Annotated in this window: 44 protein-coding genes; 13 read left to right on the top strand and 31 right to left on the bottom strand. The window is 44.9% G+C overall.

Features of this window, described 5'->3' with window-relative positions:
• Positions 1-389: 389 nt before the first annotated feature.
• From YWE_RS0122845 to YWE_RS30820, 3 genes are all read right to left on the bottom strand, one after another.
• Positions 390-3,464, bottom strand: a complete 3,075-nt coding sequence (locus YWE_RS0122845) for an efflux RND transporter permease subunit (RefSeq protein ID WP_029096536.1) — start codon at positions 3,462-3,464, stop codon at positions 390-392.
• Positions 3,464-4,549 (bottom strand): efflux RND transporter periplasmic adaptor subunit, encoded by a 1,086-nt coding sequence (locus tag YWE_RS0122850; RefSeq protein ID WP_029096537.1) that lies wholly within the window; start codon positions 4,547-4,549, stop codon positions 3,464-3,466. The genes YWE_RS0122845 and YWE_RS0122850 overlap by 1 nt, the downstream gene beginning before the upstream one ends.
• Positions 4,550-4,726: 177 nt before the next feature.
• Positions 4,727-4,891 (bottom strand): hypothetical protein, encoded by a 165-nt coding sequence (locus YWE_RS30820; RefSeq protein WP_154661459.1) that lies wholly within the window; start codon positions 4,889-4,891, stop codon positions 4,727-4,729.
• A gap of 578 nt (positions 4,892-5,469) precedes the next feature.
• On the opposite strand from YWE_RS30820, the gene YWE_RS0122860 reads away from it, so the two are divergent.
• Complete coding sequence (locus tag YWE_RS0122860; protein ID WP_051323534.1) at positions 5,470-6,438, top strand: acyltransferase family protein; 969 nt, start codon at positions 5,470-5,472, stop codon at positions 6,436-6,438.
• A 290-nt stretch (positions 6,439-6,728) separates the two neighbouring features.
• Here the strand turns inward: YWE_RS0122860 and YWE_RS29265 are convergent, their stop codons facing one another.
• The 5 genes from YWE_RS29265 to purB all read right to left on the bottom strand — a co-directional run bounded on the left by YWE_RS29265 (position 6,729) and on the right by purB (position 14,485).
• Positions 6,729-9,530, bottom strand: a complete 2,802-nt coding sequence (locus tag YWE_RS29265; RefSeq protein WP_029096539.1) for an autotransporter outer membrane beta-barrel domain-containing protein — start codon at positions 9,528-9,530, stop codon at positions 6,729-6,731.
• Between the two features lie 864 nt (positions 9,531-10,394).
• Positions 10,395-10,958, bottom strand: a complete 564-nt coding sequence (locus YWE_RS0122870; RefSeq protein WP_029096540.1) for a 3'-5' exonuclease — start codon at positions 10,956-10,958, stop codon at positions 10,395-10,397.
• A 191-nt stretch (positions 10,959-11,149) separates the two neighbouring features.
• A complete protein-coding gene (locus YWE_RS0122875) occupies positions 11,150-12,511 on the bottom strand; it encodes a HEAT repeat domain-containing protein (RefSeq protein WP_029096541.1) in 1,362 nt (453 codons plus the stop codon).
• 416 nt (positions 12,512-12,927) lie between these two features.
• A complete protein-coding gene (locus YWE_RS0122880) occupies positions 12,928-13,131 on the bottom strand; it encodes a hypothetical protein (protein ID WP_029096542.1) in 204 nt (67 codons plus the stop codon).
• Between the two features lie 13 nt (positions 13,132-13,144).
• The gene (gene purB / locus YWE_RS0122885; protein WP_071605922.1) at positions 13,145-14,485 is read right to left on the bottom strand and encodes an adenylosuccinate lyase; all 1,341 of its coding nucleotides are present in this window, start codon (positions 14,483-14,485) and stop codon (positions 13,145-13,147) included.
• Between the two features lie 264 nt (positions 14,486-14,749).
• Between purB and dcuC the strand changes: the two genes are divergently transcribed.
• The gene (gene dcuC / locus YWE_RS0122890; protein WP_084167179.1) at positions 14,750-16,234 is read left to right on the top strand and encodes a C4-dicarboxylate transporter DcuC; all 1,485 of its coding nucleotides are present in this window, start codon (positions 14,750-14,752) and stop codon (positions 16,232-16,234) included.
• A 69-nt stretch (positions 16,235-16,303) separates the two neighbouring features.
• On the opposite strand, the gene YWE_RS0122895 is transcribed toward dcuC, so the two are convergent.
• Complete coding sequence (locus YWE_RS0122895) at positions 16,304-17,239, bottom strand: LysR family transcriptional regulator (protein WP_029096545.1); 936 nt, start codon at positions 17,237-17,239, stop codon at positions 16,304-16,306.
• Between the two features lie 284 nt (positions 17,240-17,523).
• Entirely contained in the window at positions 17,524-17,700 is a 177-nt protein-coding gene (locus YWE_RS29950; protein WP_084167180.1) for an autotransporter outer membrane beta-barrel domain-containing protein, read from the bottom strand.
• Between the two features lie 342 nt (positions 17,701-18,042).
• Between YWE_RS29950 and YWE_RS0122905 the strand changes: the two genes are divergently transcribed.
• The 10 genes from YWE_RS0122905 (at position 18,043) to YWE_RS28465 (ending at position 29,082) form a co-directional block, all read left to right on the top strand.
• Entirely contained in the window at positions 18,043-18,822 is a 780-nt protein-coding gene (locus tag YWE_RS0122905) for an SDR family oxidoreductase (protein ID WP_036016939.1), read from the top strand.
• A gap of 49 nt (positions 18,823-18,871) precedes the next feature.
• Positions 18,872-20,341, top strand: a complete 1,470-nt coding sequence (locus tag YWE_RS0122910) for an FAD-binding oxidoreductase (protein WP_029096547.1) — start codon at positions 18,872-18,874, stop codon at positions 20,339-20,341.
• A gap of 77 nt (positions 20,342-20,418) precedes the next feature.
• The gene (locus tag YWE_RS0122915; protein ID WP_029096548.1) at positions 20,419-21,708 is read left to right on the top strand and encodes an FAD-dependent oxidoreductase; all 1,290 of its coding nucleotides are present in this window, start codon (positions 20,419-20,421) and stop codon (positions 21,706-21,708) included.
• Positions 21,705-22,007 (top strand): ferredoxin family protein, encoded by a 303-nt coding sequence (locus YWE_RS0122920; protein ID WP_029096549.1) that lies wholly within the window; start codon positions 21,705-21,707, stop codon positions 22,005-22,007. The genes YWE_RS0122915 and YWE_RS0122920 overlap by 4 nt, the downstream gene beginning before the upstream one ends.
• Before the next feature lie 280 nt (positions 22,008-22,287).
• Complete coding sequence (locus YWE_RS0122925) at positions 22,288-23,736, top strand: FGGY-family carbohydrate kinase (protein ID WP_029096550.1); 1,449 nt, start codon at positions 22,288-22,290, stop codon at positions 23,734-23,736.
• Between the two features lie 86 nt (positions 23,737-23,822).
• Positions 23,823-25,154: an MFS transporter gene (locus YWE_RS0122930; protein ID WP_029096551.1), complete on the top strand. Its 1,332-nt coding sequence runs from the start codon at positions 23,823-23,825 to the stop codon at positions 25,152-25,154.
• 21 nt (positions 25,155-25,175) lie between these two features.
• Complete coding sequence (locus YWE_RS0122935) at positions 25,176-25,748, top strand: glycerol-3-phosphate responsive antiterminator (protein WP_029096552.1); 573 nt, start codon at positions 25,176-25,178, stop codon at positions 25,746-25,748.
• A 159-nt stretch (positions 25,749-25,907) separates the two neighbouring features.
• On the top strand, positions 25,908-27,236 hold the full coding sequence (locus YWE_RS0122945) for an MFS transporter (protein ID WP_029096553.1): 1,329 nt from the start codon (positions 25,908-25,910) through the stop codon (positions 27,234-27,236).
• A 38-nt stretch (positions 27,237-27,274) separates the two neighbouring features.
• The gene (locus YWE_RS0122950; RefSeq protein WP_029096554.1) at positions 27,275-28,117 is read left to right on the top strand and encodes an electron transfer flavoprotein subunit beta/FixA family protein; all 843 of its coding nucleotides are present in this window, start codon (positions 27,275-27,277) and stop codon (positions 28,115-28,117) included.
• Positions 28,114-29,082, top strand: coding sequence for an electron transfer flavoprotein subunit alpha/FixB family protein (locus YWE_RS28465; protein WP_051323535.1), 969 nt, complete (start codon positions 28,114-28,116; stop codon positions 29,080-29,082). Before YWE_RS0122950 ends, YWE_RS28465 begins: the two co-directional genes overlap by 4 nt.
• A 174-nt stretch (positions 29,083-29,256) precedes the next feature.
• Here YWE_RS28465 and YWE_RS0122960 read toward each other — a convergent pair whose 3' ends face one another.
• The 16 genes from YWE_RS0122960 to YWE_RS0123035 form a co-directional block, all read right to left on the bottom strand.
• The gene (locus YWE_RS0122960; protein ID WP_029096555.1) at positions 29,257-30,513 is read right to left on the bottom strand and encodes an MFS transporter; all 1,257 of its coding nucleotides are present in this window, start codon (positions 30,511-30,513) and stop codon (positions 29,257-29,259) included.
• Between the two features lie 55 nt (positions 30,514-30,568).
• Positions 30,569-33,646 (bottom strand): beta-galactosidase, encoded by a 3,078-nt coding sequence (locus tag YWE_RS0122965; RefSeq protein WP_029096556.1) that lies wholly within the window; start codon positions 33,644-33,646, stop codon positions 30,569-30,571.
• Between the two features lie 168 nt (positions 33,647-33,814).
• Positions 33,815-34,897, bottom strand: coding sequence for a LacI family DNA-binding transcriptional regulator (locus YWE_RS0122970; protein WP_029096557.1), 1,083 nt, complete (start codon positions 34,895-34,897; stop codon positions 33,815-33,817).
• Between the two features lie 297 nt (positions 34,898-35,194).
• On the bottom strand, positions 35,195-36,427 hold the full coding sequence (locus YWE_RS0122975) for an MFS transporter (protein WP_029096558.1): 1,233 nt from the start codon (positions 36,425-36,427) through the stop codon (positions 35,195-35,197).
• 14 nt (positions 36,428-36,441) lie between these two features.
• Positions 36,442-37,566, bottom strand: a complete 1,125-nt coding sequence (locus YWE_RS0122980) for a mandelate racemase/muconate lactonizing enzyme family protein (RefSeq protein WP_029096559.1) — start codon at positions 37,564-37,566, stop codon at positions 36,442-36,444.
• Between the two features lie 16 nt (positions 37,567-37,582).
• Entirely contained in the window at positions 37,583-38,593 is a 1,011-nt protein-coding gene (locus YWE_RS0122985; protein ID WP_029096560.1) for a LacI family DNA-binding transcriptional regulator, read from the bottom strand.
• A gap of 275 nt (positions 38,594-38,868) precedes the next feature.
• Positions 38,869-39,450, bottom strand: a complete 582-nt coding sequence (locus YWE_RS30205; RefSeq protein ID WP_227659932.1) for a desulfoferrodoxin family protein — start codon at positions 39,448-39,450, stop codon at positions 38,869-38,871.
• 85 nt (positions 39,451-39,535) lie between these two features.
• Positions 39,536-41,209: a medium-chain fatty-acid--CoA ligase gene (gene fadK / locus YWE_RS0122995; RefSeq protein ID WP_248595876.1), complete on the bottom strand. Its 1,674-nt coding sequence runs from the start codon at positions 41,207-41,209 to the stop codon at positions 39,536-39,538.
• A gap of 74 nt (positions 41,210-41,283) precedes the next feature.
• A complete protein-coding gene (locus tag YWE_RS0123000; RefSeq protein WP_029096563.1) occupies positions 41,284-41,568 on the bottom strand; it encodes a ferredoxin family protein in 285 nt (94 codons plus the stop codon).
• Positions 41,565-42,854: an FAD-dependent oxidoreductase gene (locus tag YWE_RS0123005; protein ID WP_029096564.1), complete on the bottom strand. Its 1,290-nt coding sequence runs from the start codon at positions 42,852-42,854 to the stop codon at positions 41,565-41,567. The genes YWE_RS0123000 and YWE_RS0123005 overlap by 4 nt, the downstream gene beginning before the upstream one ends.
• Positions 42,855-42,994: 140 nt before the next feature.
• On the bottom strand, positions 42,995-43,939 hold the full coding sequence (locus tag YWE_RS0123010) for an FAD-binding protein (RefSeq protein ID WP_029096565.1): 945 nt from the start codon (positions 43,937-43,939) through the stop codon (positions 42,995-42,997).
• Positions 43,940-43,964: 25 nt separating this feature from the next.
• Positions 43,965-44,732 carry an electron transfer flavoprotein gene (locus YWE_RS0123015; RefSeq protein WP_029096566.1) on the bottom strand — a complete coding sequence of 256 codons (768 nt, stop codon included), beginning with the start codon at positions 44,730-44,732 and terminating at the stop codon, positions 43,965-43,967.
• Positions 44,733-44,791: 59 nt separating this feature from the next.
• Positions 44,792-45,940, bottom strand: a complete 1,149-nt coding sequence (locus tag YWE_RS0123020; RefSeq protein WP_029096567.1) for an acyl-CoA dehydrogenase — start codon at positions 45,938-45,940, stop codon at positions 44,792-44,794.
• A gap of 64 nt (positions 45,941-46,004) precedes the next feature.
• Positions 46,005-47,276 (bottom strand): MFS transporter, encoded by a 1,272-nt coding sequence (locus YWE_RS0123025; RefSeq protein ID WP_029096568.1) that lies wholly within the window; start codon positions 47,274-47,276, stop codon positions 46,005-46,007.
• Between the two features lie 101 nt (positions 47,277-47,377).
• Positions 47,378-48,565 (bottom strand): CaiB/BaiF CoA transferase family protein, encoded by a 1,188-nt coding sequence (locus YWE_RS0123030; protein WP_029096569.1) that lies wholly within the window; start codon positions 48,563-48,565, stop codon positions 47,378-47,380.
• 198 nt (positions 48,566-48,763) lie between these two features.
• Entirely contained in the window at positions 48,764-49,942 is a 1,179-nt protein-coding gene (locus YWE_RS0123035) for an acyl-CoA dehydrogenase family protein (protein ID WP_029096570.1), read from the bottom strand.
• 253 nt (positions 49,943-50,195) lie between these two features.
• Between YWE_RS0123035 and YWE_RS0123040 the strand changes: the two genes are divergently transcribed.
• Positions 50,196-51,176, top strand: a complete 981-nt coding sequence (locus YWE_RS0123040; protein ID WP_029096571.1) for a LysR family transcriptional regulator — start codon at positions 50,196-50,198, stop codon at positions 51,174-51,176.
• Between the two features lie 147 nt (positions 51,177-51,323).
• On the opposite strand, the gene YWE_RS31715 is transcribed toward YWE_RS0123040, so the two are convergent.
• The 5 genes from YWE_RS31715 to YWE_RS0123065 form a co-directional block, all read right to left on the bottom strand.
• The gene (locus YWE_RS31715) at positions 51,324-51,455 is read right to left on the bottom strand and encodes a hypothetical protein (RefSeq protein ID WP_282705591.1); all 132 of its coding nucleotides are present in this window, start codon (positions 51,453-51,455) and stop codon (positions 51,324-51,326) included.
• Between the two features lie 377 nt (positions 51,456-51,832).
• The gene (locus YWE_RS32175) at positions 51,833-52,114 is read right to left on the bottom strand and encodes an IS1/IS1595 family N-terminal zinc-binding domain-containing protein (protein WP_099044127.1); all 282 of its coding nucleotides are present in this window, start codon (positions 52,112-52,114) and stop codon (positions 51,833-51,835) included.
• Positions 52,115-54,072: 1,958 nt separating this feature from the next.
• Positions 54,073-55,470: a c-type cytochrome gene (locus tag YWE_RS0123055; protein ID WP_029096573.1), complete on the bottom strand. Its 1,398-nt coding sequence runs from the start codon at positions 55,468-55,470 to the stop codon at positions 54,073-54,075.
• Positions 55,471-55,472: 2 nt separating this feature from the next.
• Positions 55,473-57,062 (bottom strand): GMC family oxidoreductase, encoded by a 1,590-nt coding sequence (locus YWE_RS0123060; protein WP_029096574.1) that lies wholly within the window; start codon positions 57,060-57,062, stop codon positions 55,473-55,475.
• Between the two features lie 26 nt (positions 57,063-57,088).
• Positions 57,089-57,607 (bottom strand): sugar dehydrogenase complex small subunit, encoded by a 519-nt coding sequence (locus tag YWE_RS0123065; RefSeq protein ID WP_029096575.1) that lies wholly within the window; start codon positions 57,605-57,607, stop codon positions 57,089-57,091.
• Positions 57,608-57,671: the final 64 nt, after the last annotated feature.

The raw sequence follows: 57,671 nt of genomic DNA on the forward strand, positions 1-57,671 counted from the left end.
CCCCGAAGGTCGTCATCCCCGTGAAAACGGGGATCCAGCACTTGAAGTTGACCGTAATCCCTTGGTTATTAGGCCGTACTCTTGAGTTATTGAGCTAAAACCTGAATGATTCGCTGCGCTCACCCTGTGGGCCATTCACGAGGCGAATGTTTGCTTCGCCTACGGCTCGCGTTCCCGTTTTCGCGAGGATGACGGAGGTGGTAGCGATGACGCGAATCGAGACTTCTTCGTCATCCCGTTGAAAAACGGGATCCAGCCCTTAAGCTAAGCGCTAGCTTGTGAGCTAAAACCTAGATCCCCGCTTTCGCGGGGATGACGAAGGGGTGAAATAATAAAAATGGCGGGGATGGCGAGATATAACGCCAATCGCACTCAGCCGATGCTATTTATTACGCTTCCACAGCCGGCTTTTTCTTGTCTGAGTTCATGCAACTGTAAATCACCGGCAGAACCAGTAATGTCAGCACCGTTGCAAAACCTAAACCAAACATAATTACCACGGCCATACTTTGGAAGAACGCATCGCTTAACAGCGGAGCTAACCCCAGCACGGTGGTAAATGCGGTAAGCAATATTGGCCGTAAACGTGAAGTAGAGGCATCAATAATGGCCTCCAGTATCGGTTTTTTCTGCCGCTGCTGGCCTATCTCATCCACCAGTACGATACCGTTACGGATCAACATACCACTAAGGCTTAACAAACCAATCAGGGCCATAAAGCCAAACGGAATGCCGGTGAGCAAGAAGCCAACGGTAACCCCAATTAGCGCCAGAGGAATGGTCAGCCAAATGGCCAGCGCATTTTTAAACGAGCTGAACATCAGCACGGTGATGATAAACATCACCACAAAAGCAACTGGCAGGCTGGTAAACAATCCGGCCTGAGCCTCTTTGGTACTTTCATAGTCACCGCCCCACTCCAGTTCATAGCCGCGAGGTAGCTCGATAGCATCGATACCCGGCTTAATACGTTGCAGTAACTCAGCCGAGGTTTCGCCGCTGGCAGACGATGGATCGGCCTGTACCGTTAAGGTACGTTTACGGTCGAGTCGCATAATCAGCGGATCTTCCCATTCCGTAGTAAAACCATTCACTACGTTATCAATCGGAATAAACGCCTGACGTGCCTGACTCCATATCATGACATCGTTTAGACGCTCAGCATTCAGTCGCTCAGCGTCCGGCGTTCTTAGCACAATCGGCATCAGGCGGGTGCCGTCACGGTAAAGGCCGACGGTGGCTCCGCCAAAACTCATACGCAAAGCCCCATCAATTTCACGTTTATCAACCCCCAGCTCACGGCCTAAATGTTCAGAGAACTGCGGACGAATAACTTTATTCCGTTCTTGCCAGTCGTGCCTGACACCATCTGAGTTTGAATCTGAGCTGGCAATTTTTTCAGCCTGATCGGCCAGTGAACGTAAAACATCGGGATCAGGACCAATAAAGCGCGCTTCAATCGAGCTGTTATTTGACGGCCCGAACATAATACGCTTAGCCTGTACGCTAACCTGCGGATATTGATCGCGCACATAGCCTTCTATTTGGTCAATCATCTGAGGTATTTGGTTTAGTTGCTCAGCCCGCACCATCACCTGAGCATAATTGGAGTACTGGCGCTGAGCGTTATAGGTCAGCATAAAGCGCATCGCCCCCTGACCGATAGTCACCATAGTGTCGCTAACGCCAGCCTGCTCCCGGATATGGCCTTCAATTTTTGCCGCAATCTCTTCGGTATAGCCAATATCTGTGCCATAGGGCAGCCAAAGATCGACAAAGAAAATGGGCGTATTAGACGGCGGGAAGAAACTTTGGCGTACCTGACCAAAGCCAATAACCGAAGCCACCAACAGCGCCACTAAAACCGACAGGGTAATGGTGCGCTGATGCAGTAGCTTTCTAAGTACGTTGCGATAAACCCGGAACAGCCAGCCGTCATAAGGCGTTTTTACCTCACCATCGGCCTCCGGTTGTGCCATTTTCTGTTTTTCAAATGCCCACTTGGTAAATACCGGCGTCAGAGTCAGCGCAGTAAACCAGCTTAGCATCAGAGAAATCAGCAGTACCTGGAACAGCGACTTACAGTATTCCCCGGTAGCATCGTTAGACAAACCGATTGGGGCAAAGGCCAGAATGGCAATAATAGTAGCGCCCAGCAGCGGGAACATGGTGCGCTTAACGACGTTAGTAATAGCTTTAAGCGTACTCTCTCCCTGCTGTCGCCCGACCAAAACCCCTTCAACAATGACGATGGCGTTATCCACCAGCATACTCAGGGCAATAACCAGCGCGCCAAGAGACACCCGCTGTAGTTCGATGTTGAATAGCTTCATTAACAGCAAGGTGCCAAGCACGTTCAGTGCAAGCGATGCCGCAATGACCAGCCCACTGCGAACCCCCATGAAAATCAGCAAGGTACCGACTACAATCAGCAGCGCCAGCAGGAAATTCATGATGAATCCGTTAACGGCACCTTCTACCTCATGAGCCTGATCGTAGAAAACGCTAATTTCCATGCCGGCAGGGCGTTCAGCCTCCAGTTGAGCCAAACGGGCCTGTACCGCATCACCGACAACAATTACGTTAACATTAGGTGCAAAAGAGACGCCGATAGAGACCGCTGGCTGGCCGTTAGCTCGGTAAATACTATTCGGTGAATGGCTGACGCCCTGAGTAATAGTAGCAATATCACGTAAATAGACGCTTTTGGCGCTGCCGGGCTGGCTGACTAGCAAATTACCTAATTCTTGCACATTGTAAAACTCACCGGTCGGATGTAATCGGATCGATTCACTGCCCACCATTAACTGACCGGCGTTAGACACCACGTTTTGCCGAAGCAGCAAGTCGTTCAGCTGCTGCGGAATAATATTGGCCGCGGTCATTTGGGCCCGGGATATCTCTATCTGAACCTCTTCAGGTAAAACACCGACAATGCCTACTTTTCCGACCCCCGGCACCAATACCAGTTCACGGCGAAGCTGCTCAGCAAAGTTACGTAATTCTTGGTTACTATAACCGTTGCCATGGAGTGAGAAGAAAAAGCCATAAACGTCACCAAAGTCGTCATTGACAATCGGCGGGCTGGAACCCGGTGGTAAACGTACGGCTGAATCGCCAATACGGCGACGCAGTTCATCCCAGATTTGCGGCAATTCTGCTGAACCATATTCCGCCCGAATATTGATCGTAATCTGAGAAAGCCCAACGCTGGAGATCGAGGTGATGTTATCGATATAAGGAAGCTGCTGAATGGCATTTTCCAGCGGTAAAGTAATCTCCTCTTCTACCTGCTGAGCAGAGGCTCCGTCATACCGAGTTACAACTACCGCGGTTTTAATGGTAAAGGCCGGGTCTTCCAGCCGGCCAATATTTAAAAAGGCAATTACCCCGCCAATACCCAACAGCAGAATGGCCAACCAGATACGGGTACCGTTACTGATAAAGTTCTCTGTCAGTTTCATTACAGACCTCGCTCACGAACCCAGGCGCGTACTTCCTGATCCGGACGCAATTCTCGGGTGCCCGCAGCAACAATCCGTTCACCGTCATTCAGTCCCGAAAGAATTTGAATACCGTTAGCGGTCAGTTGACCCGTTTCGACCTTGCGTAATTCAACAAACAGTTTGCCGTCTCGCTGTTTTACCACCCAGACATACGGTTGATTGCGTTGAGTATTATCCGGATTAAATACGGCCTCTACCGGTATCACAATATTTGCCGTTTGGGCTGCGCCGGATAAATTACCCAGATTGATTCTTACGCTGCCGCTCATACCAGAGAGCAACGGTAAATCTGACGGCCGTGGCATGGTCAGGGTCATCTGATAGGTTAATGACCCTGAGGTCGTGTTGGTGGTGTGTTCTTTATAACGGGCAGCAAAGTCGCGGCCGGGTAAGTTATTTAGTTGGACTGTCGGCTGATACTTGGCATTGTTTTCATCGATAATAATAAATAGGTTTTCAGGAATGCTGAAAACAACGTCCAGTGAATCCAGCGAGTTGAGTATCGCAATTGGCTGACCGGCGGTAACAACCTGATGGTTGCGAGCATTGACGTTGGCAATAATGCCGTCAAAAGGCGCCAGCACCTGCATAAAGCTCAGCTCTTCCTGTGCAATGTTTAACGCGGCTCGCGCTGAATCTCGGGCGGCACGCTGTACATCTAATTCCGCGCGCGGAATAACATTACGTGCACTCAGCGTTGATAAGCGATTGAACTGAGTCTGGGCCAAATCAAAGGTGGCCTGACGATCTTTCACCCGCAGCCGGGCGTCGTTGTTATTGAGTTCAGCGATCAACTGACCTTGAGTTACCCGTTCCCCTTCTCGAACCAGAAGTTGTTGTAGCTGTCCGGGGCGTTTAAATGCCAGCTCAGTTTTATCTCCGGCGACAATTCTGGCCGGAAATACGCGCTCCCCCTGCTGGGCATTATTGATAACGTCAAAGATACTCACCGGTCGTACGCCGTCGCTTTTTTCAGGTGCCTCTCTGTCACAGGCAGAAAGAAAAATAGTAACAAGGAGAACAGCAACAAGTTTTATATTCACGATGCAATCTCTTAGAATCAGATTTTAAGGGCGCAGTGGACCAATTCGTTTGCCTGCATACGTTATGGCATCAGAACCACTGCTCATCTGGGCCACTCCGGCCCCAATTCACACTATGGTGAAAATCAAACAACTCATTACTTCTATTCAGATAAGGTTAAAGGCAACAGGTTAAACTTAATCAAAATTCACAGAAAATATAAAATGACTTTCAAAAGTACATCCGCAACCTTCAGAGCAATAATCCATGGGCTTAACCTCAGTCGCTGCGCTGCCGTTTAGCGCAAGACTTGCACCAGTAATGGAACCGACAGCCAGAGCACACAGGCACAGTTTATTCATATTCAAACCTTATTAGGCCGCAATTAAACATTAGCGCCACAAAGATAGTTATACTTAAATCATAGCCTTATCTATCAGATTTTCCTGTTATAAAAGCGTCAATTGACATTTTTATTAAAACGGATAGTTCCCCGCCCTTAAAACACACATTAATTTGGCATAAATAACCAGAATATTAAGATTTGTTAACCAAGGTCTCTTAAAAGCAGGTAAAATAAAAATATTGTTTTGCCTTTTCAGTCGGATACTTAAGCCAGTAAAATAAACGGGTAGTTTATGTTGGCTATATGAGCGTGTTACTATTCTGAACCAAGTATTTTCAACACTGATAGAAACAAGCATAACTAGCTGAATATAAAATGGTTTAATCAGGTTTCCATTACCTTACTCTGGCGACTGTAGGCTATTTTTTGATCTTAGATTAGACATTTACGGGCTCTACAGGCACTAATCGCCATATAGACTAACGATAACGCATTGTGCAGTTAACAATATTGTACTAGGATTATTTTTAGGAAAAACAGCGTAATACAATAGATAGCACGATAGATATTCCCTTTGTAATTGGTGTTAACATAATGATTAGAAACGTAAGCAAACACGCATTAAAAAGTTTGAGCTGCTTTGCAGCCGTGACCTTTTTTTCTACTAGCCAAATGTCTGCTTATGAAGACTTCCTTCATGTTAATTCAATGAGCATCCTTTACTTTTTTTCAGTAATATCAAAACCATTATTCTTTATTATTATTGGTTATATGGATGAAGTTGAAAAACTAACCAGAAAAGAGACCTTAATAAAGGTCAAAACCATTATCATAATAATTATTTTCTGGAATATTATTTTATCCCTAATTAAAACGCGTTTTGTCCAGCAAGGCTATCTTTTACAACAGGGTATTATTTTAGATATGGGTCTTATTTATTTGTTCTACCCTATCATTGTTAAAGGTATTCGAAATTTAAAAGCCACTGCATTGGTTCTGGTCGGTTTAGTGGGAGTTATCGCGCTTTTCGATATTTTTAGCCCGCTGGATACTCGTGACGATCCGCTGTTTATTTCCAGCTTTGCATTTATCTGGGTGTGGGGCGGCTACTATATTTTAGGCCACGCGTTGGGCACCGAACAGGGTCGCCGCTTTACAAGAAATGCCAGCGTACATTTACTGTCGAAGATATTGCTGATTCCTCTTGGCATATCGATGTTTTTCTACGAGCGTTATATATCCACTCATATCCATGAGAGCGTCGCCGTTTGGTTCGTTCTGGAACATCTTTACCTTCTGGCGATGAGCATGGTGCTGTTTATATTATTTGATAATATGTCGATGAAAAGTAAGCTGATCAATAACATCGTTGAATTTATCAGCCCGGCAATGGTCGGGGTTTATATCGTTCACTACAGCGTCTTCTACTTTATTACTACGCTGTATGACTTCCATAATTTTACCCTAAGATTTATTCCATTAGCGCTGGTATTTATCGCATCGGTTATGGTTTCACGCTTATTGCTGTTGAATAAGTACACCGCCAAAATTATTTCGTTTTAAGCTGTTCGGGCAAGAGATGGTTTTGATGAATAGAAGGTTACGCTGCTACTTTTCTGCCTTCCGGATGCCGTAGGATGAACGCAGTGAATCATCACGTAAGCTAACCATGTCGTATCCTCGTGAAAGCGTAAATGCGAGCCGTAGGTTAGGCATTTCGTTTTTCAAAGAAAGACAAGGTCGATAACCTGGTAATCACTAGGTTAGGCTGATAAATAAACCCACGGCCGCCCTTGCGGGAGGCTGTGGGTTGGATTGACTCTCACCTTAATTAAAAGGTCATCGTCCTCTAGTTAAAAGCTATAACGAACGCCAAGGTGCCCGCTGTATGGGGTTTCTACATGGTTACCTTTAGCGTAGTTAAGCTCTGCATAGGCTGACCACTGATTATCCAACTGCGTCGTCAGGCCTACGCCGTATTTACCAACGGTACCGGACATATCGTTAGAAAAACGTTCGGTATCATTAATAATAACGTCGTTATTCTTCTTGAACTCATGGCTTACGGCCAGTCGTAGATAAGGCTTAATCAGGGTACCGCCTTCCGTCAGGAAGGATTTGCCAAAGGTTGTACCGATTTCACCTTTTGCTGACTCGGCTGAATCTGCTTTTACCTTCATATCGTTACTAAAACGATAGCCGGTCTTTTCACCGTGGAATAACGAGGCCAGGACATAAGGCTCAACGAAGTAGCTGTCGATCTTAATGTGCTTACCTGCTTCCAATGAGAAACCAATACCATTGGTATTGTCCTTGGCGGTGGTTTTGCCATTGTTAAATTGGGCACTGTTTTCCGTTCTGAAGTGGTTAGCTTTTAATACGCCATCCAGATAGTAGCCGTTGTCATGCATCCATGTGCCGTAAAGGCCTAATGCATAGCTATCTACTTTACCGTCGCTTGAGCGGGCATCCAACGACGAATGGGTATAAGAGAACATACTACCTAACAACAGGCGGCTATTTTCCAACGCAATAGCACGATCGCCACCCAACATAACGCCGTTCATATCTTGTTTATAGCCGACGTTGTCAGTTGAAATACGGTAACGGCTGGTGATGTATTTACCCCATGCACCGCTTTGAGCGGTATTGTTATCACGTAAGTCACCCAGACGGGTTCTCAGTGTAGATAGCTCTCCGTCCCAAATTGTTGGTGTCACGTTAGCCATCGCAATCGCGTTCTTACCCCCTTCAGAAATTTCAGGCTTAGGATCTGGAGTCGGGTTCGGGGTCGGATCTGGGTCCGGAACAACAGTATTCTTTTGCGGAGACAGATACCAATTATCACCGTCTACACCGTCACCCTGCACCAGATAATATTTATAGGCACCCAGATCGACGCTGCCGTTAACTAACGTAAAGTTATCGCTGACGCTGCCATTAGCATAAATCAGATGATAAGGATTAGCGCCGACCACACCGCTTCTCAGTTCTTGGCCGGAATCCATCACCCTGATGTTAAAGGCACCGTCAATGCTGTTACTCACATTCAGGAAGTCGCCGTACCCGCCGGTAACATTGGTATTCATCACAAAGGTACCGGAACCGGTCAGGTCATGAATTTCCAAGCGGCTATATTTACCGCTATCGCTGCCATCTTTGCGGCCATAAACAACCATGCCGTTGTTGGCTAAACTTTCAATCGTTACCTCTGACACATCGGTATTGGCATTATGCTGCAGATATAACAATGAATCACTGCCCGCCAGGTTAACCTGAGTCGCGTAGGCACCCTTACCGCCCAGCGAACCGGTCCAGCTGTGTAAATCACCGCCTTCCATGGTCAATGAGCCGTTATTGACATCCAGCGTACCGGTAGAATAGGCGCCATAGGCAATTGTTGACTCACCGCCATGATTAATGGTGGTGTTTGAGATGTGGCCTAACTCATTAACAAACTGACTTCCGCCGTCAATCAGCGTCTTATTGGCATCGGCATAATATTCTACGCGCTGCACGCCACCCTGATAGATTGTTGACTCTGTCGCAACCTGATCTTGACCGATCCAGCCGTCTTGTTCAACCCACTGGCCACCGGTCCAACCGCCCTTTTTACCGCTAACAATTTGTAATCCGTAAACCTGAGTGCCGATAGCCTCACCGGTTTGGATTCGCTGTTCTGCACCGGCATAAATAGTGGCATTTTTCGCCGTCTGGCCAGTAATTCTAACTTTGTCATCAGACGTCCAGCCACGGTTTTCCCAAGTTCCGTCAACGCCGCTGACGATCTGAGTGCCATACACTTTGGCATCTTCAGAGATACCTGAAGTCACCAACTGGAGAGCCCCGGCATAGATAGTGGTATTACGATCGGAAATACCGTCTTCTCCGCTACCGGAATATACCTGTTGTACCGCACCATCATATAGCACGGTATCAAGCGCCAGGCCGCTGGTCATTTGGAAGCTGCCGCTGCCAACGTGAGTATTGGTAGCCGTACCGCCATAAAGCCAGTGCTCACCACCGTTAACGATGATAGTGTCTTTAATCTCAGAGGTACTTCTTACCGACTGTTCAAGATAACCACCGTCAATCAGGTTAGCCTGAGCATAGCCCCGGGCACCTACCACCATCTTGCCGCCGGAATTAACGATGGTGTTATAGGCTTTAGCATCATTATTCAGGCTAATGCTACCAAAGTTTTCAACCACGGTATCATAGGCCACCGAGTCATCCATCAGGGCCAGAAACCCGCTATAAACCCTAGTCGCATCGGTTGGATTAACAATTCCACCCTTAACCGTGTTGCCAATAGCGACGCTTCCGGTTTTGACAGTCACCTGAAACGAATCAATAGTATTGTTCAGACTATAAGAGTTTTGCTCAACGTAGAGAATTTGCTCAGGGAAGTAGGTTCTGGTAAAGGTCTCACCGTTTATATATTGATTCCCAGTAATAATTGACTGGTACTTCGTTTCCCACTTACCTTTAGCGATTGGCCAGCCATCGGTTGCGGTATTTAAGATATCACTAACGCTTGGCGTGGCTATTTCGGCCGGAAATGAGGTTGGAGGACGCGGAACCTCTGAAGAGTATGCTGCAAAAGAGGCTGAAAAAAGCGCAGGCAATGCCAACACTAATCTATTAAACTTCATAAACAAGTCCTTTTTATACAAAATAAATCCCTATACCTACTTAAATGACAACAATACCTGTTGTGACTGACATCATTTCAATTCGGCAGAAAACCCCATCAAATACGTTGCGATATATAAAATAGCCATAGGGGATATATGCATGATAAATACATCCACCTATATTTCAAGATCTATTTAAAGATCAAAAATAAAATCAAAAAAGTGTTAAAAAAATAATAAAAACAAAAAATTAAATAATTTCAAATAGATATGAAAGTTAAATCAAATAAATGAATAATTTCATTGCGTTACTTATTCACGTGAAAATAAATGAAACACGCCAATAAGTTAGATGAAATCAGCACTTAAAAAAATCACAAGATAAAAATTATTTTTATTTAAAAAAACGCATGAGATACAGACAAAAGAAATAATCACCATATTTACTAATTTGGGGGTTGTTATATAAAATCCCAGATCAATGAGTTGCTCAAATAACCAACAAGTACTTAATTATATCCAAACCAGCCCTGAGTTCTCGGCTGCAAGAATGGCGCTTGTCGATGATAAAAAATAGAAAGATATGGCTGGCTGATGCTTATGATATACGAAGCAATAGTCAAGATTGGGAGTCTGTATAATTTTTAGCCGTTATCATTAGGCTTGATGCTGATATAAATCTGGCATGTTAGATAAAGCGCTAAGCTAATCTGCTATGCCAGATATACCGCTACGGCAGAAGCCCCCCTCTTTTGCCGTAGCGGGTAAACCAATCTTTGACGGTCGGGTTAGGTTGCACCTACCGGTGCAATAAAATGAACGGTGATAACCTGCAAATTGAAACACAAGGATATGAGTAGAAAAAATCACACTGCAACCAAACTAGCGTTCAGGCCGATGATAAAGCTCCTGTTGATAAATCAGCCGGAACAGCTCAGCTTGGTATTTAGCATCACACAAAGCATCGTGGTTTCCTTCCAGCGTCGGGTGCAGCTGTTTATCGATTGAACTGGACCTGGTGTCATGCCAGCTACATCCGGTCGCGCCCATAAAGAGTGCCTTAATATCCAGCGCAGCAAAACCGAACGGGTTTTCTCCCAAATACTTCAAAAAATAGTAATTCACGAATGACCAATCGAAGGGAGCATTAAGACCGACAAACACCGGAGTCGCGTTTTCAGGAAGGTTGTTTGCAATCCAAGTGGCAAACTGAGCCATTGCCTCTTCGGGAGCAAGCCCGTCGGCTTGAGCCTGTTGTAAAGTCAGGCCTGAAATCTTCAGTGCAGCATCAACCGCTTGGTCGCTAATCGGCTTAAGCGTCATTAAAAACTCGATTTCGGGTTGATATACCAGACAGGCACCTAAGGTCAGCATACTGTGTTCGCTGACTATTGGCCCTGCGGTCTCGATATCCACCGAAATAAAAGTCTCTTGTTTTTGGTTCATTACACGACTCCGAACAATAGTTATTGACTCATCCCGCTATGATTAGCAAGGGTTCCAGGTAACGAACGATTTGGTAACAAGGTTCTGATAATTGACGTTTCCAATAATGGGAAGATAAACACAACAAGGTGCGTATCACATCTCTATCCGAGCCGAATTCAAGCGTAAGTATAATTTAACAGAATCCAATATTATTGCTTAAAAAACATCAGGATATTATATAGCCCGTCATAACATCTAAGATTTTGTTTAAACCAAGGATGATCAATTAACAAAGCGACTTGCTCAATTTGCCCGGCACTTGGCTGGGTTCCGCTTTGGTTAAACTTTTCATACCAACGGTAAAGTTGATCAACGGTGTCATTATGATGATTTAAGGAAATCTGATTAAGTAAGAAGATCAGGCGATCCCATTTATTCAAACGATTTGCCAGTTGGTTACAGGCGATAAATTGATGAGGAGATTCAGCTTTAGCCACTAATATCTGTAACTCAAGCAGTGACAGCGACAGCTGCTGTTTAGCAAATAATCTGACCGCCTCTTTGGTTACCGTAGGGGAAATATCCATTACGGAGTTCAATAAAAGATCTCTCACAGAACCGGTTAACAGCTTAACTAATAGCTGTAACGCCGCGCGTCTTACAGAGGGAAAGTGATGTTGCATAAAGGGTGAAACAATAGATATGGCCTGCGGATGCTGTATTGCCCCTATTCCCCACAGTGCACAGCTTAACTTTTTGGCGGTTTCCGCTTTATCCTGCAATACCAGACAATAAAAGGCCGCAAGATCCATGCCCCGATCATTCAACTGTTTAATAGCCCAGCTTCTGATGCGGGTATGATGATCAAATAATAACGCCTCAATTTGGTGTTTGGCTAATAACGGGGAGCTATGTTGATTGAGGTATTCTATGGCCATTAGCCGTATTGGTGCAAAGCTGTCGTGTAAAACAATCAGTAACTGTTGCTGACTGACGGATTTGGCCTCGGTTAAAAATAGCCTCACCGCAGTGAATCGCACCATAACATCGTCATGGTTTAAGGCTAACTCAATGATCTCACCAGTGGAAAGCAGGTGATGGTCAATAACAAGTTGAAGAGCCAGGCGAGCGACCTTAGGGCGTTTATCTGATATAGCCGAAATAATATGCTGCTGATTTTCTGGCTGAAGTAAAAAGCCAACCACTCGATTCACACTGGCTAAATGGTCATCCCGGCCACAGTCCAATAGCTGGTAAAGTTCGGGTAAACAAGAGGTCATGCTTTGAGCATGTTGATTGATTAATAGCTCAGCTAGACTGTGCTGTGCCGCTAATCTGACCTCAACAACCCAATCATTTAAGCATGAAATGATATCGGGCATCGCACGTGCATCCTGCATCAGACCGAGTAATGCAACGGCTTGCTGGCGGATAAAACCATTATAGTGATGGCACAGCTGGCGCAAATCATCCGGACTGTCAGCCCGCCACTGCGGTTGCTTGAAATGGGTATTTTTAGGCGCATCCAATTGGATTTGCATCTGTTTGATTAGGGCATCCAGCCTATTCATTTAATATTCTCTCCTTAGATTTTCACCAACATAGCTTTTTTATAATTGAAATAACACCATGAGATTAAAAAACTCATGGTGTTATTGCTCCTCCAGCTCAGTTGCCTGTTTAGAAGTTTGATTTCGCACTCTGTACCCTATCCTAGATAAACACTAATAAATAGAAATACACTTAAATTAAGCACAAATGAATTAACCTCAAACTGAACTCGGTTTATGAGATACGCGACCCTAGGAGAAATAAGGAAAATAGCGTCAAGGACAGGTTCTAATTTGGCAACACCACTGCGGACAAAGCAAATAATTTTAGCTATTGGCTTCCAACATTCTTTTGGGCGTTGTTCTAACCTGAGGGGTTGGTGGATAAACAGCGAATAACTCTTAGCAAATAGAAGCAGAGTTAGTTCGCTGTTTTTTTATACCGTCTGTTTAGCCAAACAAATAGTGGTGACTAGATTCTCCAGCATTTGCTGTCGCCAGCTCAGATGCTGAGGCTTAATATCGCTGCTTTCAACATAATTTAGCCAGTAACGGGCAGAAAGTTTTACTCTGCAAGTTCTGCTGGCCCGGCTTGCCGTTCCAGCCCGCATAGCGTTCAGCAACTGTCTATTCTCCACCATTTTTACTGCGACTCTATTTTTTTAATTCATCATCTACGCATTCAGCTGACTCACCAAGGTAATGTAAAGGATCTAGGATTTTATTAATATCCAACGTATCCGGTATATTTTCTTTATTAAGCTCATCATGAATTGACTCAGCAAAGGTGATCTTTTTCTCTATAGAATTCATGGCTGCTTCATATAGAATATGGTGTGCTGCAGGACGTCCAATGTGTTCAGCTAACTGCATCATTACGGCTTCAGAAAGAATTAACCCCCCGGATATATTTAGGTTTTTCTTCATATTTTCAGGATAAACATTCAAACCGGAGATTAACTTATATAAACCTTCAACAAGAGATACAGCAAAGATAGACACCTCAGGCAATGACACATCTAAAATATTACTCTCAGCAGCATCTCCTTCATTCATTCTTATCATTGATGTATTAGCCAACATCATTCTTGAACGCAACAATTGTGACACCCCCACAAGGTTTTGGGCATGCTGCGGATTTCTCTTTTGTGACATCGTAGAACTCCCTACTTTGCCGTGATGAAAACTCTCTTCAACTTCAGCAATCTCGGTTCTTTGTAAGAAAATCACTTCTTCGCTAATTTTTTCTACGGTAGCAGCCAATAAACCAAAAATATTGATGTAAGCAGCTAATGAATCACAAGAAGATCTAACTGGGATTGAGGATGATTTGAGATTCAGTAACTCTGCGACTTCATCCTGTACATTCCGCCCATTTCCCCCCATAGCTGAAAAAACACCAACAGCACCTCCCATTGTGACAATAAAAGCATCTTCCGCTGCCTGTATTAAGCGAGTTTTATGTCGACGAATTTCAGCCCGCCAACCCGCCACTTTAAAGCCAAAAGTAATCGGCAGTGCATGCTGACCATGGGTTCTACCCGCCTGAGGAATATTTTTTGTATCGGCCGCAAGCTTAGCCATCGCATTAAGAACATTATCGAGATCTGACAAAATAATATTATGTGTTTCTCTTAACTGTAATACGGCCCCTGTATCGAAAATGTTTTGGGTCGTTGCTCCCCAATGTATATATGACGCAGCTTCAGTACCACAAACCGCTTCATATTGACGCAATACGGGGACAAAAGGATGCATGGTTTCTTTGATACCTGCAGAGATTTTATCGGCATCTAATAATTTTACATCGGCCTTCTTTGCAATTATGTCTGCAGCAGATTTCGGTATCATCCCTAATTTAGCCTGAGCTAATGCTAATGCAGCTTCCACGTCTAGCCAACTTTGTATTGTGTTCGAGTCAGACCAGATATCTTTTGCTTTCTGACTAAACCAATGCCCTGTAATACACGAGTCAAACATTCCTACACTAGCCATAACTCATCCGCCTCTATTTTGATTTTGGTTATATTAATATATACATTCATTTATGATGTGATAAAAGTCACAATTTAAATAAAACAATCAATTCATTGTTTTATTTGATAAATAATCATATTTTCTCAAAATGAGGGGAACATCACACTTAACAATATTACCTAATGGTTATACTCGAATAACATTAACAACCAAACCTATCAGCATAAAGTTGTGATACTTGCTCTTTCACATAACCATGATTAATTCTTTGTGAGATATAAAATGACTGAGTCTACTGATATGAAAAACATCAAAAAATCCTTATTTATATGGACAATCAGCATCCCAATTATTTTAGCTTCTATATATTTTTGTTTTGGTCAAAAGGCATTTATTCTTGCCGTCTCTTTTATTGTTATTATATTGATTGGTATGGGAATAATGCGAAAAATATACGCACAAGCCCTAGTACTAGTCGGTGGGTGTGTACTTTTATTAATAGCAGCATTTCTTTTCCCTGATAGCACAATAACGAGTGCCAGTTCAGGCTCAAAAGTCATTGATGTCTTTATGGAAATAAAAAATGTCTTCAGTAAGAATATTGCCAGCTTAGGGCTTATTATCATGGTCATTGCCGGTTTTTCACGCTATATGAATGATATAGGTGCATCTGGAAAATTGGTTGAGATCTGTGTAAAACCTTTAGGAAGATTAAAGTCTAGGTATATGCTTCTTGGCGGGTGTTACATACTAATGCAACTTTTAGCATTATTTATATCAAGCCCATCGGGCCTGGCTCTTCTTATGATGTCTACGTTGTATCCCATCCTACGTTCTATTGGATGTAGCAAAGCATCAGTTGCGGCCGTTATTGCATCAGGAATTTGTATCGATTATGGCCCATCCGCAACCGGCAGTATTTTGATTGCTGAAATCACTGGTTATGATCTATTTAGCTTTTTTGTTGAAAAACAGATTCCCATTGTATGGATACTTTTTATATTTATCGGTGTTATGCATATGTTTGTCCAAGCTTATTGGGACAAAAAAGAAACAGTATCATTGCAAGATGATGACTTATTAATGCATCAACAAGCATCACCAGAAAAAGTGCCTTATCTATTTGCCCTCCTCCCAATAATCCCCATGATACTTCTTTTTATATTTTCTAGCTTAGTTGAAGAATGGCTTCCAAAAGAAATTCGATTTAAAATGGATGTTGTTACGGCTATGTTTATTTCATTTTTCATTGCATTATTTTTCGATTTCATTCGTACGTTAAGCATAAAAAAGGCAGCCGACAAAATAGCAGGCCTTTTTGACCAAATGGGACAATCATTTATTATGATCGTTTCAATTTTACTCTGTGCTCAAGTCCTTGCTCAAGGAATGATTAAAATAGGGTTTATTGAAACACTATTTAGTTTTATACCTTCTGGAACTCACACTCATATTCTCGTTGTTTTATCTTTCAGTATCTTAGTGTTTTTCAGTTCTGTTGTACTTGGTACAGGCTCAACCTTCAATGCCTTTGCACCTTTAGCGGCGGAAGTTGCTAAAGGTGCGGGAGTATCTGTATACAAGGTTCTTATTCCAATGCATTTTTCTGGCAGCTTAGGTCGTAGTTTCTCTCCTATAGCAGGAGTAACAATTGCCGTCGCCGGGTTAGTTGGATTAACACCATTTGATATCATTAAACGAAATGCTCTACAGCTTGGTAGTGCTTATATATTAATGTTAATACTCTCTCACTTTTTGATTGTATAATGTTAGCTATACACTAAAAAAGAGCTTGCTATAATTAGACATAGTTATCGCAAGCTCTTAAATTAGATATTACAGTGGTTCCGAATATCTATCTGGTATTGGTTGTTTTTGATAAATATATTCAAGATATCTCTGTATATGAGGTGAATTTAAATTAGAAAGAGTAAAGAAGGATGAATCATTTAGTACTTCTGGAATAAAATCTTTAAATATAATTTGAGGGTCATTAATAGTTGAGACAGGAAATGATGGCATTAAACAAACGCCCACATTTGCCCTTACAAAATCCAAGGCTAAGTATGAATCAGAAACTTCAGCAATAATATTATATGACACTCCTGACTTGTCTAACACGCGATCAAGCTTTGTTCTTGAAATATTTCTTTTAGTAAACACAATCATTCTTTTTTGATTAAGATCCTCTGGCGTAATGACATCTTTGCTAGCTAATTCATCAAGCCGATTCATCGCACAGACTATCTTGGTTCTTCTTAAAGGAAATGCACTAACATTGATACTCGCCGTATTCAGAGATGAGTCACCAAGAGCGATATCAGCTCGACCCTCATTTAAATTACTTAATAATTTTGAAGCTGTGACAATATCTATTTTTACGGTTACATCTGGATTTTCTTTTATATATTGAGCAGTCAAAGGCATAAGAAAGCAATATGCAATTGTAGGTGTTGAAATTATTCTTAAAGATTTTTTTTCTTCTTTATTCCACTCAAATTTGGTTAGTCTTTCAAAAGAGTCTGAAATTTTAACAATTTCTTCATATAATGATAATGCATCTGAATTAGGTATTAATTTACCTTTTTCCCTTTTAAATAAAACACATCCTGATCTTGACTCAATTAAGCTTAGTGTTCTACTGATTGCTGGTTGGGAAATACCCAGAAGTTCCGCAGCTAAGGTTGCCGTTCTAACTTCAATTAGTGTTTTTATTATTTCTAAATCTCTTAATGTAGCCCAACCACCTGACCAAGAAGATTTTTTCACCATTACCGTTGCCTTATTTTTTATATAATCGCTAGAACACAAATTAGCTTTATCGAGCTATACACCTAAAATATTTCCAGATTAACATGTTATACTATATAAATGAGTACGTTAAATATTAATTGGGGTTGTATGTTATAGCATCAAACAAGCATGGATAACATAGATATATGATGCATTGATGTGTTCATATTGATAATCAAAAAAACAATAGATATTAACCACATAAAAAACTTAGGTCGGCACATTAGATTCCCCAGCTCGTCCCCTCCTATTCACAATTCACATTAAAATGAATATTTCAGACCTAACGTGGCTCTAGTATCACGATAGCCATATTGGCCAATCTGTTGAGCTACATTGGTCCACAGGCTGATATTTAGGTTTAACTGCCCGTCGATACCCAGTTTGACTTCTGCCAGATTTTTAGCGCCCTGCCGTTCTATTGTGGCACCACCGTCCATCGTTGCCCCGATGATGTTAATTGCGCTGGGTATTGCCCTATACCGCTATTTGGCAAAAAATCCCGCGAGTAATATTACATTCGAGCCATTTTCAAAACCCATTAGGGTATAGCGCCATATTAACCCGTAACCCGGTGCCGGTTGAAAATCAGCCGTTCATATCATTATTTTTGCTTTAATTTGAGCATCTGCCAATTATTTGAGTGCGGTCACGGAATAACCTGCTGCCTCTATGGTATCGTCCCCGGCAGTTACTGAAGAGATAAAGAGAAAAGTGACTTCTGTATTTTTACAGAAGTGGGCTTTTCTCTTTTTTTTTGCATTTAATTCACGGGGTCAGTTATGAAAATAGAAGATTTCTCTCTGGATTTCTTTTCTCTTAAGGGGAAAACAGCGCTGGTTACCGGCGGCAATAGTGGCTTAGGGCAGGCTTTTGCGATGGCTTTTGCTAAAGCCGGCGCTAATGTTTTCATCGCCAGCTATATTGATGATAACGGCGAAACCCAGAAAATGCTTGAAAAGCAGGGAGTTAAAACCGGCTTTATAAAAAGTGATATCACCGAAGCGGGCGCTCCGGCTAAAGTGATTGATGCCTGTGTGAAGCAATTCGGTACCATTGATATCTTAGTTAACAATGCCGGAATGTGCATTAATGAACCCGATGTCACTAAGTTTACTCGCCAGCAATGGGATCCCATGGTGGCACTGAACTTAACCGCTGCATTTGAGATGAGCCATGAAGCGGCCAAGGTCATGATCCCGCAAAAAAGCGGCAAAATTATCAATATCTGCTCAGTATTTACTTACCTTGGCGGGCAGTGGTCACCGGCCTATAGCGCAACCAAACACGGTATTGCTGGTTTAACCAAGGCCTATTGCGATGAGTTAGCCCAATTTAACATTCAGGTTAACGGTATTGCCCCCGGCTATTATGCCACCGCGCTAACGGTAAAAACTCGCGCTAACCCAGAGTCTAATCAACGGGTTCTTAACCATATTCCGGCTAATCGCTGGGGAGAAACACAAGACTTAATGGGGGCGGCTGTTTTTCTGGCCAGCCATGCATCCAATTACGTTAATGGGCATATTCTGACCGTTGATGGCGGTTATTTAATGCGTTAATCAATAATGCATCTTTTTAATAATTCATGTTTATAAAGGGTAAAACGAAATGGCTTTAACAAGAGAGCAAATTGTTGAGAAAGTATCGAGCCTTATTGGTAAAGAGCACGTTATTACTAATATCGATGCATTAAAAGTAAATAGTCATGATAGATACAGAAAATATGAAACCTTAATGGGCATCTATAAATTGCCATTGCCTGCCGCGGTTGTAAAAGTACAAAGTGCGGAGCAGGCGTCTAAAGTATTGGCTTTCTGTAATGAAAATAAGATTAACTGCGTCCCTCGTACCGGCGGTAGTGCCACTGAAGGTGGTTTAGAAACAATTGTAGAAAACTCAATAGTGCTTGATGGTTCAGAGATGAATAAGATCATCAAAATTAATGAGCAAGATATGTTGGTCACCGCGCAGTGTGGCGTTCTGTTGCAAGATCTTGAAGACCAGGTGCGTAAATTAGGCTTAACCACCGGTCATTCACCACAGTCAAAACCTATTGCGATGATGGGGGGATTAGTAGCAACCCGCAGCATCGGCCAGTTCTCCACGCTTTATGGCGGTATTGAAGATATGCTGGTTGGGATTGAAGCCGTGTTCCCTAATGGCCATATCGCCAGAATAAAGAATGTCCCGCGCCGTGCCTGTGGCCCGGATATCCGCCATGTCATTATGGGTAACGAAGGAGCTTTATGTTTTATTACTGAAGTTACCGTACGTTTATTCAAATACACGCCGGAGAATCACCAGTTCCGTTGTTACCGCTTAGACAGTATGGAAACAGGATTTGAAATACTGCGTGAAGTGATGGTTAATGGCTATCGTCCATCCATTGCCCGTCTATATGATGCAGAAGATGGCACCCAGCACGGTTTTAACCAGTTTGCCCCAGACCAATGTGTGCTGATTTTTATGGCCGAGGGCTCAAAGAGACTGGCAGAAGCCACCGCGTTAGGCATTGATGATGTCATGGCCCAATACCAAGATGTCTGTACCACCGTTGATAGTAAAATTATTGAAAAATGGTTCAATAATCTTAACTGGGGCCCGGAGAAACTGGAAGAAGAGCGTCGTCATATTGCCGCGAAACACCATATGGGCTTCACAACGGAAGTATCCGGTAACTGGAGCATTATTTATGATATCTACAAAAATGCGCTGGCACGAATTCGCAAAGACTTCCCGCATTTAGAAGATATTACCATGTTAGGTGGCCACTCATCACACAGCTACTTAACCGGAACTAACGTTTACTTCGTTTATGATTACTATGTGAAGGCATGCGGACCAGAAGATGAACGTATGAAGTATCATCAGGCGATCCACTCACTGATCCTTGAAGAGACGCTAAAAGCTGGCGGTTCTATTGGTCATCACCATGGCATTGGTAAATATCGTACCGAGTGGATACAAAGAGAGCACGACAGTGCCTATTACATTATGGAAGGGCTGAAAAAACAGTTCGATCCAAACGGCATTATGAACTGCGGAACCATCTATCCGGTAAAAAATTATCCCGTATAAAAGCTGACAGGATAGTTTTTGATTAAAACGTTAGCTGGATAATACCAGCTAGCGTTTTTCTGCTTTAAGGAGAGCCTATGTCTGATGATAAATTTGACGCTATTGTGGTGGGAGCCGGGGTTGCCGGGTGCGTAGCGGCTTATGTTATGGCCAATGCCGGTTTAAATGTATTAGTCATTGAACGTGGAAACTTTGCAGGCAGTAAGAATATGACCGGTGGGCGACTCTATGCGCATAGTTTAGAGAAAATAATGCCCGGTTTTGCTCAGCAAGCCCCTATTGAGCGTAAAGTGACCCATGAGAAAATCTCTTTTTTAACCGATGACAGTGCAGTCACCATCGATTACCAGGCTGAACAACATAGCAGCCCGATGCAGCAGTCCTATACCGTTTTACGCAGTAAGTTTGATCAATGGCTAATGAGTCAGGCTGAAGCTGCCGGCGCACAATTCATTGCGGGAATTCTGGTTGATGAACTGGTTATAAAAGAAGGCCGGGTTATTGGTGTTAAAGCTGGGGAAGATATTATTGAGGCCAGTGTCACTATCTTGGCCGAAGGTGTTAACGCCCTGCTTAGTCAATCGATTGGTAAAGGGCTCGATTCATCGCCTGGCAATCTGGCTATCGGTGTAAAAGAGCTGATCGAACTCCCTCAGCAACAGCTTGAAGATCGTTTCAATCTAGTTAATGGAGAGGGCACCGCCTGGCTATTTGCCGGCTCGCCGTCTAATGGTTTAACCGGCGGCGGATACCTCTATACCAACCAAAATTCAATTTCACTGGGGATCGTTTGTAGCCTTGGCGAAATTGAGAAATCGAATAAAACCGTCCCGCAAATGCTGGAAGATTTTAAAAACCACCCCACCATCAGGCCATTAATACAGGGCGGAAAACTGCTTGAGTATTCAGCCCATATGGTTGCCGAAGGGGGCCTAAACGGAGTTTCTGAATTAAACGGTAATGGTTTTTTGATTATCGGCGATGCTGCCGGCTTAAGCCTTAATTTAGGATTTACCATCAGAGGGATGGATTTAGCCATTGCTTCAGCTGAAGCTGCCGCACAAACGGTGGTGATGGCTAAACAAAAAAATGATTTTAGCCAAACGGCGCTGTCACACTACCGAACCCGGCTGGAAGAGAGCTTTGTCCTCAAAGATATGGCTCTGTATAAAAAACTCCCCGCCCAGTTAGAGAACTCTCGCTTGTTCAATCAATATCCACGCATGATGGCCGACATTATGCACGATATGTTTATCATCAACGGCCAGCCCGCTCAGCCAATGTTGGGGAAATTATTAAAACAGGCAAAAACCGTTGGCTTAATCAACCTGGCCAAAGACATCATTAAAGGGGTTAGAGCGCTATGAGTAATGTTAATACGCTAAACGGCGTTGATGTCGATGCAAAGCTCAGCGTCAATAAATTTAGAGTAGATAAAACCAACCCGCATATTGTGGTAGTCAAAGAACCTGAAATGGCTGAGCTCAGGAAGCTCTTAATTGCCTGCCCTGCCGGACTGTATAAATTAAATAATGATGGTTCACTACAGTTTGATTATGCCGGATGCCTGGAGTGCGGTACTTGTCGCATCCTATGTGGCAATACTATTTTGGAAAAATGGCAGTATCCCCAAGGCACTTTAGGCGTTGAATATCAGTATGGTTAACCAGAACGAGATCGCCATCCCACCAATGGGTTGAACTGCATAACAAGTCATCGATTTTTGAGCTTAATCACATACTTTGCAATATTCAAAATGCTATAGTTCCGCCAAGTTGCTATCAGAGACGAAGAGAAAAGTAACTTCCCAATTATTGGGGAGGCTTTTCTCTTTTTTTTGTGCCTTTTATATTTCAGATCTTTTATAACCGTTTGTTTTATATAAATTAATATAAAAATAGTCAGGGTGATTATCCCGTCTAGAAGATGACGAATAAGGAACGAAAATGAGCGATCAATATTTAATGAGTGTTGATGTCGGTACCCAAAGTGCCAAAGTGATTATATTCGATCTGAAAGGCAATATTATTTGCCAGGGTGTCAAAAAACTACGTAACATTCAGGTTCCTGCCCCGCTGCTCGCAATTCATCCTGACGATGATATTTGGGACTCATTACAGATTGCATTTACCCGCGTCATGGCTGAATTTAACGCCTTAAAGCTGGATGTTAATGCCATAAAAGCGATTGGATTATGCATTATTCGTTGCTGTCGCACGGTAGTTAAAGCCAATGGCGAGCTGGCTTATCCGGTTATCGGCTGGATGGATAAGCGCTTAAATAAGCCTTACCAGTATTCAGATGAATTTAAAGATGTCCGCTATGTTAGTACCAGCTCGGGCTATATCACCCATCGTTTAACCGGTGAGTTTAAAGACACCTGCGCCAACTATATTGGTTGGTGGCCGATGGACGATCAAACGCTGGACTGGAGCATTGATCCTAAGCGCTGGCAAGACTGTAACCTAACCCGGGATATGGTAATGGATGTTGTCAAGCCGGGAGAAATTTTAGGTTACTTAACCGATGAATTAACTCAACGCTATGGCTTACCTAAAAAATTACCGGTTATTGCCACTGCACATGATAAAGCCGTTGAGGCTCTGGGGGCAGGTTCGCTTGATAATGGCACCATCCTTATCTCACTTGGCACCTACATTGCTGCATTAACCCAGGGCAAAGAGTATGTCACTAACTCAGTAAACTTCTGGCCATTTCAGGCGTCAATTCCTCATCGCTATATCTATGAATGCTGGGGCGTTCGTTTGGGTATGTGGACGATCAGCTGGTTCAGGGATCAGTTTGGTCAGGCCGCGATTGCTGAAGCTGAAGACAAAAATATTCAAGTAGAAGAGCTCCTCAGCCGGGAAGCAGAAAATGTCCCTGCCGGCAGTGAAGGACTGTTCACGATTCATGATTGGGCCGCCCCTCCTCACGCAGAGTTCCGTAAAGGCGCCATGATCGGCTTTGATAGCCGCCATACCCGGGCACATATGTTCCGTTCTTTATTAGAAGGCATTGCTTTTACATTAAAAAACCACGTCGACAAAATGAACCAGGAATTGAATATCCCGACTCGAGAGCTTGTTGTTTCCGGCGGTGGAGCAAATAGCGATCTGTTTATGCAAATTTTGTCTGACATTTTCGGTGTCCCGGCCAAAAGAAATGTAATGCGGGGCTCGGCTGCGGTTGGCTGTGCCATTAACGCCGGTATGGCTATTGGCGTTTTTGACAGCTATGAGCAGGCCATTGAACAGATGGTTAATGTTCAAAATATCTTTACGCCAAATCCTGTTAACCATGATTTTTATAACCAATTAAATAGCCAGGTTTACCAATATGGACAGAGCCATTTAGATCCTTTGCTGAAGAATCTAAGTTCATTAGTTGACTAGCTCAGAACACTGTTTCACTCATCTGACAACGGTAATTAAAAGTAAAAACTGTCAGGAAGCTTTGATAACCATATGAGGGTCGTTGTATGGCACAAACAGAAAGTATTAATATTGATAAACCGGTAAATACTAAAGCTACCCGTTATATGCAGCTGCTCTTGCTCACCGTCGCCGGCGGCGCTATTTATCCCATGCTATATATGCGTCAAATATATCAAACCACCATGTTAGAAGCCTTCCAGCTCACTAATGGCCAACTTGGTGAGCTATATTCCATGATGGGACTGCTGTTTTTTCTGACCTATGCACCCAGCGGGTGGTTAGCAGACAAAATAAAGCCGATGAAATTAATTGTATTCTCGTTGCTGGGTACCGGGCTATTGGGCTTTTGGTATAGTACTCTGCCCTCTTATTATTCATTGTTATGTATTTTTGGCGGCTGGGGAATTACCACAGGTTTAACATTCTGGGGCGCGGTAATGAAGCGCATTAAATTACTGTCTGGTGAACATGAATCAGGTCGTTTTTATGGCTTCTATGATGGCGGTCGTGGCTTAGTTGAAGCCGTTCTGGCGAGTATTGCACTCTATATATTCTCTGTTGTGGCCGGAGACAATGACAATAACGTTATTGAAGCTCTGATCTATGTTATCTACATGTATTCGTGGCTTTGTATCGCTTTAGCGGTTATTTGTCTTGCCGGCGTTTATTATGAAAACAAACAGGTTATTACTGAGGTTAAAAAAGTCAGAGAGAAGAATGAAAGCTTATTTACCGATATCATTTTTATTCTAAAACAGCCGGAAGTCTGGCTAATTGCGCTGATCATATCCGCCGGTTACCATCTATTTTGGTCGACTTATAGCTTTTCTGCTTATCTGCAAGAGGGCAACTGGGGTTTCTCTGCGGTAATGGCCGGCACGATTACCACCATAAAACTGTGGCTGCGTCCGGTCGGCGGTGCCGTTGGCGGAATACTGGGTGATAAATTTACTAACGTCAGAATACTTAATTATGCATTGATTGGCAGCGCGTTGGGATTACTCGGTTTAATTGTTGCACCAATGATGGGAATGAGTTCAACAATGACCGTCAATCTGTGCATCTTCTTTATTCTGCTAGTCGGGCTACTGACCTACGCTATCCGTGGATTATATTGGGCAATTATAGAAAACCTAAATATTCCTGAAGCAAAGTTAGGCTTAGCTATCGGTATTATTTCCGTCTTAGGCTATTGCCCCGATATCTTTATTCCACTAATTAATGGATACATTATGGATGCCGCGGCAAGCCAGCAGGCCGGTTATCAAATGTATTTTGGTTATACCATCGCGATGACGGCGGTTGGCATTATTGCCTGTGTTATCTTGAAAGCGCGAGTGGCTAAAAAACGCTTACAAACTCAGGCAACCAGTTGATACAACAAAAGAGAGGACAGGGTGAGTATAAAACAATTACTTGATCATAATCGCATCATCGCTTCGGTAAAGGATCAGCCAAGCTTAGATCGGGCAATTAAAAGTGATTGCAAAATTATTTTCATACTTTTTGGTACAATCTGTAATATTAGCCGTATTGTGCAACAGATAAAGGCTGCCGGTAAATTTGCATTTATTCATGTCGATTTACTTGAAGGCGCATCTAACAGTGAAGTTGTTGTTGAATTTCTCAAAATAGTCACTCAGGCCGATGGTATTATCAGTACCAAAACACAAATGATAAAAGCCGCGAAAACTCACGGCTTTTACACCATACTCCGCCTGTTTATTGTCGACTCAATTTCTTATCATAATATCCAAAAACAAATAGCAAACTGCCACCCTGATAGTATTGAAGTCATGCCGGGCGTGATGCCGACCGTCACTAAATGGCTTGCTGAATGCATTCATATTCCTATTATTTCAGGTGGCCTAATTTGTGATGAAGAAACGGCCCATATCGCACTGAACGGCCGTGTTAATGCTATTTCAACCACCAATGAAAACGTTTGGAAAATGTATGGCAAGATCTAACTGGCTGACATCGCTACATAAGGAAGACTAAACAACCAACAGCGTTGAAATGCTGCCAAATATCGTTTCAACGCTTGTCTTGTCAGTGAATTTATTTTTAATCGCACCAGCGTATTTTATCAGCAGTGAATTAACTAAAGCAGTATGAGGTTTATCAATATGCAAATAGTAAAACCTCCAAAAATTCAAATGGATGATGTACCGTTAAATCGCTTTCATATCAAAATAGCCGGATTAACGTTTGGTGCCCATTTTATTGATGGTTATGTATTAGGTCAGATTGGCTTTGCGTTAACTCAAATGACGCCACAAATGGGGCTTAGCTCATTCTGGCAAGGCATGCTGGGCAGTTCAGCATTAATCGGCCTGTTTATTGGTAGCCTGTTTCTTGGACACATATCTGATTTTATTGGCCGCCAGAAAATTTTTTGCTTTAGCTTTATTATCATTACTATCGGAACATTTTCACAATTTTTTATTGAAACGCCATTAGAGTTATTTTTATTAAGGATCTTTATTGGCATTGGCTTAGGAGGTGATTATTCTGTTGGCCATACCATGTTAGCTGAAATATCACCGCGTAAACACCGCGGTATATTACTCGGATCCTTTAGCGTTATTTGGACTTTTGGTTATGTTGCGGCAAACTTCTTAGGCCATTATTTGACCTATATTGATCCTAATGCCTGGCGTTGGCTATTAATGTCCGCATCCCTTCCCGCTTTTATCATCCTATTATTACGTATAGGCACCCCGGAATCTCCCCGCTGGTTAATGAAAAAAGGCCGATACGAGGAAGCAAATACGATTATCAAAAAATATTTTGGCACCAATGTGATATTAAATGATGAATATAGCGAAAGAAAAGCCATCAGCTTCTTTGCTCTTTTTTCACCGCAATATCGGCAACGTACGCTGTTTAATAGCTTATTCTTTATTTGTCTGGTTATTCCTTATTTTGCTATTTATACCTTTTTACCCTCAATTCTCAATATTATGGGGCTAAATCAGAGCTTTTCGACTGATTTATTGTTAAATTTCATCTTAATTATTGGCGCTTTATTAGGCATTGTATTAACACAGACGTTTTCCCGGCGCGGATTTTTAATCTATTCGTTTATTTTTTTGGCTATCTGTTTAGGCTTACTCAGCTTTATTCCGGAACAGCAAACCCTCGTGATGCTCATGCTTTTTGCGGCTTTTACATTGGTGTTGTCGGCGGTCAGTAACTTAGTCGGCGTATTTCCGGCCGAGAGTTTTCCAACCAAAATGCGCGCGCTTGGCGTAGGGTTTGCAACCTCAATGAGCCGCTTAGGTTCAGCAATAGGTACCGGCCTGCTGCCGATTGCCATCCTCAGTTTTGGTATGCAATCAACCATGTTAATACTCACCGGTATTTTAGCCAGCGGCGCGATAATCTCTATACTGTGGGCGCCTGAAACTAAAGATCTTTCTTTAGTTGAAGCATCCGATATTTCAGTACCATAGCGGTATGATAATTTATTAAAAAAGGGGGAAGCACTAAGGTGTCGAATAATATAAAGATACTGGCCTGTTTTAAAACCGTGGCTGATTTAGAGATGCTGACTCATGATGACTGGCTGATTAATGATGATTACTCAATAGCCTCTTCTTTTGTCAGAAAGGCATTAAGTAACTCAGATGAAAATGCCTTAGAAACGGCGCTACAACTGGCTGATTCCGCAAAAAACCTCGGCCTAACAACCGAACTAACCGCATTAACTATTGGTGATGATAACTCAGACAGCTTTTTAAAAAACCTGTATGCGGTTAATTATCACAAAGCGGTGGCTATTAATATTGCCAGTAATATTGACCTTCGATTTAACCCTCTGGCGATTGCAACATTAATTAGCCATTACCGTGAACAGATAGGCCAACAAGATATCATTATACTGGGTAACCAAAGTGATGACGGGCAAAACGGCCAAACGGCTATGCTGCTGGCAGAAAAACTAAATTGGCCCTGTATTACACAAGTGACTCATCTTGCACTAACCCACGATTCAACGCATTTGACGGTGACCAGCGTTCAGGATGGTTTAATACTGCAACAAAGCATTAAGCTTCCGCTGGTCTTAGCCATGGGCTATACGCCGGAAGCGGCCTCTCTGCGTTTACCAAACCTTAAATCTAAGCTTAGTGCGGCAAAAAAAGACATTGAACGCTATGGTGTTGCCGATTTTAATCTTGATGAACAACAGCTAAATCAAAGTAATGATAAAAAGCTTGTCGGTTTGCTTCAACCATATAACCCAAAGTCATGTGTGTTTATTGAAGGCAAAGATGCTCAGGAAAAAGCACAAAGGCTTTACCAGCATTATTTAAAGCCGAGGTTAACACCATGAAGTCAGCCATTATCATGCATGTAGATTCGCCGCTATTTTTTCAACTGGCCGGGGAATTAAATTTATTTTTACAACACTGCCCTGATTTAAAACAGGCTGAACTGTGGCTGTTTTATTATCAGGACAAGCCATCTGCATTACCTGCCATTAATTTAGATATTGGCAGAATTGAATTAATTAAAGCTAATAGCCGCTATTTACCTGAGGCATTTTTGCAGCAGTTACAGCAATTACAACAGCAGCGAAACGTTGAGTTACTGCTGTTTAATGGCGACAATCTAGGCGGTGAACTCGCTACGCGTTTGGCATATCGTCTACAGGGCTCATCCTGCCTTAGCGTTGAAAAAGTTGCGCTTAACGATCGACAATTAACGGTAGATAAAGCGGCCTATGGTAATAATCTGAATGCCATATTTACCCTAAAGAATGCCCCCTACTGCTTATCGATAGCCAGACGTGCAGCCCGGCCGGCCAATGCCATAACGCCCCCCGCGACCTGGTTTGAAACCTCAACAGAAAATAATACCGACACAGGCTGGATTGAGAACGTCACGCTAACGGTTCAGCCAGCCCAAGACCAATCAAAAAACGCCGACGTGGTTTTAGCCGTTGGTCGTGGAATAAGTCATTCGTTGGTCAGCAAACTACCTGATATTGCTAAGACATTAGGGGCTTACTTAGGCGGTTCACGCCCTGTTGCACTCAATGGCTGGGTTGATATAAACAGCATGATTGGGGTCTCAGGAGCGCGATTAGCCCCCAAGGTTTGTCTGGTTGCCGGGGCTTCAGGTTCTGCCGCTTTCACCGCCGGTATTTGTGACAGCCAGTTTATTATTGCGATTAACAATGATAAAAATGCCCGGATTTTCACTCTGGCAGATGTGGCTATTGTTGATGATTTGGAACCGGTGTTATTAGAATTAGACCGGTTAATAAAATCAGACCAGTTAATAAAATCAGAATAGTCAGATAGCCGGTTGTTAATCAAAAAAAATCCCGTTGACGTTGTTATAACGTCAACGGGTAATCCTTCTGCTGCAAACCCGCCACTCTGGTCAGATAAAAGGCTCTCGGTCCATCTTACGGCGAATAGATAGGGTCATAACCTTTATCTATTCGTCGTCGTGATTAGAGATCGACTAACTTTCACTCACCTGCAAGTCTGAACGTAAGCGAGAAAAAGGCTTAGGCCCGCTTAACGTAAACACTGAAATCAGCGTGAAGGTCAGCGCCACCATCCCCAGCACCAGATACGCCCCCTGGAAGCCAATACTTTCATACATATTGCCCGCCAATACCGACATAAAAATCATCGCCAACTGTTTGAAAAAGCAGAAGCACACCAGATAAATCGTCGCAGAGAAGCGGACTTCAAACTGGCTGGTGATGTATTTAAAGCAGCCGACAATCAGGAACGGTACTTCAAACATATGCAAGGTTTTGAGAATCACCACTTCCAACGCTGAGGTAGCAAATGATGAGCCGATAATCCGCACTGACATGATGGCACCCGCTAACAGCAGGGCATTCTTCCCGCCGATACGATTTACGATCAGCGGCGCAAAGAACATGATAGAGGCGTTGAGCAATTCCCCCATGGTGGTGACGTAGCCAAACACACGGGTCCCCTGTTCTGTGGTGTCAAAGAAAGAGGTAAAGAAGTTAGCAAACTGCTGGTCAAACACTTCGTAAGTACAGGCGACGCCCACAACGTACAGCGAGAGAAACCACAGCTTCGGCTGTTTAAACAGTTCCAGCGCCAGCTTCAGGTTAAAAGCAGACTGGTTTGCGCCCAAAGCATCAGCTACGGTGGCCGAAGAGGAGGTATCGGTACGTGAGAAGAACAGCAGCAGAGCGAGGATCACTGCACAGCCGGAGCCCAACCAGAAAACAAATTCATTATTGATAGTGAACATCACGCCCACTATCGAGGCACATAACGCCCAACCCACACAGCCGAACATACGCGCCCGGCCAAATTCAAAATGACTGCGACGACTGGCTTTCTCAATATAGGCTTCAATAGCCGGGGCCCCTGCATTGTAAATAAAGCCGAGGTAAATCCCGCCAACAATCGAACCGAGTAAAATATTGAACTGTAATAATGGTCCAAAAACATAAATAAAGAATGGCGCAAACATCACCAGCATACCGGTGATCACCCATAGCAGATGTTTACGCAGGCCGAGTTTATCAGACATCAAACCGAAAATCGGTTGGAACAATAGAGAAAACAGAGAGATACAGGCAAAAATTACGCCAGTATCCCCTTTGCTGATATGATTAATATCATGTAACCAAATAGGGAAGAAAGGGAAATAGGCCCCCATAATAAAAAAGTAAAAGAAGAAGAAAAAGCCAAACATCCAAAAGTTAGTGTTTTTTAAATAATACATAATGGACTTCCTTGCGCAAAACGCGGGCAGGCTTAGGCCTGCCCTATTATTATTCTTAGCACCAGATTAACTGGTAGTGATAACGCGGGGCGTTAAGTAAGTATTCCGGCGAAACGGAAGGACTCCAGGAGTCATCACCGCCAATTCCCATATGGAAGCCGTCAATATTGAGCCAGGTACCCGTTTCTGGTTGCAATAGGTGCCGATGGCTGGTCTCCATCAGTTGCTTTTGGCTGTAGCGGCTGATATTGAACTGGAAGTTACCCTGCCAGCGGTGAGAGCCGTAACACAGCTCATGCGTTTCACAGCGCAGGCCATTTTCACTGGGGAAAACGTACGGGGTATACATCTCTTCCAAAGGCAGATCCCAGCGGTCAAAACACGCGGAGGTCAAACGGTCCGGGTAGTTCTCATGCGGGCCCAGCCCCAGCCAGTTCACCCTTTCAGCCACCAGGGCTAATTGGCAGCTCAGTCCGATACGTGCCGGATTCGGAGTCCCTCTGGCGATATCAACATCCACGCTAATCTGCATCTTGCCGTAACCGTCAATACGGTAGGTTTTACGACTGACAAATAGCGCCTCTCCCTGATACTGCCAGACATGTGCGGTGGTAATCAGCACCGCGCCAGAAAGCGCTTCGGCTTCGCATTGCAGCAGCGTGGCTTCAGCACAGTAATGGCCTGCGGCCTTCCAGCGTTCAACCCAAGCGTTGGGATCAATGCGCGTCACTTCACTCACGCCGATATCATTATCCAACGGTGCCCGAGTGAACTGGTCGATTAGCGGGCTCAATAACTGCGCCTGATCGCCAATCCAGTATTGTATTAATACCCCTTGCTTGCGGCAGAACGCCCAGCGCTTATTGCCTAATGCCACGTCAAATGTGTCACCGTTGGTGGTGAGTTGTGGGGCCTGACTGACGCAAGGGGGAAAATCGATATTTAACCTTTGTTCCAGCGGCCACTGTTGCCAGGCGCTAATATGCCCGGCATCCGCCCATGCTGTAGCCTGGGGTTGTTCAACCCGTACCGTCAGCCACAGTTGGCCCGCATCCGTTGGCAGAGAAACCTGCGGCAAGATGATGACCTGACTGCCCTGCGGTGCAATATCCAGCGTCACTTCCCCCGCGGCCAACGGCTTACCGTCTTGGGCGATAGACCAGTGTAAAATTTCATTATCGCTATGGCGGAACAGGTATTCACTGGTAACTTCAATCTTCCGCGGCTCATCAGGCAGTAGAACAAACTGGAAGAATTGCTGGGCGTGTTTGGCTTCAAACAGCGAAGGATGTGGGGTGCGATCTGCAAATACCAGCCCGTCCATACAGAACTGACGATCGTTTGGCGTGTCGCCAAAATCACCGCCGTAGGCCGACCATGGATTGCCCTTATCATCATATTTTATCAGCGACTGATCGACCCAATCCCAAACAAACCCACCCTGTAAACGCGGATATTGGCGGAAAGCCTGCCAGTATTTCGCGTAACCACCGAGGCTATTGCCCATCGCATGCGCATATTCACAAAGGATCAGCGGACGTTGCTCGCCCGGCATGGAAAGCCACTTTTTAATCGACCATTTCGGCACCGCCGGAAAAGGCTGATCCTGATCGACACGGGCGTACATCGGGCAGATGATATCGGTTGCCGCGGTATTGGCACCGCCGCCTTCATATTGCACCGGACGGGAAGGATCCTGCGATTTAATCCAGCGATACAAGGCGTCATGATTGGCGCCGTGCCCGGACTCATTGCCCAGCGACCAGATAATAATGCAAGGATGATTTCGATCGCGCTGCACCATGCGCGTCACGCGCTGACTCATGGCCGGCAGCCACGTTGGGTCATCGCTCAGGCGATTCATCGGTACCATACCGTGGGTTTCAATGTTGGCTTCATCTACCACATACAGCCCATAGCGATCGCACAGGCTGTACCACATAGGATGATTTGGGTAATGCGAACAGCGTACCGCGTTGAAGTTATTCTGCTTCATCAGCAAAATATCCTGCACCATGGTTTCACTGTCCATCACCTGACCACGCTCAGGATGATGCTCATGGCGGTTGGTTCCGCGGATCAGCAGCGGTTTACCGTTAAGCAATAGCAGGCCATTTTCAATACTGATATGGCGGAACCCGACGTCACAAGCCTCAGCCTCAATCAAGCTACCCTCAACAGTATGCAGTTGGATAACGGCACGATATAGATTCGGCGTTTCAGCACTCCACAGCGCCGGGCGCTCAACGTTCATGCGCAGCGTGGTACGATCGGCATATGCACCACGTTCATCAATAATCTCACTGCCAAAAGCTGAGATAGCCTGACAGACCAAGGTTTCGCCCTGCCACAATTGTAGGGTGGCACGTAAATTGTCATCTGGTTCACCGGCAATTCTGACCTCTGCTTCCAACACGGCGCGGCTAAAGTCATCGTTAAAGCGGGTGTTAATGTGCAGATCGCGGATATGTGTTACCGGTTTATGCAGCAGGGAGACATCGCGGAAAATACCGCTCATCCGCCACATGTCCTGATCCTCCAGATAGCTGCCATCGCTCCAGCGCAGGACCATCACCGCCAGACGGTTTTCACCTTTGACCAGAACATCACTAAGATCGAATTCAGACGGCAGTCGGCTGTCCTGACCGTAGCCAATCCAACGTCCGTTACACCACAGATGAAAGGCCGAGTTAACACCATCAAAGATGATACGCGTCCGATCGCCGTTTAAGTCACTGTCATCAACATTAAATGTGAGCGAGTAACACCCAGTGGGATTTTCTGCCGGAACATACGGTGGGTTGACCGGAAACGGATAGGTGATATTGGAGTAAATTGGTGCATCGTAGCCGTCCATCTGCCAGTTAGACGGAACGGTAATAATATCGGCTTGCGCAAGATCGTTTAAGCGCCAACTGTCCGGTACCGATTCAGGAGAGGCAAACCAGGCAAATTTCCATGCACCATTCAGGCTACGCAACTGCCTTGAAGTTTGATTGTTACGCGCATCATCCGCGTTACGCCAGCTACAAAACGGCGGGTGCATCTCCAAACGGTTGAGTTGAGTCACGCCGGGGTTTTCCCAGTCGCGTCGGGCCAGCACGGCGGCGAGTGAATCAGTATTCAGGGTCATGCCAATATATCCTTGATTAAATTGTTATTCGCTCACATTTAATAATAGATATATAGTGACTAAACCGATGATGTAAAGGATCAGCGTCTAAATTGGTGAACTGGCTCAAATTAATCGTCGAATGCGGCGAGAAAATCAGGCATCTGGTCACAGCATACAAAACCGGATTTAGCGACTCGGTTGCAGCCGTGAAATCTGACGCGCCAGTTGGATCAGTGAATCCGCCAACTGCTGAGGGGAAGCGCCCTGGGTATTCGGTGGCAAAACCGTTTTTCGCGTGACCAACGAAATAGGCAGTAGCTGATTTTTGGTGGTTAATTCGCCGAGTGAGACTTGCATTAACCAGTCGACGCTACTCTGGCCCAACAGCGGAAAATCCTGCCTGATAGTGGTCAGCGGAGGGATATAACAAGAGCTGTCTTCAGTATCATCGTAGCCAATGACTGAAATATCAGACGCGACCCGTAAGCCAAACTCGCTGATAGCCCGCATGGCACCCAGCGCCATCTGATCGTTGGCAACCAGCATCGCAGTCGGAATATGGCCGCCATTAAGCATCTGCATCGTTTGTTGAAAGCCAGATATTGCACTCCAGTCACCTTCGATTTCGGCAACGGGGTGCAGCTGATAATGCGCCAAATATTTGTGCCAGCCCGCCAGCCTCAAGCGGGCTGAAACTGACGAATGCGGCCCCGCCAATAACGCGATATGTTGATGACCCAGTTGCACCAGATGCTCAACGCCCAGGCGTGCGCCATCGTCGTGAGAGAAGACGATGCTATTGACGGCAGTTTGATCGGAGACATCAAGAAACAGTACCGGCACTTTGCCACATGCGGCAGCAACCGCGATAGCGTCTTTTTCTTCCAGAGGAAAGTTGACGATCACGCCGGTGACCCGTCGCGCCAACAGGTTGTGTACCGCGGCTTGACACGCCTCCACGCTGCTGCGCTCAACCATCGAGATCACCACGCTGGCACCTGAGCGATCGGCTCGGGATTTAATTGCAGAGACAATTTGTGACGGCGCATGTAGCGCAAGGTTAGCGGTAGCCACCCCAATCAGCGGCGATTGCTTGCCTGCCAATTGTTGCGCGGCACGATTGGGGATGTAGTTTAGCTCCGCCATCGCGGCTTCAACTTTCTCACGGGTTTTAGCTGAAACGTGGGGTGCCTGATTCACAACTCGCGAGACGGTCTGATAAGAGACGCCCGCATGGTCTGCGACATCGTACAGCGTTACCGGTTTCACATTTATCACCCTGAGTCCGTTTTTATTCAGGCGGTATCATGTCACACCTTGAAAGGTTTTTCATCATTAGGCCGGGCTACGCGACAAGCGGGTTAGCCCAAAGATTAAAATGGTGGAATACCCTCCGTGCCTGCGGACATATTGCTTGGATCCGGAGGGAATTCTTTGATGCTGACGCGCCATTCTCCGATTAAAAGTAGCTAATCTATTTAAACCGGTGAATGCCGAAAAACGAAGGTTCATTTATTTTATCGATATGTCGGCAAGCTGCTTAACTAACCGACATATGATAGAAAATTACTGGGTTAAAGCGCGCCTCTCAATGATCTTAGTATAGGTAAAAACAGAAAGACCGCCGAGTGCTGCTGCGATGCCTAAGATAGCGAATCCCGGCACATAAGATCCAGTGTAGCCATGCAGATAGCCAACCACGAAACCGGCGGTAGTTCCTCCTAACCCGGCACCAATACCGTTAATGACCCCCGCGGCAGGCCCGACAGCTTCTTTTTTCACGCTGGATGTAATGATTGACCAGATATTGGTAGTAAAACAGCTGGCTAAGCAGCCGATAGACAGGGTAATCAGGGCTAGCTTTCCTGCCGGACTGTCAATAAAGGGAAGAACGATAAGAAAAACACCGGCTATTCCAAGGCCAAATGCCGCAATCTGCCCTCTCTTTTGTGTTTTATCGCTATATCGTGAAACGGGAATAGCTAAGATAACCGCCAGAAAATAAGGCAGCGAGCTGGCTATTCCCTGCGACATTCCTGAGTACCCCAGAGACGTTACTACCATCGGAATAAACAGCGTAATCCCCCAGAACAGCATGCCATTAGTAAAATAGCTGAAGATTAACAGCAGGAACGGTGCGCCACCCAAATCGTTGAAACTGATTTTTTGTTTTGAAACCTCCGGCTCTGGCTCCGGTTCAGGAATATTTTGATCGGCATCGCTACTGTCCGGTTTATTTTTCAGGAAAGCTAAGAACATTGGAACGACAATAAAGACGCCCAGTCCGCCGGTAATATAGAAAACCCACTGCCAGCCAAGAAGATTAAAAATAGGCGTCAGGATGATAAAGCCTAATGACAGGGCAAGAAATTGACCATAGAACTGAATAATATTGGTACCGCGAGTGATCTCATTTTTATTAAACCACGCACGGGCAAATCGGAACTGTTGAGGCCAGTAAATTCCTTCAGCAATACCCAGAATAATACGGAAAACAATCAGCGTTACCGGTGACGTTATCCATGCGGTGGCAATCTGTAAGACTGACCACAGAAACACCATAATAATGATAGTCGCTTTGGGATTAAGCTTGCTGGTAAAAAAGCCGCCGAAAAAGTTGGCTAACGCGTAGCCAATAAGAAAGCCCGTCAGGGCAAAGCTTTTGGTTGCACTGCCATCGATACCGAGATCTTTCTCTATCCCCGGCAAGGCAATAGACAGATTTGAACGATCGATATAGGCAACAAAAACCCCGACCATCAGGGTAAACCCAATTCTAAACCATTTTGATTTAAACATAGCTTGATCCTAAATTAGCGTAGGGAGTAGTGGTTGAGCATATCGAGATCGACGTTGATGCCTAAGCCTGGCCCATTGGGAACAGCCATCGTAGGCGCTGGAGCAAGGTCGGTTAACTGTTCACGGAAAATATTGGGGGCACGATCCAGTTCCAATAAAGCCGGGACCTTCGCAAGGCGAGGTACTGCGGCTGGAATCGCCGACATCAGATGCAATGTTGCTGCCAGAGAAATACTGGAGCCCCATTGATGCGGATAGCATTCCACGCCGTATGCCGTAGCCATTGCCGCAATGTTCAGGGCCTCGCTAATTCCGCCACAGGCAGCAACGTCAGGCTGGACAATATCGACACAATTGCCCTCAAGAAAATTGCGAAAACCAAAGCGCGTGAACTCTGACTCTCCACCGGCAATCTTCATCGGAAGCTGTTTTTTAAGCCTGCTATATCCATCAAAGTCGTCAGGAAGTATCGGTTCTTCAAACCAGGAGATTTGATACTCCTCGATAGATTCAGCAAAACGTAATGCTTCATGGACGGTGTAAGCGCGGTTAGCATCAACGGCGAGCGAGGCATCCGGGCCAATAAGTTCACGCACCCGAGCCACCCGGCGTACATCTTCATTAAGCGTTACGCCACCGACCTTCATTTTAAAGTCACAATACCCTTCACTCAGTGCGCTGGCAGCGTCTTTTTCAATTTGTCGCAAATCATCAACCGGGGAGTAATAAAAGCTGGAAGCATAAGCCTTAATCGGTTTGTCAGCGTTACCACCTAATAATTCGGCAATCGGCTTACCGACCACCTTGCCAAAAATATCCCAGAGGGCAATATCAATGCCTGAAAGGGCCGTTATCGCAATACCTTTACGTCCAAATTCACGGGTACGGTTATACATGGTTTCCCAAATATAACGGCGCTGAAGCGGGTTTTCACCGTTAAGCAGTGGCGCAAATAACTCCTTGATTAGTGCGGCATTGGCCTGTGCTGGTCCGAAGCATTCCCCCCATCCGCTAATACCTTCATCCGTTTGTACTTCCACGACACAGATTGAACGGGTATCCCAAAACCATTGGGACATGCCAAATCTTTCCGGTAATTTATCCACTAAAACCCAGGTGTTAATGGCTGTGATTTTCATATTTTCCTCGCGAATATTAAGTTGTTTCTCTTTTTATTAATGACACCGGTAATATTTCCAAATAGTTCTCATCTGCATCATTTTCTTTCATCAGCTGTGAAATAAGTTTTTTTGCTGCGCTATAACCTACTTTATAGGTAGGTTGTGCGACTACCGTCAGAGGTTTTCTCAATATATGAGCCCAATCGGTGTCATCAAATCCCACCATTAAGAAGTCTTCAGGAATGGATAACTTTAGTTCTTTAGCAACTTGTATTACTTTTAAGGATATTTGACCATTCCCGGTAATAATACTTTTCATATCAGAATCAGAACGATGAAAATTAATTAAAAATTGTTTTATGACATTTTCTTCCAGCACAGATACCGGTAAACATTTCATTTCAATGTGGGCAAAGTTATCCTCCCCTGACATTTTTTTAAATTCAGTAATCCGCTCATTCCTTGGTGAAATATGACCGGCGGGCGGTGATAAAAATATTATTTTTTTACATTTCAATTCATTAAGGTGTTCTACTGCTAAACGGATACCTTGGGCATTATCGACAGATACCGTGGGTATATTGCTATTTTTAATTTTTCTTCCGACTAAAACCACTGGGTATTCAAGCGCAATACCCTTAATAAAATAGTCATTCTCTCCGGTTGTATTTATTATAAAACCGTCGACCCTCTTAACCGTCATTTCTTCAATAATCGTTCGCTCTCTTTGGGCACTGTTTTTAGCATCACAGATAAAAATTGTGTATCCCTTTTCTGAACAAAACTCTTCAATACCTTTTAATACATCCATTGAATAAGGATTGAAAATGTCAGCCATAATAACGGCGATAGTTTTACTTTCAGAAATTCTGAGTGAACGGGCGATATTACTTGGTTGATATCCAAATTTTTCAATAATACTCGCAATATTTTTACGAGTATCCACACTCATTGATTGATATTTTCCATTCAGGTAGCGGGATATTGTGGCAGTTGACACACCCGCAAGCTCTGCAATATCTTTAATCGATAGTTTGTTTTTCATTATGTTTATATTTAGGTAATCGATTACCTAAATATAATGAAAAAAACTGAAAAAACTGTGATTTTGTTCTCAGATTTATCCAAACAAACTCTTTTATGAATGCCATAGATAATAGGCGACTAACCATTACATACCGGTCTTAGCTATGGCAGGTAATAACTTCATTAAGCGTTAGGTAGAGAAGATATTGATATATAACTTATATTATACCATCCCACTGTTGGTTAACTAGTGGAGAAACGATTCTGGCGGTGGCGCATTTTTTATTATCCGGGCTAAAACTGATACTTCCATAACCCATGTTGATTGCAGTAAGCATAAGCGGCAAAGCCCCGCTTGCAGTTGAACAGGCAGTGGGCATTACCCATTTTGCAGATATTGCGATCGCAATATACAAAAGCGTCATCGCCTGAAAGTGAAAATGTGGCTGAGGGCGGTTCTTCAGGCTTTAAGTACTTAATTTGCCCGCCCATAAAAGTATGCAAATAGATCCAGCGGATGGCGTGGTCGCCGGTCATCAGGTGCTTGCCCTCCCCCACCTCAACGGTCGCGACATTGGCCGAGAATCCACCGGAGATGGTGATTTTGGGTTGGTGCGAGGCATTCAAATGCTCTTTGATTGAGCGGGAGGCGCTCAGGTTTTCAGGTATTAGTGCGGTCAACGGATTACCGCAACAGGCTATCTGGCTATGGTGGCTTACTGGCCGGCTTTGAATAAACAGACACTGGCAGTCAGGGCAAATAAAAAATTGTGGTTCTGCTGTGCGAAATGCCGGCTGAGTACTATTTCTCATGCGGGTGATAATTTTTTTGTCGAGCTCCGCGCGGGATTTTTTAGTTGTGCGGGGTTGGCTCATGGGCAGCTCCTTTGATTAGCATACAGCACTTAATCAACCGGTTTGGTCCTATCTTTACCCCATCGGGGGGGATAAAATTTGCTTATTACTCTTCATTAACCACTTTCTCTTGGCGTTCCTTTTCTTTGAGTACCTTCTCTTTAAGCGCCTGGCGCAGCATAAATTTCTTCACTTTGCCTGAAGCGGTGCGCGGGAGGGCGGTAACAATTTCTATCCGTTCCGGGTGCTTATAGCGAGCGACCCGTTTATGCTGGAAAAAACACTGTATATCTTTGAGGGTTAGCGTTGACTCTGGTTTTTTTAGCACCACAAAGGCACAGCTCCTCTCCCCCAGACGTTGGTCCGGCATACCGACTACCGCGCTGTCAGATATGTCCGGGTGATCGAACAAGATATTTTCTATTTCACTGCTACTGATATTTTCGCCCCCCCGAATAATAATGTCTTTGGAACGGCCAATAATTTTGATATAGCCCTGTTTATCTCGGGTACAAATATCACCGCTATAGAACCAGCCGTCCTTGTCTAAAACTTTTGCGGTGAGTTCCGGCTCTTTCAGATAGCCGACAAATACGTTCGGGCCACGGGATAATTCTTCGCCCTCGGCGTTATCCGGTAAGGCACAGCGGTTTTTATCGACAATTCGAACCTCTACCCCCTCGACGGCTCGGCCATCAGAAAATATCATGGTCGACAACGGATCGTCGGGACGCACTACGGTATGGGGGACACTTTCCGTTGAGCCGTAACAGCTCAAAATTTTGAATCCGGTATCCAACGCCTCTTGAATCAGCTTACGGGGAATCGGGGCTCCGCCGCACAGGAAAAAGCGCAGGGATGAGATATCTCTCGGCGCAATTTTTAGCTGCTGCAAAATATCGAAGACGAACGGCGTTGCGCCCATGCTGAAGGTACATTTTTCCCGTTCAATCAGCGCCAGGCTTTCAGCCGCTTTAAACTGATCCTGAAGTACACACTTAGCGGCGAACATAAAGGGTAAGATTATTCCATGCAAAAAACCGGTAGCGTGGGCAACGGGGGCCGGCATCAGCATCACGTCCAAGTAACTGATATTCAGCGCGGCGGCAAAAGCTCGCTCACTGAAAATAATATTGTTATGGGTAAGCATAACGCCTTTGGGGAAGCTTTCAGTGCCGGAAGTAAACAGTACCGCCGCCAGATCGTTTCCGCCGCTGCGGCGAGGCCCCGCCGACAGCGGTGGATATTGATTAAAGATCGATGACAGCAGCATGCTTCGTTGGCTATCGGGGTAGGTTTCATGATGTTTATCGACAATCACATAGCTGGCCAAAGAGGGAACCGATAACATCAGGTCCGGCATCGTCGGCGGATACTGATACTGGCGAAACTCTGCGGGAATAAACAGAATTTTAGATTGGCACTTATTGAGTATATGTAGCAGTTCCTGCGGGCGATAGCTGGGAAGCAGCGGGTTAGCGACTGCGCCTAACTTCAGGCAGGCGATATAAATAAGGAAAAACTCAGCCCAGCCGGGAAGCTGAAAAGAGACAAAATCACCAGAACCGATACCTTTCTCTTGTAGATAGGAGGCAATTTGCCCGGCGCGATGGTCGGCCTGCCGGTACGTAAAAGATTGCCCATGATTGTCGACTACCGCCGTTTTGTCCGGTGCGCATAGCACAGACATCGCCCAGAAGTCAGCCAGCGAGGCATCTCCCCAATAGCCTTTTTGGCGATACTCTTTGGTTCTGACTTTTAATCCACTGGCTGATTTCATCATTGCACCCGTTTGTCTAATTGATATCACTGATAATTTATGGCTATCAGCTGAGTATTAGCAGCGCCTGCCGGTTAGCCATAACGGTACTCAACGCCCAGCGTTCCCTGTGGATATTCCCACTTCTCCAATAGGGTATTGCCACATAGCACCCGGCAGGTTCCGCACTCCAAACAGCCGGCATAATCAAACTGCAGGGTTCCCTCATCGGTCAGCTTATACAGTCCGGCCGGGCAGGCATTGATTAGCTTTTTTAATTCCGACATATCCGGATTTTTTACCACCACAATATGGGGATTCTCTTCATCAACCCTGAACTTATTGACGCCCAGTTTGACGTCTACATTGACGCTGGTCATAGTGCTCTTACTCCTTTGATTCCGTCTTTCAACAGGTTGATCAGGCCAACCTGCTTACCATGACGTAACAGTTTGCCAAGCATCGGTTTTGCCGGTGTGCCGTCGACAACAAAGAGATCGCTCATCATGTCGGCGGCCATGCGCGGATAGTCGTTGAACATGCGCGGATTTTCTAAAAAAGCAGGCAACTTTTTGTACAGTTTCATATCTTTTAGCACGAAATTTTCCTGCAACAGCTCTTGATAAAGCGCTAACGCTTTAGCGCTGAAGTCGTTGTGTTGTTTGGCGACAATAGCGGCTTTGGCCGCGGCCTCGCCTGAGGCAATCGCCAGATCCATGCCGCGTACGGTAAAGCCTAAGTTAAGGCACAGCCCGGCCGCATCACCGACAACCATCACGCCGTTTCCACTTAGCTTGGGCAACATGTCATATCCGCCTTCAGGTACCATATGAGCCGAATATTCAATAAGTTTTCCGCCCTCAATCAGCGGCTGGATAGCCGGATGCTGTTTAAAATCCTCCAGCATTTGGGGAACGGATTTATCTGAGCGTTCGATATCAGCCAGCCCGCAAACCACGCCTAATGAAACGGTATCCTGATTGGTGTACAAGAAGCCTCCGCCGAGTAATCCGTTAGATGGCGATCCGGCAAACAGCCACGCTGTTCCTTCTCCGCCGATCAGATTAAAACGGTCTTCCAGCTGCTGACGGGGGAGTTCGATCAGTTCTTTCACGCCGACGGCAACATTGTGCGGCGACAGGTCAGGCACCATTCCCAACGATTTACCCAGTAAGGAATTCACTCCGTCAGCCAATATCACTAGGTTAGCTTCCAGAATGTCATCTCCGGCCTTGACGCCCGCTACTTGCCCGTTCTCGATCACCAGTTCATCGACCCGAATCCCGGCAATAAACTGAACGCCGGCCTCTTCTGCTTTCTCCATCAGCCACGGATCAAATTTACTACGCAGCACGGTATAGGATTCCTGCAATGGTTGTTCTGCCCGCTGGGCCTGATAGTCGAGAGTGACTGCGCTGTCTTTCGTTAGAAATGATACTTTTTCATGAGTGACTTTGCGTTCGACCGGAGCCTCCTTGGCAAAGCCCGGTATGATTTTTTCCAGACTATGGGCGTAGAGTCGCCCGCCGGTCATGTTTTTACTGCCGGCGAAGTTGCCGCGTTCAATAACCAGTACTTCAAGGCCGGCTTTGGCCATCACGTAACCGGCGATAGTTCCGGCTACGCCGGCCCCGACTACGATGGCATCGAATTTATCGTCTGACATGATGGCTCCTGCTGTTAATTTATGTTTATCTAATCGCTGTTTAGGGCATTCGCTTTTAGCCCTTAGGTTAGCGCCGCCCTGCCTTTGGCAGCATCCATGCCGCTGATAGCAGATACCCAAAGTCAGGCACTTTTTACTGCTTATCCCTTTAACTGGGTGATTAACGCCGGTATTGCTTTATAAATATCACCGACTAAGCCGTAGTCGGCGTACTGGAATATCGGGGCGTTTTTATCTTTATTAATGGCAACGATCGTACGGGCGGCATTGGCTCCCACCATATGCTGAATTTGGCCGGAGATACCCAGAGCCAGATAGATATCTGATTTCAGCATCACGCCGGAAACGCCGATATAGCGCTCGCGTTCCATCCAGTGTTCGCCTTCGGCTATCGGACGTGAGCATCCGAGTTCGGCATCCAGCAGGTCGGCCAGTTCCTCAACCATTTTCAGGTCTGCTTCAGCCGTCAGGCCTCGCCCTATTCCAACTACCCGGCGGGCTTTACTCAGATCAACGTTACTGCCTTGTTTCGGCTTGCGTTCCACAAATACCAGCGGACTTTCCGGCATCACAAAACTAACGTTAGTGATACTGCCGCTTCGATTTTCATCCGCAGGTAGCGCATCAAATGCGCCGGCAACCAGTGTGACGATAGCCAGCCCGGAAGTCATTCGAGCTTCGGAGAATGCCAGCCCGCCGTATACCCGATGTTTAGCCTGAACCTGCCCGTTATTGAGACAAATCTCAGCGGCATCATTAATCAGGCCCGCCTGTAGCTTCACGCTGAGTCTGGCTGCCAGTGCTTTACTACGTTTGGTGGCTGACATCAGCAGCAGTGATGGGTTTTCCACCTGCTTTAGCTGGGCCATGAGTGGCTCAGCATAGTTTTCAATTAAGGTTTCCTCTGACGGTGTTCCCAGTAAATAGACCCGATCGGCCCCTTGCTTAATTAACTTAGCTGCGTCGTCTTCATTTCCGATAATTAAAGCGTTAACGGTCTGCCCTAAGGTTTGAGCGGCGGCCAGCAGCTCAGGGTAGCGGTCATGGATATCACTGAATACCCATACGTTTGCCAATTTACTCATGTTGGTTTCTCCTGCCGTGATGGCTTTAGTTCATCGCCTTGCGCAGATGCTCTGCCAGCGTACTCACTGCGTCGTCTGAATCACCTTCGATAATCAAACGCTTACGCTCAGTTTGCTGTGGTGCAACCACTGCCACCGGTTCGACTAAGCAGCCGGATGCTGACCAGCCAATATCGGCCCCGCTCCATTGGGTCACCGGTTTTTTACCCGCGCCCAGAATGGCCTTCATGGAGGGAATTTTTGGCGTGTTAATATCAGAGGTCACGCACAGCAGTACCGGAAGAGAAACATCAATAATCTCCACTTCATTTTCCAGTGTGCGTTCAATCCGTAGCCCGTCACCGTTGACAGCGATATGGCTGACGGCGTTTAGGGTTGGCAGGCCGAGCAGTTCGCCGGTGAGCAATCCGACCTGTTGTGCGTAAAGATCGCCGGAACCTTCACCACAAATGATCACGTCGAACTCAATCTTAGCGGCGGCGGCGGCCAGCGCTTTGGCGGTTTCGTAAGGCTGGCTGTTGGCCAGCTGTTCGTCTTTCACTAAATAAAGCGCATCAGGCCCGCGGGACAGAATGTCTTTACGGGCTTTGGAATTATCCAGCGCCTTGCCCCCCGCACTGAGGGCAATCACCTGACCTTCCCCGCCGTCAATTAACTGACAGGCGGCTTCCACGGCATTGAGATCGTATAGGCTAATTTTGGCTTCGGCTTTATCAAGAGACAGGCTGAGATCGCTGTTAACCACAATGTCCTGTTCTTCGGGAACCAGTTTAAAACAGGTAATAATATTCATAATTTCACTCATCCGGTTATCGCTCACGGCCGCGCCGCTGAAGGGGCGGCCAGAGGCGGTTATTTATTCTGATACTGTTGGGTAATCTGGCGGCCAGCGATATACACCATGATTTCATCCGTGCCGCCGCCGATACGGTTAACCCGAATATCGCGCCACAGCCGTGAAACTCGGGTGTCGTTGGTATAGCCAATACCCCCCATGATTTGTAATGCATCATCAACCACTTCGCAGGAAGACTGGGCACAGTAAACTTTGCACATTGCTGAGGAGCAGCGCAGAGAGATATCGTTATCACTTTCCCAGGCGGTGCGGTAAACATAGTTCTTCATGTTCTGAATTTTGATCGCCATCTGGGTCAGCTTAAGCTGAATCATCTGGAACTGGCTGATAGGCTGATTAAACTGCACCCGCTGGGTCGCGTATTTGGCCGCATCTTCAAAAGCACACTCCGCCGCGCCCAATGCATGTGCGGCAATAACCAAGCGCTCAATTTCAAAGTTGCCCATCAGGTGAATAAAGCCGTAGCCTTCTTTACCCACCATATCGCTTTCATCTATCTCAACATTGTCGAGAAATACCTCGCAGTTGCTGACCATATGCCAGCCGACTTTATGTAAGTCATTGCGTTTGACTCCCGGAGCCGTGGGGTCAATCAACCACATGGTGAAACAATGCTTAGGGTCTTTGGCCTCGGGATCTTTAGCCAACACCAACATGTAGGGTGAGTCTTTAGCACCGGTAATAAAGGTTTTCTGCCCGTTGAGGTATACCTTGCCGTTTTTACGGGTATAGGTCGTGGCAATCCGACTGTTATCTGAGCCTGCCTGAGGTTCGGTAAAGGCCAGTGAATAGCCGGGAATGCCGGTCTGGCTGACTTCAGAAATTTTGGCTATTTGCTCCGGAGTACCAAACTTCAGCATATTGTGAATACACAGGCCGTTGGTCATCAGATAGGCTGGTGCGCCCATGCGACCAATCTCTTCAATGGCTAAAACCTGAGTGACCATATCCGCCGGAATTCCACCGTGCTCTTCGGGAATGCCCAACAGGCTAATACCGTTTTCTGCCAGTGCATTCATAAACTCGACCGGAAATTTGCCGGACTCATCGCAGGTTCTGAAATAGTCATCGGGAAAGTTCTTTGAAATCAGTTCGCCGATGCTACTGAGTAATAATTCCTGCTCTTCAGTTAATTTGAAATCCATCGCTGTATTCCTTATACAAATTCAACTAGCTCTGATAAAACGGGCTCGGATAGACCCGGTTTGGTTAATGTTTTGCCGTGAGAGGTTTAACCTGGCAGCCGAAAAGCATGACCACCGCGCCGACCAGTGCAACGCCGGCGCCAAGGTAAAGGCCGTAGGTATAAACGCCGGTCATATCGATAATCAGCCCGGTGACAATAGGTGCCAGAACGCCAGCGCTGGTGCCCCATATGCCATTAAAGCCCACAATTTTCCCGGCGTTCTTACGTGAGAACACAATAGGAATAGAGAAGAAACCGCCCATGGTCAGGCATAGAAAACCGTTAGAGGCACTGATATAGGCAATAGCTGTACCGATGTTTTCAGCCGATGAGCCCATAATTAGCAGGCTGCCGGCGGCAATCAGTCCGACGATAGGCAGTAACTTACGCCCGATATTCTGACCAAACTTTTCGGCCGCCCGATCGGTTAGATATCCGCCCAAAGGGTAAGTTATAACGGCGGCGAGATACGGGAACATGGTGTAGATCCCGCTGTCTGAGAGAGAAAAACCACGGCCAACGGAGAAGTAAACCGGCAACCAGGTCAGGAATAAGAAAAACAGGTAATTGCTACAGAAGTAGGAGATTGCCGCGCACCAGACTGAGCGGGAGGCGAAAATATCCTTCGAGGTAATCTCTTCTTCAGCCTGTCCGGGAATATCACTTGCCCCCTGTCCTGCCCGGATATAGGCAACTTCTGCCGGCGTAATTTTTGCATGATCTTCGGGTTTGTCTTTACCGAACATCAGCCACGCCACTACCCAGATCGGACCTAAAAAGGCGTATAGATAAAAGATCGACTGCCAGCCCCACACCTGCATAATTCCGACAGAGGCACCCATAGTAAATGCAGTGGCGATCGGAATACCCATCAGGCAGAAGCCCTGAGCAACGCCCGACTCTTTTTTAGTGATCCATTGAGCGACCAACGCTGAGATTCCCGGCATGGCTACACTTTGGCCCATACCGACCAGCGCTCGTAGAATCATCATGATAATAATGGTGCCGGCAAACGGGGTCAGGAAGGTGAGTAGCGACCAAAACAGCGTACCGAGAATTAAGATTCGCCCGCCGCCGAAACGGTCGGAGAGTGAGCCGGAAGGCAGCATCATGACCGCATAGCCAATAAAGAATGAAGTAGATACCCAACCAAATTCAGTTGCGCTCCAGCCAAAATCTTTCATTAGTACCGGGCCGGCAATCGACATGGTACTGCGGGTGATATATAAAACGGCATAACTTAATGCTAATAAACAGACGATCCGCCAGCGTATATTGCCTATACTGGAACTCATATATCGCTCCTATATATTGTTTGCCGAGTAACCGACAAACAATAAAGTCATTTTTATTATTGGTAACGCTATGGATATTTAACGTTTGTCTGAAAAGCGCGTTAACCTAAGCGTTTTATAAATTCATCCGAATAACCATATTGTTTAATAACGTCTTCGGTGTGGTACCCCAACGGTTTAGATATTTTCATCTCCATATCACCCACGCTTGCCATCCTTACCGGCGTAGTGGTTAAGATATATTCCTCGCCTGTTGGATAGGTTAATTTGCGTAAACAGTCGTTATCCCAGGCCTGTGGATCTTCTAATATTTCCGTTGGCAAATAGCCTTTTTCACAGGCAAAGTCGTTTTCCTTTAATATCTTCATCCATTCATCAATGGTTTTATGGGCAAAGCCCGCGCTGATAATGTCGATCATTTTTGAGGCATTACCCCGGCGATATATTTCGCCGATAGTACAAAAATCCTCATTGCCGATAATGTCTTCGCGCCCAATTAACGTGACGAATTTATTGAAATATTTATCGTATTCAGGAATACATACCACCATCCAGCGGCCGTCTTTGGTTTTGTAGGTATTGTTAAATGGGTTACCCACTTCTCGCCGAGATTTTGGATACTGATTGCCAAACTGAGAGGAGACGACGGCAATACTCATCATATACAGCGCCGTGTGATACAGGCTGACGGTGACTTTATCGCCTTTACCGGTCTTTTCTCTGGCATACAGTGCAGTGCTGATACCGGAAGCGAGGCAGATTGAAACCTGAAAGTCACCGAAGGCATTAACCGAGTTAATCGGCGATTCGCCTTTTTCATTGATGGAACCCAGAAGCCCGCCGCGTGCGACGTAGGCAGTGGCATCAAAGCCGGCAGTATCTTTTTCTGGCCCTTTTTCGCCGTAGCCTAAGACCTGAGCAAAGATCAATCGTGGGTTAAGTTCGCGTAGCTCTTCATAGGTCAGGCCCATGCGTTTGAGGGTTTCGGTCCGATAGCTAGTGACCACCACGTCGGCGGTTTCCAGCATTTTGTATAAAACTTCTTTGCCTTGCGCTGTTTTTAAATTCAGGCAGACAAATTTTTTATTAATATTCGCCATATCGAAAGCCGGATTGACTTCATCGGTGTACGGCATATTAAATAACGGGGCCTGTTGTCTGAATGGATCGCCAGACGGTGGCTCAATCTTAATAATATTAGCCCCCCAGTCGCCTAATATTCTCGGACAGGCGGGAGCGGCAACGTGCGCAGTTAATTCAATAACGGTGACACCTGATAATGGCTTCATCTGAATATACCTAATTATTTAATCAATCTACGAAAATAAACAGTTAGCCGGAATAATATTTAACGATATGTTTTCCCATGTTTTAAATGTCACTATCCCTGTGAAAAATGGTTTCACATATATCTCTATTTATTATCCGGCTAATTTTTTAGGCGTTAAAAAACGCTATTATTTACTGAATAAAATGGCCTGCCACGGTTATTCAATAAATCCGCCATTTTTAATTAACGGACGAGCAGCCGTCAGGCGTTGAACGGTACGTGGGCCTTCTTCTAGCCATAGTGCACGGGCATCACGGTACATTCTCTCAACCGGGCCGTAAGGGTTATCTTCGAAATAGCCAATACCACCGAAGATTTCCAGACAGGCGTCAGAAACGGCACGTACCGTATCGATACCGTGGAGCTTACACATGGATGACTTCATCTCAATGTCTTCACCACGGTCGAACTGTTTGGCACAGTCCAGCAGCATTGAACGTAGGGCATAGATCTGAGTCCCCATATCCGCGATAGTTTGCTGAATAGCCTGACGAGACGCCAAGGTTTTTCCGAAGGTTACGCGGTCTTTTGCACGAGCAATGGCCAGTTCCAGGAAGCGTTGAGACATCCCCAAACAGCTTACCCCGATAGAGGCGCGGGAGATGGCTAAAGCATCCATAAAGATCTCTAGTCCATAGCCCTCTGTACCCAGCAGGTTAGCTTCAGGAATTTCACAGTTTTCCATTACCACGTGACCGTGGCCGGCACCTTTACAGCCCATCATATGCGGCATGGGTTCAACCCGAATGCCCGGGCGATCGGCTTCGATAATAAATGCGCTGATGCCGCCTTTTTTACGCTTAGTTTCATCGGTAACGGCAATGACGTAGAACGCATCGGCAATATCAGTAAATGAAATCAGTGTCTTACGTCCATTAAGAATATATTTACCGTCTTTTTTCTCAGCCTTAGTCTGGATATCTGCACCAGAACCACAGCCCGCTTCGGTGAGGGAAAAGGTGATAAAGTACTCTTCGGTTGCCATCAGCGGCAGCCATTTGGCTTTCATTTCTTCATTGCCGTGATCATGAAGAATATGCCAGTCCAGGCCGTTGACGTTGTGTAGGTACATACGAATACCACCGGGACCGCGACATATTTCCTCCAGTACCTGAAAATACTGCTCGCAGCATAATCCCATGCCACCATATTCAACCGGCAGAGATAAGCGGTAGAGATCGTTTTCACGACAAATATCCCACAGTTTTTCAGGGAATACGTTAGTGACTTCCATTTCAGGTGAGAGCGCTTCAAGCTCAGTTTCTACCACTCGGCGCGTTTTCAGTTTAAGCGCTTGGAGTTCTTTATCTGAAAGCCGGACTAAACTTCTGGCCATATAATATCTCCTTGATTAAAGGGTGTATTGAATATTTCATTTAAAATATTTTAAAAAGTTCGGAGTTAATGTTTTAGTGTTATATTTTCTTAAGTTGGTTTAAGGTTGTCTCTATACTCCATCTAAAATAATAATAATAATGTGTTCTCAAACACATTATTCCATCGAGTAAAAATATATATTTTATAGGCTTTACCTATAAGCCAAAAATAATAAATCTTATAGGTAAATCTTATAAATCGGGGTGACTATTGTGGAACTACGTCAAATTTATTATGTGATTGAGGTTGCTAAATGGAATAGTTTTACAAAAGCGGCGGAAGTAATTAACATTACTCAACCATCTCTTTCACAACAAATATCGAAGCTTGAAAAAAAGTATAACATCAAGATATTCGACAGAACCACGCGCTTTGTCGTGCCTACTGACTTAGGTGAACGTTTCATAGAAGATGCAAAATTGTTAATTAATGCCGTAGAGGGCTTTAATAATAAAGTGATGACGCGACAGCATCAAATAAACGGTACATTTAGAATAGGCGTTGAACGTGTTATTGGATATTTAAACCTCTATTCTTTGATTTCTGCATTTCAGGAGAAGTTTCCTGATGTAGTAATAACTATTATTGAAGGTGATACTAAAAACTTAATATTAGATATGGTTAACGGTGTTATTGATGCGGCCATTTATACCCAACCAATAGAAAATGAAAGAAATAGTTTGGTTGATGATGAAACGTTGACTGAAGATGAGATGGTACTCATTGTTTCAAAGAAACATCGGTTAGCACAAAAGAAATTTATCAATATGACAGATTTAAGAGAAGAGCGAATTATTTTACCTGACAAAAATACCGGGGCCAGTTCGATTATTTTCGATATCTTCAACCGAGCTAATATAAAACCGAATAAGGTTGGAGAATGCTCTCAGGTGAATATTGTACTGGAGCTGGTACAAAACCAGGTGGGTGTAACATTCTTTTCTTCTGCGGTGGCGAAAGTTTGCGTAGGGAATGAGATGGCGATTATTCCTATGGCTCGCAGTGAGGTGATTAAAAAATTCACGGTACTCAGCGCGCTGAAGAGAAACCGGCTACAGCCGATTACTCAGGCATTCAGGGAGTTTGCTATTGATTGGATAATTCAGCGTGATGACTTACCCCATGGTGAAATACCGCATGACAACGAGGCCTTCAAGCCAATATCCTCTTCTTCAGGGCACTCGTTAGCATAAAAGAGTGACTTTACCATAGGCTAAAGTCACTCAAACTGGGCTCAGTTTATACCGGAGCCCGCGCTGCGGTTAGGGTAGTCATTAACATGTGGTGATTGGCATTAACTGTTTGATGGTCAATATCTATACCGGCAATGGTATTTGCACCTAACTTCGACGGTAACGGGCAATAGCGTCGATCACCAGTAGCGCACCAATACCTAATTCAATGTTTAGCATAATGGCCTTATGCCAGTAAGAACAAGAACCTCTTCCACCAACTTGGTGTCCAGAACACACCGAACATCATCGGTAGTATCACCGTGCATTCATATCGATGATACTACCGAAAAGGTATGCGTATTTTAGGCGACTCCTGATAAGAACTTTCGCGTGTGGTCGGCTTTGAGGGGGGGTCTCTAAGTTCAGCGATAGAAGCGCAATAAAGCGTCCCTTGGTGATAACAACCTGTTACTTGGCCAAATGATAGTAACCATGGTATAGGTATCATCAATGCAATCGCCAGTAAAATAAAAACATCCACCACAATATCTAAACGGGTCAATCTCAATACATACTCCCTGTCATCACGCAGAATAGTAGCTTATCCTTTAATACCGTCAATTTGATAAGTCAGGTAAATGTACCTAGCCTGAAATGTAGATTCACATCCGAATTTAAATGCTTCCTTCTTTAGTTAGCCTGCTGATATATCGGTGGACCAGCCTGAGCTCAATACCAAACTTACGGCTAATATCTACGTAAGATATGCCATTATCAATCTCACTCTTTACTTTTTTTATAATCTTGTCTTCGCAGCTATGATAGATATATTTATCTTGAAATGACCTTTTACACGCCATGCAATAAAACCGTTGAACACCAGTACGAGCTATGCCATGTTTACGAACGCTATTTTTCTCCCCACAATGATGGCATACGGGTAGGTTATATTTCATATTACTTCCCTATTAAATAATTTATAAAATTCATTCTAAAACCTCCCTATATCGATAATATTCCGTCCATTTACAGCGATTAGTCAAAAACTCTCTTTAATATCAACATTCCCACTATAGGGTGATTCAATACTTTCACCTTTGGTATAAGACCAGTTTTATCTGGCTGGCTATTTATACCGACACCATATACTCCGGAAGTACCAGATATGTCATTATTAAATTATTGTTATTAATGTTAATTTCGTTATAACTCTGGTCAGCCGAATTGGGTGATTCAATTTCAAGATTGGCGTGCTGAATTGTTAAGTAAATATCTCCACCACCAATCAGTATTGCATCTTTATCGGTCTGACTAATTAGCGATTTTTTATTAATAAACACATCATCAAATCCGTTTAATCCGCTGGACTATCATAAAAAAATGTATTAACAGCCTTAATTCCATGAGTTTAAAGCTGAACATGGAAACAGATTGAAACATAAAATTATTACAAATAATCATATTTGTGCTACAACTATGTCTTTCCATGCCGCACCTTTCGCCATAAAACGCAACGCATTGATTTAAATAAAATTATCTAAAATCCCTTTAGCAATCTCATAAAATAATACTTACCATAGAAATTATTACAACAAAAATTGATCATATATTTCGATCGATAGATCATTATCGATAGATTAAAACTTGCAAATTCCATTCAATTACCATCCAATTAATAGACTAAATCTATTAATTAAACCGTGTGAAATAAGGGTTTTCTATCATAAAAAAACCAGAAGGCAAGCCCGCTGTATCGATTGCGCAAATAATGACTCCACTTTACTTATTTGAATTAGTTTTCCCTGCTTACATTCAGTTACAATTTGTAATTTAATTAAGATTAATGTAACTGAATTTAATTAACAATCAATATAATAACTACTTGTTATTATTAAAACAATAAAAACAAAAGAGTTTCTCATGTAATTACCAATAATATTCAAACACTAAGCACCGCCACCTCTATGCGTTGCTAGTTAGCTTAAGATGAACAACTTAAGTAGGCTTATTTTCTAATTATTCGATAATCTGATAGCGGAATTGATATTCAAAATCCATAGATAAAACACGCAATGGAAGCAGTTTTCCCGCAACTAATCATCACCTTAATGGAATGATTTCAGGAGAACTAAAATCAAACCAGTGAAATCATAAGATGAAGAACAAATACTTAATCACTTGATATTTAATTATTTTAATTTATTCATAAAGTGCTATCGATTAATCATAGTTTAGGGTCAAGGATAAAATATGAATGATTGTCGTTGATTAAGATTTAATCTTATTGGTATATATTCTTATGCGTTGAAAATGATTAAATAACCAGCAACACGGGTTTCCTCGCTACACAATCATATTGATTAGGCATTTGAATTTAACTCGTCAGCCAATTCTCCCCTCTGCGGTTAAAATCATTAGTATAATCAATCCTAAGGAGTCTAAATATAAAACAAGCCAAAGACCTAGGTGATAAGAAAAAATAGCTTAGAATCCCATACAGGAATGAATTATAGGGAGTTAGCTCATAGACCTCATCTTGAAAATAACACTCAGATAAATTGAAGATACAACGCAATAGTGGCATTTAAATGTATTATCAAAAAACCCATTTATTGATAATAAATATTTACCAATGGAACCAAGGAGTACTCTGGCTCACTTGGATAAGCCAAAGCGAGTTGAATTAATCAGAGAATGAATTCAATTCAAAACAATCAGCCAAAATAAAATGACTCCCCTTACGCTAACCACTCATCTACCCGCCGTAACCGTAGGAGATATATACTTAATTTTCAATGAGTTTAAATATCACATCTCTATCGAACTTCTTTTATGCTGTACTTGGCGGATAATATCTAAATTGAAAGGCCTGCTGATATAAGCAGGCCTTTTTCATTTGATGAGTCAGTGTAATCTATCGTTTTCTCAACCGCATCAAACCAAACAATATCAACAGTACAATCACAATGCTGGCACCGATTAGCCAGTACAGATATCGCACGATAAACGGTGGCTCACCGCCATGACGTAAAGTCTGCACATCTTCTGCACTTAGCCTATCGTCAATATTGGCAAACTGGCTGCGTACATAGTTACTGAGTGAAGCAATCTGCCCGTTATTCATCTGCTGCGCAAAAGCCGGCATACTGACATCACTGTCACTGCCTTTACGGTGAATCCCCTCTACGATGGTCATTACCAAATTTTGCGGGCCGGGTCCGGAAACAGCGCTATTGTTGATCAGCGACGGATAGAAATTATCAGAAGTTCCCTGCCCTTGATGACCATGACAGCTGGCACAGGCGCTTTCATACAGCATGGCACCGTTGGTTTGCGAATAATCCGCTAACGAGGACGGGTCACCCTGCCCGATAATCACGTTGTTAATATCGGTTAATAATCGTGGTTGGGCCGATTTAGTCGCTACCGGTGTTGCCACTGCGGGTACCTGTTTAATCCATGCAGCCATGGCATTCAGATCTTCATCAGTCATAAATCGGAAACTGTTTTCAACGGCTTCGGCCATCGGGCCTGCCGCCTGAGCTTTTCCCGCTAAGTGGCCCGTTTTCAAATAGGTTACCAGATCGCTTTGACTCCAACCGGCGATACCGCTGCTGTCAGGCGTAATATTGGGCGCATACCAACCACCTAGCGGGCTACCCGACAGGTTAAGACTGGTCTTTTCGGCCATCAGCATATTACGCGGCGTATGACACGTACTGCAGTGCCCCAGTACGTCAACTAAATACCGGCCTCGGTTCAATTGCTCAGAAAGATTGGTTTGCTGTTCAAACGGCTTTTCGCTTCGGTACAGTAGATTCCAACCCCACATAACCTGCCTGATATTAAAAGGAAAACCTAAGCGGGTCACCGCCGTTGGCGCAATATCAGCCGCTTTTACCCCTTGCATAAAATAGACATAAAGCGCATGAATATCGTCATCAGTGATGCCATGGTAGGCAGTGTAAGGCATTGCCGGATAAAGATTTCTACCGTCTTGTGTCACGCCTTTGCGCACCGCATCCGCAAACTGTGCCTCGCTATAGTTACCCATACCAAACTGTTGAGATGGCGTAATATTGCTGGCAATAATCCGCCCCATTGGCGATTGAATGGCATAGCCTCCGGCAAACGGCACGCCGTTTTCAACCGCCTGACGGTGGCAGGCACCGCAGTCTGCGGCAATAGCAATATATTTGCCGCGCTCGATCAATGCCTTATTAGCCTCAGCATCCTCAGCCTGCAGAGAAAAAGAGGCCAAGAGCCCTGCCATTACGGCAACTATCGCTAAAAACTTGAAGTGTATTTTCATATTCAAATCTCACGATCGATGATTTCAGCCGCACGAATACTTAATGCAACGCCGGTCAACGTTGGATTAATCACGCCAGAAGCGGGAATCACGCCAGTAGTGGCGAGAAACAGATTACTGTGATCCCAACAGCGACACTCATGGTTTACCACCGAATCCTTTGGATTATCGCCCATGATGACGGTCCCCATCAGGTGATCGCGATTCTGCCATCCGGTGTTATCTTCAATCACCGTTCCCCCCATCAGGCTGACAAACTGCTTATAATCAGCATCAACCACTGACTTGGCAGCCTTAACGTAATCATCCACTTCATAATGAACGGTAAGCATTGGAATACCCAGAGCATCTTTACGCGTAGTGCTCGGCCGCACGGTATTCGTTGGCTGAGGCAAAATTTCAAACACCGTCGAGATGTCAACCCAGCGCGCTGCCTGATGGCGAATCTGTTTGTCCAACTCAGCGCCGATAACGCCCTGCGCTATCAGGCGGCTAGCAACGGCCATATTCGGCACATTGTTAGATATTGCATGTTTAATCGCAGCGCGGTGGCGACGAAAATCGCCATCCCGATTGTTAAATATTCCCCCCTGCTGAACGGCACCTCGCCCAGGCCAAAGCGGTTCATCAGCCAGAAACTGTAACCCCATTCCGGTGTGATCCATCAGATTACGACCGACCCGATCGGAACTGTTGGCAATATCAGAGATCAACAGCAATTTTGGCGTTTCCAGCCCGTGTGCTGCGACAATAAAATATTTTGCCGTTAGTCGGGTATCAATACCTTTGGAACTGCGCACATGAACGGCAATAATTTTGTCGTCCGTCCCCTTTTCTAATTTCCAGGCGGTTGAGTCTGTCATCAGGATCGCACCGGCATCTTCTGCATGCTGGGCATGCTTATCGCCGCTGTACATCGCGCCAATGGGGCACACGGGCATGCAGTTGTTATTGCCGCTGCAGGCCGGGCGACCATCATAAGTGCGAGTAGCTCGCCCGTTCGGTTCATGGATAAAGTGGTAGCCTGCCGGGCTAAGGCGACTTTTTAATCGCTGGAACAGATAGGTTTCACCTTCCGGCTCCATAGGATACGGCTTAGAGCGCGGTGGAAAGGCGCTGCCACCCTGTCCACTCTGATCGTCAGTGTCACTGCCACAAACGCCTAATGCCTCCTCCGCTTTTTGGTAGTACGGCTCAAGTTCACTGTATTCCATCGGCCAGTCCCGCCCCACGCCGTACAATGACTTCAGTTTCATATCATTGGGCAGATAGCGCCAGCAGGCGGCAGCCCAGTGCCAAGTTGTCCCACCGACCAGTTTTAACATGCCGGGGCGAAAATCAAACGGCCCAGTATTTTCAATGTATTGCTCGTCATAAGAGTGATGAGCCCAAGGATCATTCGGGTATGGCGAGTTATAGTTGCCTTTTTTCGATGAGTTTCTGAAGTTTTCAACAATTTTCCAGCGAGGGATCTTTTCCCCGGCTTCGAGAATAATCACTGATTTGCCACTGCGGGCGAGGATGGTAGCGGCATTACTGCCGAGCGCACCTGAGCCGATGACAATCACATCAGCGTCATATTGATTGCTCATAGTGTTACTCACATCTTAAACGGGTTTTAATCGTTTTTTATGGTTACCGGTGGTTGTACCCAGTAGTTGGTACGTCCGCGGGAATAGGTCGGGATGACGGTGGCATCGAGAGTTGGAGCATAGGCTAGTGCATCGGTATACGTCACAAATCGAGTATTATCGACCGCACGTAGCGACACCGGCGTGCCGGTATAGCCAAGATACCAGGCTGAAATAATCTTTTTAGCCGTGTCACCAAGGGGACCGGTCATTATTGAATGGCCGTAAAGTCGGTCGGCGGAAGTAATCCTTGCCTGAGTTATCTCAGCTGAAAGCTGCTGCAATTTTTGTGGAAATTGCGCATCTTGCTCGGTTAAACAATGTAGCGCTCGTTGTGCCACTATCGGGCTGAGGTCTGTTTTTGCCGTTAACAGCAATGAGAGGTTAAAGAATATTGCGCTGTCACTGCTTTCGGCTGGCGTCGAAGCCCAGGATAATGCGGGGCTGAGTACGGCAAATCCGGTCAGGGCTACGCCGGATATCAAAAAATTCCTTCTAGATAGCATTGATATGTGCCTGTTTAATAAAGTAGATCGACTATCACACTTAAAGCCAAAATTGTAAATAAAT

Source organism: Budvicia aquatica DSM 5075 = ATCC 35567, assembly GCF_000427805.1.
Lineage (GTDB): Bacteria > Pseudomonadota > Gammaproteobacteria > Enterobacterales > Enterobacteriaceae > Budvicia > Budvicia aquatica.

What these genes read in the sequence shown, in the direction of transcription:
- dcuC (WP_084167179.1), top strand. Translation starts at nt 14,750, where the DNA reads ATGACTGAGTCTACTGATATGAAAAACATCAAAAAATCCTTATTTATA.
- YWE_RS30205 (WP_227659932.1), bottom strand. Translation starts at nt 39,450, where the DNA reads ATGAGCCAACCCCGCACAACTAAAAAATCCCGCGCGGAGCTCGACAAA.
- YWE_RS0123010 (WP_029096565.1), bottom strand. Translation starts at nt 43,939, where the DNA reads ATGAGTAAATTGGCAAACGTATGGGTATTCAGTGATATCCATGACCGC.
- YWE_RS0123035 (WP_029096570.1), bottom strand. Translation starts at nt 49,942, where the DNA reads ATGGCCAGAAGTTTAGTCCGGCTTTCAGATAAAGAACTCCAAGCGCTT.
- YWE_RS0122960 (WP_029096555.1), bottom strand. Translation starts at nt 30,513, where the DNA reads ATGTATTATTTAAAAAACACTAACTTTTGGATGTTTGGCTTTTTCTTC.
- YWE_RS29265 (WP_029096539.1), bottom strand. Translation starts at nt 9,530, where the DNA reads ATGAAGTTTAATAGATTAGTGTTGGCATTGCCTGCGCTTTTTTCAGCC.
- fadK (WP_248595876.1), bottom strand. Translation starts at nt 41,209, where the DNA reads ATGAAATCAGCCAGTGGATTAAAAGTCAGAACCAAAGAGTATCGCCAA.
- YWE_RS0122915 (WP_029096548.1), top strand. Translation starts at nt 20,419, where the DNA reads ATGTCTGATGATAAATTTGACGCTATTGTGGTGGGAGCCGGGGTTGCC.
- YWE_RS0123065 (WP_029096575.1), bottom strand. Translation starts at nt 57,607, where the DNA reads ATGCTATCTAGAAGGAATTTTTTGATATCCGGCGTAGCCCTGACCGGA.
- YWE_RS0123025 (WP_029096568.1), bottom strand. Translation starts at nt 47,276, where the DNA reads ATGAGTTCCAGTATAGGCAATATACGCTGGCGGATCGTCTGTTTATTA.
- YWE_RS0122985 (WP_029096560.1), bottom strand. Translation starts at nt 38,593, where the DNA reads ATGAAAAACAAACTATCGATTAAAGATATTGCAGAGCTTGCGGGTGTG.
- YWE_RS32175 (WP_099044127.1), bottom strand. Translation starts at nt 52,114, where the DNA reads ATGAAATATAACCTACCCGTATGCCATCATTGTGGGGAGAAAAATAGC.
- YWE_RS0122920 (WP_029096549.1), top strand. Translation starts at nt 21,705, where the DNA reads ATGAGTAATGTTAATACGCTAAACGGCGTTGATGTCGATGCAAAGCTC.
- YWE_RS29950 (WP_084167180.1), bottom strand. Translation starts at nt 17,700, where the DNA reads ATGGACGGTGGTGCCACAATAGAACGGCAGGGCGCTAAAAATCTGGCA.
- YWE_RS0123020 (WP_029096567.1), bottom strand. Translation starts at nt 45,940, where the DNA reads ATGGATTTCAAATTAACTGAAGAGCAGGAATTATTACTCAGTAGCATC.
- YWE_RS0122930 (WP_029096551.1), top strand. Translation starts at nt 23,823, where the DNA reads ATGGCACAAACAGAAAGTATTAATATTGATAAACCGGTAAATACTAAA.
- YWE_RS0122975 (WP_029096558.1), bottom strand. Translation starts at nt 36,427, where the DNA reads ATGTTTAAATCAAAATGGTTTAGAATTGGGTTTACCCTGATGGTCGGG.
- YWE_RS30820 (WP_154661459.1), bottom strand. Translation starts at nt 4,891, where the DNA reads ATGAATAAACTGTGCCTGTGTGCTCTGGCTGTCGGTTCCATTACTGGT.
- YWE_RS0122965 (WP_029096556.1), bottom strand. Translation starts at nt 33,646, where the DNA reads ATGACCCTGAATACTGATTCACTCGCCGCCGTGCTGGCCCGACGCGAC.
- YWE_RS0122870 (WP_029096540.1), bottom strand. Translation starts at nt 10,958, where the DNA reads ATGAACCAAAAACAAGAGACTTTTATTTCGGTGGATATCGAGACCGCA.
- YWE_RS0122875 (WP_029096541.1), bottom strand. Translation starts at nt 12,511, where the DNA reads ATGAATAGGCTGGATGCCCTAATCAAACAGATGCAAATCCAATTGGAT.
- YWE_RS0122895 (WP_029096545.1), bottom strand. Translation starts at nt 17,239, where the DNA reads ATGGTGAAAAAATCTTCTTGGTCAGGTGGTTGGGCTACATTAAGAGAT.
- YWE_RS0122925 (WP_029096550.1), top strand. Translation starts at nt 22,288, where the DNA reads ATGAGCGATCAATATTTAATGAGTGTTGATGTCGGTACCCAAAGTGCC.
- YWE_RS28465 (WP_051323535.1), top strand. Translation starts at nt 28,114, where the DNA reads ATGAAGTCAGCCATTATCATGCATGTAGATTCGCCGCTATTTTTTCAA.
- YWE_RS0123005 (WP_029096564.1), bottom strand. Translation starts at nt 42,854, where the DNA reads ATGTCAGACGATAAATTCGATGCCATCGTAGTCGGGGCCGGCGTAGCC.
- YWE_RS0123030 (WP_029096569.1), bottom strand. Translation starts at nt 48,565, where the DNA reads ATGAAGCCATTATCAGGTGTCACCGTTATTGAATTAACTGCGCACGTT.
- YWE_RS0122880 (WP_029096542.1), bottom strand. Translation starts at nt 13,131, where the DNA reads ATGGTGGAGAATAGACAGTTGCTGAACGCTATGCGGGCTGGAACGGCA.
- YWE_RS0122980 (WP_029096559.1), bottom strand. Translation starts at nt 37,566, where the DNA reads ATGAAAATCACAGCCATTAACACCTGGGTTTTAGTGGATAAATTACCG.
- YWE_RS0122860 (WP_051323534.1), top strand. Translation starts at nt 5,470, where the DNA reads ATGATTAGAAACGTAAGCAAACACGCATTAAAAAGTTTGAGCTGCTTT.
- YWE_RS0122905 (WP_036016939.1), top strand. Translation starts at nt 18,043, where the DNA reads ATGAAAATAGAAGATTTCTCTCTGGATTTCTTTTCTCTTAAGGGGAAA.
- YWE_RS0122910 (WP_029096547.1), top strand. Translation starts at nt 18,872, where the DNA reads ATGGCTTTAACAAGAGAGCAAATTGTTGAGAAAGTATCGAGCCTTATT.
- YWE_RS0122945 (WP_029096553.1), top strand. Translation starts at nt 25,908, where the DNA reads ATGCAAATAGTAAAACCTCCAAAAATTCAAATGGATGATGTACCGTTA.
- YWE_RS0122845 (WP_029096536.1), bottom strand. Translation starts at nt 3,464, where the DNA reads ATGAAACTGACAGAGAACTTTATCAGTAACGGTACCCGTATCTGGTTG.
- YWE_RS0123000 (WP_029096563.1), bottom strand. Translation starts at nt 41,568, where the DNA reads ATGACCAGCGTCAATGTAGACGTCAAACTGGGCGTCAATAAGTTCAGG.
- YWE_RS0123060 (WP_029096574.1), bottom strand. Translation starts at nt 57,062, where the DNA reads ATGAGCAATCAATATGACGCTGATGTGATTGTCATCGGCTCAGGTGCG.
- YWE_RS0123015 (WP_029096566.1), bottom strand. Translation starts at nt 44,732, where the DNA reads ATGAATATTATTACCTGTTTTAAACTGGTTCCCGAAGAACAGGACATT.
- YWE_RS0123055 (WP_029096573.1), bottom strand. Translation starts at nt 55,470, where the DNA reads ATGAAAATACACTTCAAGTTTTTAGCGATAGTTGCCGTAATGGCAGGG.
- purB (WP_071605922.1), bottom strand. Translation starts at nt 14,485, where the DNA reads ATGGCTAGTGTAGGAATGTTTGACTCGTGTATTACAGGGCATTGGTTT.